The organism is Pseudonocardia sp. NPDC046786, assembly GCF_040645415.1.
Classification (GTDB): domain Bacteria; phylum Actinomycetota; class Actinomycetes; order Mycobacteriales; family Pseudonocardiaceae; genus Pseudonocardia; species Pseudonocardia kongjuensis.
In genome coordinates, this window is the sequence record NZ_JBEYYF010000009.1 from 170,256 (window position 1) to 226,404 (window position 56,149).

Annotated in this window: 54 protein-coding genes and 2 pseudogenes (1 of these 56 running past the window's edge); 29 read left to right on the forward strand and 27 right to left on the reverse strand. The window is 75.0% G+C overall.

The annotated features are described in order from the left end of the window. Positions 1–1,293 carry the 5' portion of an FAD-linked oxidase C-terminal domain-containing protein gene (locus ABZ881_RS14070; protein ID WP_358484635.1) on the reverse strand. 57 nt of this gene lie to the left of the window's left edge, so only the first 1,293 of its 1,350 coding nucleotides appear in the window; its start codon is at positions 1,291–1,293; the stop codon falls past the left edge of the window. Between the two features lie 430 nt (positions 1,294–1,723). Then, positions 1,724–3,337, reverse strand: coding sequence for a rhodanese-like domain-containing protein (locus ABZ881_RS14075; protein ID WP_358484636.1), 1,614 nt, complete (start codon positions 3,335–3,337; stop codon positions 1,724–1,726). A 314-nt stretch (positions 3,338–3,651) separates the two neighbouring features. Between ABZ881_RS14075 and ABZ881_RS14080 the strand changes: the two genes are divergently transcribed. After that, positions 3,652–4,530, forward strand: coding sequence for a LysR substrate-binding domain-containing protein (locus tag ABZ881_RS14080; protein WP_358484637.1), 879 nt, complete (start codon positions 3,652–3,654; stop codon positions 4,528–4,530). 29 nt (positions 4,531–4,559) lie between these two features. Here the strand turns inward: ABZ881_RS14080 and ABZ881_RS14085 are convergent, their stop codons facing one another. The 4 genes from ABZ881_RS14085 to ABZ881_RS14100 all read right to left on the reverse strand — a co-directional run bounded on the left by ABZ881_RS14085 (position 4,560) and on the right by ABZ881_RS14100 (position 8,735). Continuing rightward, positions 4,560–5,384, reverse strand: coding sequence for an ABC transporter ATP-binding protein (locus ABZ881_RS14085; protein WP_358484638.1), 825 nt, complete (start codon positions 5,382–5,384; stop codon positions 4,560–4,562). Beyond that, complete coding sequence (locus ABZ881_RS14090; protein WP_358484639.1) at positions 5,365–6,408, reverse strand: ABC transporter substrate-binding protein; 1,044 nt, start codon at positions 6,406–6,408, stop codon at positions 5,365–5,367. Before ABZ881_RS14090 ends, ABZ881_RS14085 begins: the two co-directional genes overlap by 20 nt. Then, positions 6,405–7,262 (reverse strand): ABC transporter permease, encoded by an 858-nt coding sequence (locus ABZ881_RS14095; protein WP_358484641.1) that lies wholly within the window; start codon positions 7,260–7,262, stop codon positions 6,405–6,407. Before ABZ881_RS14095 ends, ABZ881_RS14090 begins: the two co-directional genes overlap by 4 nt. Positions 7,263–7,634: 372 nt before the next feature. Further along, on the reverse strand, positions 7,635–8,735 hold the full coding sequence (locus ABZ881_RS14100; RefSeq protein WP_358484642.1) for an LLM class flavin-dependent oxidoreductase: 1,101 nt from the start codon (positions 8,733–8,735) through the stop codon (positions 7,635–7,637). Positions 8,736–9,098: 363 nt separating this feature from the next. Here ABZ881_RS14100 and ABZ881_RS14105 point away from each other — a divergent pair, with 363 nt between their 5' ends. From ABZ881_RS14105 to ABZ881_RS14130, 6 genes are all read left to right on the forward strand, one after another. After that, a complete protein-coding gene (locus ABZ881_RS14105; RefSeq protein WP_358484643.1) occupies positions 9,099–10,235 on the forward strand; it encodes an LLM class flavin-dependent oxidoreductase in 1,137 nt (378 codons plus the stop codon). A 271-nt stretch (positions 10,236–10,506) separates the two neighbouring features. Further along, a complete protein-coding gene (locus tag ABZ881_RS14110) occupies positions 10,507–11,346 on the forward strand; it encodes an ABC transporter permease subunit (RefSeq protein ID WP_358484645.1) in 840 nt (279 codons plus the stop codon). Beyond that, on the forward strand, positions 11,343–12,056 hold the full coding sequence (locus tag ABZ881_RS14115; protein ID WP_358484646.1) for an ABC transporter ATP-binding protein: 714 nt from the start codon (positions 11,343–11,345) through the stop codon (positions 12,054–12,056). The genes ABZ881_RS14110 and ABZ881_RS14115 overlap by 4 nt, the downstream gene beginning before the upstream one ends. After that, on the forward strand, positions 12,046–13,098 hold the full coding sequence (locus tag ABZ881_RS14120; protein WP_358484647.1) for an ABC transporter substrate-binding protein: 1,053 nt from the start codon (positions 12,046–12,048) through the stop codon (positions 13,096–13,098). Before ABZ881_RS14115 ends, ABZ881_RS14120 begins: the two co-directional genes overlap by 11 nt. Continuing rightward, the gene (locus ABZ881_RS14125) at positions 13,095–14,201 is read left to right on the forward strand and encodes an LLM class flavin-dependent oxidoreductase (protein WP_358484649.1); all 1,107 of its coding nucleotides are present in this window, start codon (positions 13,095–13,097) and stop codon (positions 14,199–14,201) included. The genes ABZ881_RS14120 and ABZ881_RS14125 overlap by 4 nt, the downstream gene beginning before the upstream one ends. After that, positions 14,198–15,616 (forward strand): protein adenylyltransferase SelO, encoded by a 1,419-nt coding sequence (locus ABZ881_RS14130; RefSeq protein ID WP_358484650.1) that lies wholly within the window; start codon positions 14,198–14,200, stop codon positions 15,614–15,616. The genes ABZ881_RS14125 and ABZ881_RS14130 overlap by 4 nt, the downstream gene beginning before the upstream one ends. 245 nt (positions 15,617–15,861) lie before the next feature. Here the strand turns inward: ABZ881_RS14130 and ABZ881_RS14135 are convergent, their stop codons facing one another. Genes ABZ881_RS14135 through cysC form a run of 3 tightly spaced genes read right to left on the reverse strand, consistent with a single transcriptional unit; the run spans position 15,862 to position 18,269 of the window. Next, on the reverse strand, positions 15,862–16,650 hold the full coding sequence (locus tag ABZ881_RS14135; RefSeq protein ID WP_358484652.1) for a sulfotransferase: 789 nt from the start codon (positions 16,648–16,650) through the stop codon (positions 15,862–15,864). Positions 16,651–16,653: 3 nt separating this feature from the next. Next, positions 16,654–17,616, reverse strand: coding sequence for a hypothetical protein (locus ABZ881_RS14140; RefSeq protein WP_358484654.1), 963 nt, complete (start codon positions 17,614–17,616; stop codon positions 16,654–16,656). Further along, positions 17,616–18,269 carry an adenylyl-sulfate kinase gene (cysC, locus tag ABZ881_RS14145; protein WP_358484655.1) on the reverse strand — a complete coding sequence of 218 codons (654 nt, stop codon included), beginning with the start codon at positions 18,267–18,269 and terminating at the stop codon, positions 17,616–17,618. Before cysC ends, ABZ881_RS14140 begins: the two co-directional genes overlap by 1 nt. Positions 18,270–18,924: 655 nt before the next feature. Between cysC and ABZ881_RS14150 the strand changes: the two genes are divergently transcribed. The 4 genes from ABZ881_RS14150 to ABZ881_RS14165 are packed head-to-tail and all read left to right on the forward strand — an operon-like array spanning position 18,925 to position 22,891. Continuing rightward, a complete protein-coding gene (locus ABZ881_RS14150; RefSeq protein ID WP_358484657.1) occupies positions 18,925–19,815 on the forward strand; it encodes a MetQ/NlpA family ABC transporter substrate-binding protein in 891 nt (296 codons plus the stop codon). Next, positions 19,815–20,855: a methionine ABC transporter ATP-binding protein gene (locus ABZ881_RS14155; RefSeq protein ID WP_358484659.1), complete on the forward strand. Its 1,041-nt coding sequence runs from the start codon at positions 19,815–19,817 to the stop codon at positions 20,853–20,855. Before ABZ881_RS14150 ends, ABZ881_RS14155 begins: the two co-directional genes overlap by 1 nt. Then, complete coding sequence (locus ABZ881_RS14160; RefSeq protein ID WP_358484661.1) at positions 20,852–21,523, forward strand: methionine ABC transporter permease; 672 nt, start codon at positions 20,852–20,854, stop codon at positions 21,521–21,523. The genes ABZ881_RS14155 and ABZ881_RS14160 overlap by 4 nt, the downstream gene beginning before the upstream one ends. Positions 21,524–21,544: 21 nt before the next feature. Then, on the forward strand, positions 21,545–22,891 hold the full coding sequence (locus tag ABZ881_RS14165; RefSeq protein WP_358484662.1) for an NtaA/DmoA family FMN-dependent monooxygenase: 1,347 nt from the start codon (positions 21,545–21,547) through the stop codon (positions 22,889–22,891). A 7-nt stretch (positions 22,892–22,898) separates the two neighbouring features. Here ABZ881_RS14165 and ABZ881_RS14170 read toward each other — a convergent pair whose 3' ends face one another. After that, positions 22,899–23,306 carry a DUF3040 domain-containing protein gene (locus ABZ881_RS14170; RefSeq protein ID WP_358484664.1) on the reverse strand — a complete coding sequence of 136 codons (408 nt, stop codon included), beginning with the start codon at positions 23,304–23,306 and terminating at the stop codon, positions 22,899–22,901. 108 nt (positions 23,307–23,414) lie between these two features. On the opposite strand from ABZ881_RS14170, the pseudogene ABZ881_RS14175 reads away from it, so the two are divergent. Further along, positions 23,415–23,876: pseudogene (locus ABZ881_RS14175) on the forward strand (magnesium transporter); the annotation flags it as partial. Here ABZ881_RS14175 and ABZ881_RS14180 read toward each other — a convergent pair. Together ABZ881_RS14180 and ABZ881_RS14185 are read right to left on the reverse strand one after the other, a co-directional pair. Next, entirely contained in the window at positions 23,840–24,976 is a 1,137-nt protein-coding gene (locus ABZ881_RS14180) for a TerC family protein (protein WP_358484666.1), read from the reverse strand. The pseudogene ABZ881_RS14175 and the gene ABZ881_RS14180 sit on opposite strands and share 37 nt — an antisense overlap. Positions 24,977–25,250: 274 nt before the next feature. Next, positions 25,251–26,390 carry an SDR family NAD(P)-dependent oxidoreductase gene (locus ABZ881_RS14185; protein WP_358484668.1) on the reverse strand — a complete coding sequence of 380 codons (1,140 nt, stop codon included), beginning with the start codon at positions 26,388–26,390 and terminating at the stop codon, positions 25,251–25,253. Between the two features lie 357 nt (positions 26,391–26,747). Between ABZ881_RS14185 and ABZ881_RS14190 the strand changes: the two genes are divergently transcribed. Further along, entirely contained in the window at positions 26,748–27,572 is an 825-nt protein-coding gene (locus ABZ881_RS14190; protein ID WP_358484670.1) for a sigma-70 family RNA polymerase sigma factor, read from the forward strand. Positions 27,573–27,764: 192 nt separating this feature from the next. Then, positions 27,765–27,878 (forward strand): annotated as a pseudogene (locus ABZ881_RS14195) (hypothetical protein); the annotation flags it as partial. An 80-nt stretch (positions 27,879–27,958) separates the two neighbouring features. Here the strand turns inward: ABZ881_RS14195 and ABZ881_RS14200 are convergent. Next, a complete protein-coding gene (locus tag ABZ881_RS14200; RefSeq protein WP_358484671.1) occupies positions 27,959–28,537 on the reverse strand; it encodes a type 1 glutamine amidotransferase domain-containing protein in 579 nt (192 codons plus the stop codon). A gap of 178 nt (positions 28,538–28,715) precedes the next feature. Here ABZ881_RS14200 and ABZ881_RS14205 point away from each other — a divergent pair, with 178 nt between their 5' ends. Beyond that, on the forward strand, positions 28,716–29,522 hold the full coding sequence (locus ABZ881_RS14205) for an IclR family transcriptional regulator (RefSeq protein ID WP_358484673.1): 807 nt from the start codon (positions 28,716–28,718) through the stop codon (positions 29,520–29,522). Here ABZ881_RS14205 and ABZ881_RS14210 read toward each other — a convergent pair. The 3 genes from ABZ881_RS14210 to ABZ881_RS14220 are packed head-to-tail and all read right to left on the reverse strand — an operon-like array spanning position 29,501 to position 33,452. Continuing rightward, on the reverse strand, positions 29,501–30,835 hold the full coding sequence (locus ABZ881_RS14210; RefSeq protein WP_358484675.1) for an MFS transporter: 1,335 nt from the start codon (positions 30,833–30,835) through the stop codon (positions 29,501–29,503). The two genes, ABZ881_RS14205 and ABZ881_RS14210, sit on opposite strands and share 22 nt — an antisense overlap. 35 nt (positions 30,836–30,870) lie before the next feature. After that, complete coding sequence (locus ABZ881_RS14215; protein ID WP_358484676.1) at positions 30,871–32,337, reverse strand: NAD-dependent succinate-semialdehyde dehydrogenase; 1,467 nt, start codon at positions 32,335–32,337, stop codon at positions 30,871–30,873. Next, on the reverse strand, positions 32,334–33,452 hold the full coding sequence (locus tag ABZ881_RS14220; protein WP_358484677.1) for an alcohol dehydrogenase catalytic domain-containing protein: 1,119 nt from the start codon (positions 33,450–33,452) through the stop codon (positions 32,334–32,336). Before ABZ881_RS14220 ends, ABZ881_RS14215 begins: the two co-directional genes overlap by 4 nt. A 203-nt stretch (positions 33,453–33,655) precedes the next feature. On the opposite strand from ABZ881_RS14220, the gene ABZ881_RS14225 reads away from it, so the two are divergent. Together ABZ881_RS14225 and ABZ881_RS14230 are read left to right on the forward strand one after the other, a co-directional pair. Further along, positions 33,656–34,150, forward strand: a complete 495-nt coding sequence (locus ABZ881_RS14225) for a helix-turn-helix domain-containing protein (protein WP_358484680.1) — start codon at positions 33,656–33,658, stop codon at positions 34,148–34,150. After that, positions 34,147–34,683, forward strand: coding sequence for a PaaI family thioesterase (locus tag ABZ881_RS14230; RefSeq protein WP_358484682.1), 537 nt, complete (start codon positions 34,147–34,149; stop codon positions 34,681–34,683). Before ABZ881_RS14225 ends, ABZ881_RS14230 begins: the two co-directional genes overlap by 4 nt. A gap of 59 nt (positions 34,684–34,742) precedes the next feature. Here ABZ881_RS14230 and ABZ881_RS14235 read toward each other — a convergent pair whose 3' ends face one another. From ABZ881_RS14235 to ABZ881_RS14250, 4 genes are all read right to left on the reverse strand, one after another. Next, positions 34,743–35,333 (reverse strand): hypothetical protein, encoded by a 591-nt coding sequence (locus tag ABZ881_RS14235; protein ID WP_358484684.1) that lies wholly within the window; start codon positions 35,331–35,333, stop codon positions 34,743–34,745. A 192-nt stretch (positions 35,334–35,525) separates the two neighbouring features. After that, complete coding sequence (gene nthA / locus ABZ881_RS14240; RefSeq protein ID WP_358484686.1) at positions 35,526–36,125, reverse strand: nitrile hydratase subunit alpha; 600 nt, start codon at positions 36,123–36,125, stop codon at positions 35,526–35,528. Beyond that, positions 36,122–36,799 (reverse strand): SH3-like domain-containing protein, encoded by a 678-nt coding sequence (locus ABZ881_RS14245; RefSeq protein WP_358484688.1) that lies wholly within the window; start codon positions 36,797–36,799, stop codon positions 36,122–36,124. The genes nthA and ABZ881_RS14245 overlap by 4 nt, the downstream gene beginning before the upstream one ends. Next, positions 36,800–38,152, reverse strand: coding sequence for an MSMEG_0569 family flavin-dependent oxidoreductase (locus tag ABZ881_RS14250; protein WP_358484690.1), 1,353 nt, complete (start codon positions 38,150–38,152; stop codon positions 36,800–36,802). Between the two features lie 258 nt (positions 38,153–38,410). On the opposite strand from ABZ881_RS14250, the gene ABZ881_RS14255 reads away from it, so the two are divergent. From ABZ881_RS14255 to ABZ881_RS14280, 6 genes are all read left to right on the forward strand, one after another. After that, positions 38,411–38,929 (forward strand): MSMEG_0572/Sll0783 family nitrogen starvation response protein, encoded by a 519-nt coding sequence (locus tag ABZ881_RS14255; RefSeq protein ID WP_344022184.1) that lies wholly within the window; start codon positions 38,411–38,413, stop codon positions 38,927–38,929. An 82-nt stretch (positions 38,930–39,011) separates the two neighbouring features. Continuing rightward, positions 39,012–40,160, forward strand: a complete 1,149-nt coding sequence (locus ABZ881_RS14260) for an MSMEG_0568 family radical SAM protein (RefSeq protein ID WP_358484692.1) — start codon at positions 39,012–39,014, stop codon at positions 40,158–40,160. A gap of 3 nt (positions 40,161–40,163) precedes the next feature. Then, a complete protein-coding gene (locus ABZ881_RS14265; RefSeq protein ID WP_358484694.1) occupies positions 40,164–41,630 on the forward strand; it encodes an MSMEG_0567/sll0787 family protein in 1,467 nt (488 codons plus the stop codon). Next, a complete protein-coding gene (locus tag ABZ881_RS14270) occupies positions 41,627–42,484 on the forward strand; it encodes a carbon-nitrogen hydrolase family protein (protein ID WP_344022179.1) in 858 nt (285 codons plus the stop codon). Before ABZ881_RS14265 ends, ABZ881_RS14270 begins: the two co-directional genes overlap by 4 nt. Positions 42,485–42,487: 3 nt before the next feature. Next, on the forward strand, positions 42,488–43,324 hold the full coding sequence (locus tag ABZ881_RS14275) for a carbon-nitrogen hydrolase family protein (protein WP_358484696.1): 837 nt from the start codon (positions 42,488–42,490) through the stop codon (positions 43,322–43,324). Further along, a complete protein-coding gene (locus tag ABZ881_RS14280; RefSeq protein ID WP_358484698.1) occupies positions 43,317–44,432 on the forward strand; it encodes an MSMEG_0565 family glycosyltransferase in 1,116 nt (371 codons plus the stop codon). Before ABZ881_RS14275 ends, ABZ881_RS14280 begins: the two co-directional genes overlap by 8 nt. Here ABZ881_RS14280 and ABZ881_RS14285 read toward each other — a convergent pair. After that, complete coding sequence (locus ABZ881_RS14285) at positions 44,401–44,565, reverse strand: hypothetical protein (protein ID WP_344022173.1); 165 nt, start codon at positions 44,563–44,565, stop codon at positions 44,401–44,403. The genes ABZ881_RS14280 and ABZ881_RS14285 overlap by 32 nt on opposite strands. A gap of 132 nt (positions 44,566–44,697) precedes the next feature. Here ABZ881_RS14285 and ABZ881_RS14290 point away from each other — a divergent pair, with 132 nt between their 5' ends. Further along, the gene (locus tag ABZ881_RS14290; protein ID WP_344022171.1) at positions 44,698–44,883 is read left to right on the forward strand and encodes a hypothetical protein; all 186 of its coding nucleotides are present in this window, start codon (positions 44,698–44,700) and stop codon (positions 44,881–44,883) included. Positions 44,884–44,892: 9 nt separating this feature from the next. Here ABZ881_RS14290 and ABZ881_RS14295 read toward each other — a convergent pair whose 3' ends face one another. The 5 genes from ABZ881_RS14295 to ABZ881_RS14315 form a co-directional block, all read right to left on the reverse strand. Then, on the reverse strand, positions 44,893–46,107 hold the full coding sequence (locus tag ABZ881_RS14295) for a helix-turn-helix domain-containing protein (RefSeq protein ID WP_358484702.1): 1,215 nt from the start codon (positions 46,105–46,107) through the stop codon (positions 44,893–44,895). A gap of 19 nt (positions 46,108–46,126) precedes the next feature. Continuing rightward, a complete protein-coding gene (locus ABZ881_RS14300) occupies positions 46,127–46,318 on the reverse strand; it encodes a ferredoxin (protein ID WP_358484704.1) in 192 nt (63 codons plus the stop codon). 1 nt (position 46,319) lies between these two features. Continuing rightward, positions 46,320–47,732 carry a fatty acid desaturase gene (locus tag ABZ881_RS14305; protein ID WP_358484706.1) on the reverse strand — a complete coding sequence of 471 codons (1,413 nt, stop codon included), beginning with the start codon at positions 47,730–47,732 and terminating at the stop codon, positions 46,320–46,322. A 130-nt stretch (positions 47,733–47,862) separates the two neighbouring features. Continuing rightward, positions 47,863–48,651 carry an ABC transporter permease gene (locus ABZ881_RS14310; RefSeq protein ID WP_358484708.1) on the reverse strand — a complete coding sequence of 263 codons (789 nt, stop codon included), beginning with the start codon at positions 48,649–48,651 and terminating at the stop codon, positions 47,863–47,865. Then, complete coding sequence (locus tag ABZ881_RS14315) at positions 48,648–49,580, reverse strand: ABC transporter ATP-binding protein (RefSeq protein WP_358484710.1); 933 nt, start codon at positions 49,578–49,580, stop codon at positions 48,648–48,650. The genes ABZ881_RS14310 and ABZ881_RS14315 overlap by 4 nt, the downstream gene beginning before the upstream one ends. Positions 49,581–49,693: 113 nt before the next feature. Here ABZ881_RS14315 and ABZ881_RS14320 point away from each other — a divergent pair, with 113 nt between their 5' ends. The 4 genes from ABZ881_RS14320 to ABZ881_RS14335 all read left to right on the forward strand — a co-directional run bounded on the left by ABZ881_RS14320 (position 49,694) and on the right by ABZ881_RS14335 (position 52,984). Then, complete coding sequence (locus tag ABZ881_RS14320) at positions 49,694–50,821, forward strand: histidine kinase (RefSeq protein WP_358484712.1); 1,128 nt, start codon at positions 49,694–49,696, stop codon at positions 50,819–50,821. Then, positions 50,818–51,492, forward strand: coding sequence for a response regulator transcription factor (locus ABZ881_RS14325; protein WP_358484714.1), 675 nt, complete (start codon positions 50,818–50,820; stop codon positions 51,490–51,492). The genes ABZ881_RS14320 and ABZ881_RS14325 overlap by 4 nt, the downstream gene beginning before the upstream one ends. Continuing rightward, positions 51,489–52,637 (forward strand): DUF418 domain-containing protein, encoded by a 1,149-nt coding sequence (locus ABZ881_RS14330; protein ID WP_358484716.1) that lies wholly within the window; start codon positions 51,489–51,491, stop codon positions 52,635–52,637. Before ABZ881_RS14325 ends, ABZ881_RS14330 begins: the two co-directional genes overlap by 4 nt. A gap of 155 nt (positions 52,638–52,792) precedes the next feature. Then, positions 52,793–52,984 (forward strand): three-helix bundle dimerization domain-containing protein, encoded by a 192-nt coding sequence (locus ABZ881_RS14335; protein WP_344022153.1) that lies wholly within the window; start codon positions 52,793–52,795, stop codon positions 52,982–52,984. A gap of 295 nt (positions 52,985–53,279) precedes the next feature. Here the strand turns inward: ABZ881_RS14335 and ABZ881_RS14340 are convergent, their stop codons facing one another. After that, positions 53,280–53,549: a hypothetical protein gene (locus tag ABZ881_RS14340; protein WP_358484718.1), complete on the reverse strand. Its 270-nt coding sequence runs from the start codon at positions 53,547–53,549 to the stop codon at positions 53,280–53,282. 359 nt (positions 53,550–53,908) lie between these two features. Between ABZ881_RS14340 and ABZ881_RS14345 the strand changes: the two genes are divergently transcribed. Continuing rightward, entirely contained in the window at positions 53,909–56,074 is a 2,166-nt protein-coding gene (locus tag ABZ881_RS14345) for a DUF222 domain-containing protein (protein ID WP_358484721.1), read from the forward strand. Positions 56,075–56,149 lie beyond the last annotated feature (75 nt).

Here is a 56,149-nt window from a genome sequence, read left to right on the forward strand (position 1 = left end):
CTGCTGCAGGTCGACGACGTCGTCGCCCAGCTCGTCGCGCAGCCAGCGGCGCTTGAGCAGGCCGACGCCGTGCTCGCCGGTGAGGGTCCCGCCGAGCCGCAGCGCGGTCGTGAACACCTCACCGGCGCAGGCCCAGACCTGCTCGTCGAGCTCCCGGCCGGGTTCGAGGACGAGGATCGGGTGCAGGTTGCCGTCGCCGGCGTGCGCCATCGTCGCGATCCGGATCCCGGTGCGGTCCGCGATCGCGGCGATCGCACCGACCGCCTCGGCGAGCCGGGACCGGGGTACCGCGACGTCCTCGACCAGCACCCGGCCGAGGCGTTCCAGCGCGGGCAGCCCGGCCCGGCGGGTGGCGAGCAGCTCCTCGGCCCCGGCCGGATCGGCCGCGACCTCCACCGAGCCGGGCCCGGCGAGCGGCTCGACCACCGCCCGGACGGCGTCGATCTCGGCGTCGGCGCCGAACCCGTCGGTCTGCACCAGCAGGAACGCGCCGCCGCGCGGCGCGGGCCCGCCCGCCTCGGCGATCGCGGTCAGGCAGGCGGTGTCGAGCAGCTCGGCGACCGAGGGCTGCAGCCGGGCCGCGGTGATCGCGGCGGCGGCCGCGGCGGCCGTACCGATCCCGTCGAACCAGGCGGCGAGGGTCGCGGTGGCGACCGGCGCCGGGCGCAGCCGCAGGGTCGCCCCGACGACCACCCCGAGGGTGCCCTCGGAGCCGACGAACAGGCCGGTCAGGTCGTACCCGGCGACGCCCTTCACGGTGCGCCGCCCGGTCGCGATCCGGCGGCCGTCGGCGAGCACCACGTCCAGGCCGAGCACCGAGTCGCGGGTGACGCCGTACTTGGCGCAGCGCAGGCCGCCGGCGTTGGTTGCGATGTTCCCGCCGATCGTGGAGATCGCCAGGCTGGCCGGGTCCGGGGCGTAGCGCAGGCCGTGCGCGGCGGCGGCCGCGTCCAGGTCGGCGGTGATCACACCGGCCTCGACGACGGCGTACTCGTCGGCCGGGGAGATCTCGACGATCCGGTCCAGCCCGCTCAGGTCGAGCACGATGCTGCCGGCCCCGGCGACGGCGCCGCCGGAGAGTCCGCTGCCCGCCCCGCGGACGACGACCGGGGTGCCGGTGGCGGTCGCGTGCGCCAGCACCGCGGCGACCTCGTCCACCGAACCGGCGACGACGACGGCGTCCGGATCGGAGCCGGGATCGAAGCCGGACCGGTCGAGCCGGGCGGCGGCGCGGGCGGCCGGATCGGTGGTCCAGCCGGGCAACATGGCGGGATCGGTCAGGGTGCTGGTCACGGCGGTCCTGCTTCCGTGGTCGGCCCGGCCGTGGGCACGGCAGGGCGGCGACCCGCGCGGGGCGGGTCGTCGGGGCGGCGCGTGGGCGGGCGCGCGGGACGCGGGGGTCCGACCCGGGGCGGCGCTGCGGCCGGGTCTCAGCAGGCCCGACAGCCCGTGGAGCCGACCGTGCCGTGGTCGATCACCCGCCGCCGGGTCAGTGCGGCGCCGATGACCCCGGCGGGCCGGGCCGCACCGATGACCCCGGCCGGCCGGGCGCACGACGACGCGCCGCGGCGCGGCGCTGCCACGGGGCTGCGCGGCACTGCCGCGGGCCCGAGCGGGGTCGTCGTGTCCACCCGACGAGTGAAGCCCGCGGGGGCGGCCGCGGTCCAGCGACGAATCCGCATCGGTACCGATCGCGGATCGCGATCGATGAGGTCGGGGCCGGTCACGGCGTCGCCCCGGTGGCGGCCGGGCGGGCCGGGTCGTTCGACCAGGCCGACCAGGAGCCGGGGTAGAGCGCCGCCGGGACGCCGATCGCCGCCAGCGCCGCCACCTGGTGCGCGGCGGTCACCCCGGAGCCGCAGTAGACGCCGACGTCGCGCCCGTCCACGCCGAGCGCGGCGAACCGTTCGCGCAGCTCGGGCAGCGGCCGGAACCGTCCGTCCGGGCCGAGATTGTCGCTGGTCGGCGCGCTGACCGCGCCCGGGACGTGCCCGGCCCGCGGATCGACCGGCTCGATCTCGCCCCGGTAGCGCTCACCGGCGCGGGCGTCGAGCAGCAGCCCGGAGGCCGCGAGCGCGGCGGCGCCGTCGGCGTCGAGCACCGGCAGTCCGCCGCCGGTGAGCACCACGTCGCCCGGCTCCGGATCCGGCACCTCGCCCTCCTGCACCGCGAAGCCGGCGTCCTGCCAGGCGGCCAGTCCGCCGTCGAGCAGCCGGACGTCGTGGTGCCCGCCCCAGCGCAGCAGCCACCAGGCGCGCCCCGCGGCGAGCCCGCCGGATGCGTCGTACACCACCACCGGACGGTCGGCGCGCACTCCCCACCGGCGGGCGGCGGCCTGCAGGTCGGCCGGTTCGGGCAGCGGATGCCTGCCGTCGGCCGGATCGCCGGTGTGCCGTGCCAGCTCGGTGTCGAGATCGACGTAGACCGCGCCGGGCAGGTGTCCGGCCCGGTGGTGCTCCCGGCCGTGCGGGTCGCCGAGCGCCCACCGGACGTCGAGCAGCACCGGCGGCCGCGGCCCGGCCAGCTCGGCGGCCAGTGCGACCGGAGCGACCAGCACCGCGGCGGCGGCCCGGGCGTCGTCCAGCGGTTCGGTGCGGGCGATCGGACCGGCACCGCCGCGCAACCGCTCCAGGAACAGCACCGCGGTCGCCGCGGCGGTGCGGTGGGTCTGGTCGTTGAGCGCGTCGTGCGCGCCGTCGGCGATGCTCACCAGCTCGGCGCCGGGCAGTGCGGCGTACCAGCCGCGGACGTCGTCGACCGGGCTGACCGCGTCCGCTGCGCCGTGCAGCCCGAGCACCGGGACGCCGATCGCGCCGGGCCGGGCCCGGTCCCGCCAGCCCGCCGGGACCGGCTCGGTCAGCGCGCCGCGGCGGACCGCGTCGTCGCCGTCGAGCCGGCCGCGGTGGGCCGGGCAGGAGGTGCGCAGGGCGAGCTCGTCGTCCCAGCCCACCGGACCGGTCGCGGCACCGGTACCGGGCAACCCGGCCAGCACGAGGCCGTCGATCCCGGCCGGTTCGGCCGCCGCCAGCCCGGCCGCCCACAGCGCGCCGGTGTCCGAGCCGACCAGCACCCGCGGCGGCGGCCCGGCCTCCCCCGGCTCGTCGGACGGGGTGCGGTCGAGCAGCGCGCGCACCTGGGAGCGGGTCCGCTCCTCGTCGACGGTCGGATCGGACACCGCCCACACCCGGTAGCCGTCGGCGGCGACCCGGCGGCCGAACCGCTCGTAGACCGCGGCGTGCTCACCGCGGCCCGGGACGACGACGACCGTGCCGCGCGGACGGATGCCCTCGGGCTCCGACCAGGACGCGACCACCGGGACCGCACCGACAGCAGTCATGACAGACCTCACCTCGTGCTCGGGTTCGACGGGGGTGCCCGGGCGACGGGGGCCGGGGCACGGCAGCAGGCCGCAGGGACCGGCAGGGCCCGGACCCGGGGCTCGCTAGTGGTGACGCGGACAGCGCGCGGAGCACACGGTGCCGTGGTCGATCACCCGGCGCCGGGTCAGCTCACCCGCGACGCCCCCGGTTCGGGTAGGGATCGCGCAACGGGCCACGGCATCAGGAAACCCCGCGCGGACCGGTCACGTCCAACGACGAATGTTCATCACAATTGATCACGAATCACAATCAGTGCTGCTAGCGTCCGCACGTGCCCGCCGTCCTCGACATCACCGCGCTCCGCAGCATCGTCGCCGTCGCCGACCAGGGCGGCTTCCACCGGGCCGCCGAGGCGCTGATGCTGTCGCAGTCCGCGGTCAGCCAGCACGTACGCAGGCTGGAGAAGGCGGTCGGTCGGCCGCTGGTCCGCAAGGACGGCCGGGCCAGCCGGTTCACCCCGGAGGGCGAGGCGCTGGTCGGCGAGGCCCGCCGCATCCTGGCCGCGCACGACGACGCGCTGCGCAGGCTCGGCGTCGGCGATCCGCGCGAGTCGCTGGTGCTGGGCTCCACCGAGCACGCCGCCGACGAACTGCTCCCCCGGGTGATGACCCGGCTCCAGGAGATCTTCCCCGGCATCGCGGTCCGGTTCCGGCTGGACCGGTCCAGCCGGCTCAACGACGCCGTCGACCGCGGCACCCTCGATCTCGCCATGTACATCGGGGACCCGGTGGACGCGCCGGCCGGGCTCAGCGTGCACGCCGGGGCGATCCCGCTGACCTGGTACGCGGCGCCGGGCTGGCGCCGCCCGGCCGACGCGCCGATCCCGCTGGTGGTGATCGACAGCCCGTGCACGATCCGGCGCCGCGCGCTGCGCACCCTGTCCGACAACGGTCTGCCCGCCACCGTCGTCGGCGAAGCCGCCTACCTGGCCGGGGTGCTCAACGCCGCCCGCGGCGGGCTGGGCGTCGCGCTCGTGGCCGGGCTCGGTGCGGCCCCGGAGGGTCTGGAGGCGTGCGGCGACCTGCCGCCGGTGCCGCCCGAGCGGCTGTACCTGCGGGTGCGCTCCGGATCGGACCCGCGGCTGCTGGAGTCGGCGGTCGGGGCGCTGTCCGAGGTGCTGGTCGACGACGGGACGCCCGCCGCGGGCTGATGCCCGCCGCGGGCGTCCGGGACCACCGGTCAGGCCGCGGCCTCCTTCACGGCCTGCCCGACCCGGGCCCGCAGCTCGGCGAACTCGGCGGAGCCGCGCAGCGCCTCGGCGTCCACCCCGGTCCGGGGCAGGTCGATCCGCAGGTCCAGCGCGACCCGGCCGGGCCGCGCGGTCAGCACCACGACCCGGGAGCCGAGGAACACCGCCTCGTCCGCGCTGTGCGTGACGAACAGGCTGGTCCGGCCGGTCTCGTGGCTGACCCGGCGCAGGTCGTCCTGCAACCGTTCCCGGGTCAGCGCGTCGAGCGCGCCGAACGGCTCGTCGAGCAGCAGCAGCGACCGGTCCGCGGCCAGCGCCCTGGCGATCGCGACCCGTTGCTGCTGGCCACCGGAGATCTCCCAGATCCGCCGGTCGGCGACACCGGTCAGGCCGACCCGTTCCAGCAGCCCGTCCCGGGCGACGGCCCGGTCGGCCGGGTCGGTCCCGGCGTAGCGCAGTGCGAGATCGACGTTGCCGCCGACGGTCCGCCACGGGAACAGCCGCGGCTGCTGGAACACCACACCCGCGCTCACCCCCGGCTCGGGTGCCTGCCCGGCGACCCTCAGCTCCCCGTCGGTGGGCTGCTCGAACCCGGCGACCAGCCGCAGCAGGGTGGACTTGCCGCAGCCGGACGCGCCGACCAGCACCAGGAACTCGCCCGGGTCCACGGTCAGGTCCAGCGGGCCGAGCGCCTGCACCCGTTCCCGGCGGCCGGGGTAGGAGTGCCCCACCCCGGTGGCCTCGATGGCCGGCGTCGCGCCGCCGGTGCCGGTCCCGGTGTCGGTGCCGGTGGTCTCAGCCTGCGGCGAGGACATCGGGCAGTCCCTTCGTGTAGACGGCGTCCTGGAAGGTCGCGAGGTCCGGTGCCGACGGGATCTGCTTCTGCTCGGCGAGGAACGCCGCGGCGCTCTGCAGGTTCTGCGCGACGTTGCCGGGCGCGCCGTCGGTGCCCAGCCAGTCGGCGGAGGTCAGCTCCTCCTGGCTGAGGAACACGCCCTGCTTCAGCTGGGCGGCGGCGTCCTCGGGGGTGGTGCCGATCTCGGCGGCGACCGCCTGCGCCGCGGCCTGCGGGTCGTCGCGCACCGTGTCCAGCGCCCTGGCCTGCACCTGCCGCCAGGCGTCGACGACCTCCGGGTTCTGATCGGCGAACTGCCGGGACACCACGCCCAGGTCCAGGGTCGGCTTGCCCTCGGCGGCCAGCTCCCGGCTGGTGATCAGCGTGGTGCCGGTCGCGCGGAGCTCGTCGAGGGTCGGCAGCCAGGTGTAGACGGCGTCGACGTCGCCGCGCTCCCACGCGGCCAGTGACGCCTGCGGCTGCAGGTCGATCAGGTCGACGTCGGCGGCGGTCAGCCCGGCGCCCTGCAGTGCGGCGAGCAGGCTGTAGTGCGAGGTGGAGGCGAACGCGGTGGCGATCCGCTTGCCGCGCAACCCGGTGACGTCGGTGACGCCGGTCTCGTTGCGGGCCACGAGTGCTTCGTTGTCACCGGCGACGTCCAGCACGAACGCCACCTGGTACGGGATGTTCAGCGGATCGGACAGCCCGCGGGCGACCGGGCTGGAGCCGATCGCGCCGAAGTCGATCTCCCCGGCGACGAACGCGGTGTTGATGTCGGCGCCGGAGTCGAACTTCGTCCACCGGATGTTGTAGTCGGGCAGCGCCTCCTCCAGCCAGCCGTTGTGCTTCACGACGAGATCGCCGGAGGGGAAGGTCTGGTAGGCCAGCCGGATGGTCGGCCGGTCGGCGTCCTGCCCGGCCGGGCCGATGGCGCAGCCAGCCAGCAGGGCCAGCCCGGTGAGCAGGGCGGCGACGACGCCGGTACGACGGAATCGGGTGATCATGCTTTTCCCCTCCACGGGACGGCGCGGCGCTCCACGGCGCGCAGCAGCGCGTCGATGACCAGGCCGGAGATGCCGATCGCGGCGATGCCCACGAGCACGACCGGCGTGTTGTTGTAGTTGCTGGCGTCCTTGACCATCCCGCCGATCCCGGGGATGCCGTTGAACAGCTCGGCCGCGACGACCGAGGAGTAGGCGATGCCGACGGCCAGCCGGATGCCGGTGAAGGTCTCCGGCAGCGCGGCCGGGACGATCACGTCCCGGACCACCTGGCCGCGGGTGGCGCCGAGCGCCCGGGCCGCCTCGATCAGGCCGACCGGTGCGGCGGCGACCGCGGCGGTGGTGGCGACGGCGGCCGGCGGGAACGCGGCCAGCGCCAGCAGGGTGATCTTCGGGGCCTCGTCGATCCCCAGCCAGATCACCAGCAGGAAGAAGTACGCCAGCGGCGGCAGCGCCCGCAGGAAGGTCAGCCACGGTTCCAGCACCCGCCGGACCCAGCCGATGGTGCCCATCAGCAGACCGACCAGCACACCGGCGGCGACACCGAGCACGACACCGCCGAGCACCCGGCGCAGGGTCATGTAGAGGTGCTCCCAGAGGAGGTACCCCTGGTAGCCGCGGACCCCGTCGGTGGTGGTCGAGACGTCCAGGAACGCCTGCCAGACCGTCGCCGGGTAGGGCACGAACGTCTCGTTCCAGATCCCGCTCGCGGCGGCGAGCTGCCACACGCCGAGGAAGACCAGCAACGACAGCAGCGGGAGGAACGCAGTACGCGGATCGAACCGGGGTGACCGGGTGCGGCCCCTCGGTGGTGCGGCACGGGCCGCGGGTGCGGCCGGTTCGGCGGGGGCGGACATGGCGGGGCCTCTCGGGACGGCGCGGCGGCGCACGGGACGGGACGGGACGGCGTGCCGGGCACGCCGGATTCGTGCGGCCGAGGGCTCGACGAGGAGGGCTCGGCGCCTCACGCGGGGTCGCGGCCTCGCGCCCGGGGGCCCGACCGTCGGGGTCGGGGGCCCGGGGCCCGGTCTCAGCGGGTGGGAGGCGGGATGGTCAGCGACAGGTGACCGTGCAGAGACGGCACAGATCCACCGTGATCCGCCGGGCCAGGCACGTGTGCTGCACGGCGCAATGAATACCGGACGGGCGGGTGTGCGGACAAGAGGCCGTTCGCTGTCGGCATCACCACGCCGCCACCCCGTAACGCGGGCCCGCGGGTTGCCGGCAGCTCAGTCGCGGGCGGTGAACCCGGCGGCGCGGGCCTTGTCGTCGGGCCCCCACAGCGTCGTCGCCAGCTCCCGGCGCACCAGCGGGATCACCTCGGCGGCGAAACGGCTCAGCACCTCGTGCTGGGTGGCGTAGGGCAGCACCGGGTTCACCGAGACCGACTGCACGTCGTGGCCGTAGGCGCGGTGGTAGTCCACGATCTTCTCGGCGACCCGCTCCGGCGTCCCGACCAGCGCCGGGCCGTGCGCCACGGCCTCCTCGACGGTCGCGAACGAGGTGACCTTGCCGGGCCGGTCGTCGCCGGCGTGCGCGGCCCGCATCTTCGCCGCGAACCCCTCGTAGACGGGCCGGTACTCGGCGATCGCCTCGGCGTCGGTGTCGGCGAGGAACAGCCCGCCCGATCCGGACCCGACGTAGCCGACGGCCGGATCGTGGCCGTGCTCGACGAGCTTCTCCCGGTACCGGTCGATCAGGATCTTGTAGTTCTCCCGGGGCTGCAGGGCGTTCGCGGAGAAGATCGGGTCGCCCCACCGGGCGGCCAGGTCGACGGCGTCGGTGGAGGTCGCCGAGCCGTGCCAGATCCGGAACGGGCCGTCGAACGGGCGCGGCCAGGTGGTCACCCCGGCCAGGTCGGCGTGGTGGGTCCCGGCCCAGTCGACGTCGGTCTCGCGCAGCAGCCGGCGCAGCAGCTCGTAGTTCTCGGTGAGGTACTCGTACTGCCGGGTGAGCTCCAGGCCGAACATCGGGAAGTGCCGGTCCTCGTTGCCCTTGCCGATCACGATCTCCAGCCGGCCACCGGAGAGCTGATCGACGGTGGCGTAGTCCTCCGCGACCCGGACCGGGTCGAGCAGCGAGATCACCGTGACGCCGGTGGAGAGCAGGATCCGCTCGGTCGCCTGGGCGATCGCGCCGAGCAGCACGGTCGGTGCCGAGGACACGAACTCGCCGGCGTGCCGCTCCCCCACCGCGTAGGAGTCGAACCCGAGCCGCTCGGCGAGCACCGCGGTCTCCACCACCCGGGTGAGCCGCTCGTGCACCGAGATGATCTCGCCCGTCACCGGGTGCGGGGTGTGCGGGACGATGTCGAGGACCTGGAACCTCACGGTGTCTCTCCCCTGTCGGCGGGACCGCCGTGCGACGGAACCCCTCAGCCGTCGGTGCCCGGGCGCCACGACGCCGGGCGGGCCCGCCGTCGGCAGGACGCGGATCCCGGGGACGGCGGGGCGGAACCGGGCCGTCGCGGCGGAGCGCCACGACGGGGCGGCCGACCTGCTACCGACGCTACCCCCTCGACGTGGGACGGGTCGTGTGGTGAGGATGGAGGAGTGACCGGAGAGCTGCGCCTGGTGGCGCGCCTGCACGTGGACCTGGGCCGTACCGGGTCCGCCTGCTGTCGCTGACCCAGCCCCGCTCTCCCGGCCGCCGCACCGTGCGGCCGTCGTCCCGGCCGTCCCGGAGGTCACGCCATGTCCCGGCGTCCCGTACCGCTGTCCGTCCTCGACCTGTCCCCGGTTCCGGCCGGTGCCGGGGTCGCCGACGCGCTGCGCAACACCCTCGACCTGGCCCGTGCCGCCGAACGGGCCGGTTACGCCCGGTTCTGGCTGGCCGAGCACCATCTCAACCCGGGCGTCGCCGGTGCCTCCCCGGCGGTGCTGATCGGTGCGGTCGCCGCCGCGACGTCCACCATCCGGGTGGGGGCGGGCGCCGTGCAGACCGGGCACCGCACCCCGCTGTCGGTGGTCGAGGACTTCGGCACCCTGGACGGCCTGCACCCCGGCCGGATCGACCTGGGGCTGGGCCGCTCCGGAGCCCGCCCGCCCGCGCAGCGCGGCCCCTCCGACCGGGAGCCGCGGGTGGTCGGCGGGGTGCTGATCCCGGCGCCCTTCTCGTTCGCCGGGCTCGCCGGGTCGCCCCGGTTCCGCGCCCAGGCCGAGCTGCTGGGCAGACCCGGGCCGGAGGTGCCCGACTACGGCGAGGTCGTCGACACCGTGCTCGGCCTGATCGGCGGCACCCACCACAGCTCGGAGGGGGTGCCGGTGAGCGCGGTGCCCGGCGAGGGCGCGGACCTGCAGCCGTGGGTGCTCGGTTCCAGCGGCGGGGACAGCGCCGTGGTGGCCGGCCGGAGGGGGCTGCGGTTCGCGGCGAACTACCACGTCAGCCCCGCGACCGTGCTGGACGCGGTGGAGACCTACCGGGCGTCGTTCCGCCCGTCGGAACACCTGGACCGGCCGCACGTGATGGTGTCCGCGGACGTCGTCGTCGGCACCGACGATGCGCACGCCGAACGGATCGCCGCGGGTTACGGCCCGTGGGTGCACAGCATCCGGACCGGCGCCGGGGCGATCCCCTACCCGGCGCCGGACGCCGCCGCCGGGCTGCCCGCCGATCCGGGCCTGGTCGCCGACCGGCTCGACACCCGGTTCGTCGGCGGACCGGCGACCGTCGCCGACCGGCTGGCCGCGCTGCAGGAGGTCACCGGCGCCGACGAGCTGCTGGTCACCACGATCACCCACCGGCATGCCGATCGGGTCGCCTCGCAGGAACTGCTGGCCGCGGAGTGGTCGGCCCGGCAGGACGCGCCGGCCGGCGCACGCGCCCGCTGACCGGAGCGTCCCGGCATCCGGTCCGCCCACCGCCCACCGCCCGGGACCGTGTCCGTACACCGGCCGCCCGATCCCGCCGGCCGGACGCCCGAGTTGTCCGGTGCACACATCCCGTGGTCACCTGCCGGAGTGACCGACAGCAGCCCCGCGACCGCGCCGGGGCGGCTGCTCACCCGCCGCCGGCACGTCGATCTGCTGCTGCTGGCCGGCTACACCTGTCGCTGAGGACACCCGCACCCGCGCATCCCTGCACCCGATCCGGGAGACACCTGTGTCCTCATCCACCCTCGACCGCGCCTCCGGGGAGCGGGCCGCGGCGCCGCCACCGGCTGCCGCCCGCCGTCGCGGCCCGGACCTGCGCCGCTGGATCTCACCCGTCGCGCTGGTGCTGCTCTGGCAGCTCGCGTCGTCCACCGGGCTGCTCGCCGAGGACGAGCTCGCCTCACCGCTGCGGGTGCTCACCGCCGCCGTCGACGTCACGCTCACCGGCGAGCTGCCCGAGGGGCTGGCGGTCTCGCTCGGCCGGGTCCTGGTCGGCGTCGCGCTCGGCCTGACCGTCGGCGTCGGGCTGGGCCTGCTCTCCGGGCTGTCCCGGTGGGGCGGGCTGCTGGTCGATCCGCCGGTGCAGATGCTGCGCACGCTGCCGCACCTGGCGCTGGTGCCGCTGTTCATCCTGTGGTTCGGGGTCGGCGAGCTGCCCAAGGTGCTGCTGGTCGCGCTCGGCGTGCTCTTCCCGATGTACCTGAACGTGCACGCCGGGGTCCGCGGCGTCGACCCGAAGCTGATCGAGGCCGCGTCGGTCTCCGGGTTCACCCCGGCCGAGCGGCTGCGGCACGTGGTGCTGCCCGGCGCGATGCCCTCCACCCTCACCGGTCTGCGGCTGGCGCTCGGCGTGGCCTGGCTGTCGATCGTGGTCGCCGAGACCACCGCCGCCGACGCCGGGCTCGGCTACATGATCATGAACGCGCGGGAGTTCCTGCGTACCGACGTGATCGTCGTCGGGCTCGCGGTGTATGCGCTGCTCGGGCTGTCCACCGACGCGCTGGTGCGCAGGCTGGAGCGGACCGTGCTCGCCTGGCGCCCCGCCGGACCGGCCGGGGCCGACCGGTGAGCGCCCGCGTCCGCGGCCTGACCCGCGAGTTCGCCGGCCGCCGCGTCCTCGACGGGCTCGATCTCACCATCGATGACGGCGAGTTCGTCGCCCTGCTCGGCCGCTCCGGTTCCGGCAAGTCCACCCTGCTGCGGCTGCTCGCCGGGCTCGACGACACCTCCGACGCCGGCGTGTCCGGTGCCGTCGACGTGCCCGGCTCGGTGGCCGTCGCCTTCCAGGAGCCGCGATTGCTGCCGTGGCGCTCGGTCCGCGACAACGTCGCGCTCGGCCTGCACCGCGATCTCGGCACCGAGACCCCGGGCACGGTCGCCGACCGGGCGCTCGACGAGGTCGGCCTCACCCCGCGCGCCGGCGCCTGGCCGCTGACCCTGTCCGGCGGCGAGGCGCAGCGCGCGTCGCTGGCCAGGGCTCTGGTCCGCGAGCCGGAGCTGCTGCTGCTCGACGAGCCGTTCGGCGCGCTCGACGCGCTGACCCGGATCACCATGCACACCCTGGTCCTGGACCTGTGGCGCCGGCACCGGCCCGGCGTGCTGCTGGTGACCCACGACGTCGACGAGGCGCTGCTGCTCGCCGACCGGGTGCTGGTGCTCGCCGACGGCCGGATCGGCGCCGAGCACCTGCCCGGCGACCGGCCCCGCGACCCGGAACGGCTGGTCGCGCTGCGCCGCACCGTGCTCGACGAGCTGGGGGTGGCCGAGGATGCGACGTGAGCCGCGGGTACTCGCCGCGCTCCTGCTGGCCGCGCTGCTCGCACTGGCCGGCTGCTCGAACGTCCCCCTGGAACGCCCGCCGGTGCAGCCCCCGGTGGACGACGCCGCGCTGGCGGGGGTCACCCTCGTCGTCGGTGACCAGCGGGGCGGTTCGCAGTCGCTGCTGCGCGCGGCCGGGCTGCTCGACGACCTGCCCTACCGGGTGCAGTGGCGCACCTTCACCTCCGGGCCGCCGCTGATCGAGGCCGCCCGGGCCGGCGCGATCGACCTCGGCGGCACCGGCAACACGCCGGTGATCTTCGCCGCGGCCGCGAAGGCACGGGTGCAGATCGTGTCGGCGAACCGGGGCAACGTCGAGAGCGACGCGATCCTGGTCCGGGACGACTCGCCGCTGCGGTCGGCCGCGGAGCTGCGCGGCAAGCGGGTCGCCGTCGCCAAGGGCAGCTCCGCGCACGGGCAGCTGCTGTACACGCTGCGCGCGGCCGGGCTGGCCCTGGACGACGTCGATCTCACCTTCCTGGCCCCGGCCGACGCGTTCGCGGCGTTCCAGCAGGGCGACGTCGACGCCTGGGCGGTGTGGGACCCCTACACCACCCAGGCCGAGCTGGACGGCGCCCGGATCATCGCCGACGGCGAGGGCACCGCGAACGGCTACGGCTTCCAGGTGGCGTCGAACGCCGCGCTCGCCGAGCCCGCGCGCAGCGCCGCCGTCGCCGACCTGCTCGCCCGGATCGCCGCCGCGCAGGCCTACTCCGACACCCACCGCGAGCAGCGGGCCCAGATGTGGAGCGAGGAGACGAAGCTGCCGATCGAGGTGACCCGGCGGGCCGTCGGACGCGGGCCCGACCAGCCGATCCCGCTGGACGACGACGTCGTCGCCTCCCAGCAGGCGCTCGCCGACGCGTTCTCCGACGCCGGCGTCATCCCCGGCCGGGCCGACTTCGCCGCGTTCGTCGACCGGCGGTTCGAGCGGAGCACACTGGACGCCGCCCGGGACGGCATCCCCGGCACCCCGACCGACACCCGAGGAGGCGCACGATGACCGTCGTCCCGCACTGGTTCCTGCCGACCGCAGGCGACGGCCGCACCATCGTCGCCCGCCGGCACGCCGACCGCGGCGAGGCCGGCAGCACACCGCGCGACCCGGACATCGACTACCTCGCCCAGGTGGCCCGCGCCGCGCAGGCGCAGGGCTTCGACGGGGTGCTCACCCCGACCGGGACGTACTGCGAGGACGCCTGGCTGACCACCGCCGCGCTGCTCCGCGACACCAGCACGCTGCGCTACCTGGTGGCGTTCCGGCCCGGGGTGCTGTCGCCGACGCTGGCCGCCCAGATGGCGTCGACCTACCAGCGGATCTCCGGCGGGCGGCTGCTGCTCAACATCGTGACCGGTGGCGACGCCGTCGAGCAGCTGCGGTTCGGTGACCGGGCCGCGCACGACGAGCGCTACGCCCGCACCGACGAGTTCCTCACCGTGCTGCGCGCCGCCTGGGGCGCCGAGCCGGCCGACTTCACCGGCGAGCACTACCGGGTCGAGGGCGCGACCACCTTCGTGCCGCCCGATCCGCTGCCACAGATCTACTTCGGCGGATCGTCGGACGCCGCGCTGCCGGTGGCCGCCCGGCACGCCGACGTCTATCTGACCTGGGGCGAGCCGCCCGAGGCGGTCGCCGAGAAGATCGGCCGGGTGCGCAAGCTCGCCGACGACCTGGGCCGCAGCCCGCGGTTCGGGATCCGGTTGCACGTGATCACCCGGGACACCGCCGACGAGGCGTGGGCGCAGGCACGGGCGCTGCTCGACGCGCTCGACCCGGACGAGATCGACCGTGCCCAGGCGACCCTGCGGTCCAGCCAGTCGGTCGGCCAGCAGCGGATGCTGGCGCTGCACGGCGGATCCCGGGAGGGCCTGACGATCGCGCCGAACCTGTGGGCCGGCGTCGGCCTGGTCCGCGGCGGCGCCGGCACCGCACTCGTCGGCAGCCACACCGAGGTCGCCGACCGGATCGCCGAGTACCACGACCTCGGGATCGAGGAGTTCGTGCTGTCCGGCTACCCGCACCTGGAGGAGGCCTACCGGGTCGGCGAGGGCCTGCTGCCGGAGCTGCGCCGGCGCGGCCTGCTCGACCGCGCAGTCCGGTCGTGACCGGCGGGCCGCAGCTCGACGACTCCTACGCCCGTGCGGTGCCGGAGCTGTCGCTGCCGTGGACGGCGGTGCGCGCCCCGGCGCCCCGGCTGCTGCTGCTCAACGACGCGCTCGCCACCGGGCTGGGCCTCGATCCGGCCACGCTGCGCGCCCCGGACGGGGTGGCGCTGCTGGTCGGCAACGGGCCGCCCGGCGGTGTGCGGCCGGTCGCCCAGGTCTACGCCGGTCACCAGTGGGGCGTGTGGAAGCCGCGGCTGGGCGACGGCCGGGCGCTGCTGCTCGGCGAGCTCGTCGATCCCGGTGGTCAGCGCCACGACCTGCACCTCAAGGGGACCGGCCCGACGCCGTTCGCCCGCGGCTACGACGGCATGGCGGCGATCGGGCCGATGGTGCGCGAGTACCTGATGGGCGAGGCCATGCACGCCCTGGGGGTCCCGACGACCCGGGCGCTGGCGGTCACCGCGACCGGGGCGCAGGTGCAGCGCGACACACCACTGCCGGGCGCGGTGCTGTGCCGGGTTGCCGCCAGCCACCTGCGCATCGGGACCGTCCAGTACGCGGCCGCGACCGGCGACCGGGACCTGCTGCGCGCGCTCGCCGATCACGCGATCGCCCGCCACCATCCGGCCGCGGCCGACGCCGCCCAGCCCTACCTGGAGCTGTTCCGGGGCGTGGTCGACGCGCAGGCGTCCCTGGTGGCGCGCTGGATGCTGATCGGCTTCGTGCACGGCGTGCTGAGCACCGACAACACGACGCTGTCCGGCGAGACCATCGACTACGGCCCGTGCGCCTTCATGGACGCCGTCGATCCGGCCACCGTCTTCAGCTCGCTGGACACCACCGGCCGCTACGCCTACGGCGCGCAGCCGGACATCGTGGGCTGGAACCTGGCACGGCTCGGCGAGAGCCTGGCCCCGCTGATCGGCGACGACGCGGCCGTGCACGATGTGCTCGCCGGCTACCCCGCGGCCCACCGGCGGTACTGGACGGCCGGGATGGCCGCGAAGCTCGGGCTCGCCCGGGAGGACGAGCAGCTGGGCACCGACCTGATGGAGCTGCTGCACGCGCAGCGGATCGACTTCACGTCGTTCTTCCGGGCGCTGTCCGCGGGCACCGCGCGCGACCTGTTCCTCGACCGGGCCGCGTTCGACGCGTGGGCCGCGCGCCGGGATGCGCTGCTCCCGGCCGACCGGGCCGCGGTCGCGCGGGCGATGGACCGGGTGAACCCGGTGTACGTCCCGCGCAACCATCTGGTGGACGCCGCGCTGGACGCCGCCGGGCAGGGTGACCTCGGGCCGGTGCACGAGCTGCTCGCGCTGTTCGCGGCGCCGTACGACGAACGCCCCGGCCGCGCGGAGTTCGCCCGCCCCGCCCCCGGCGGCACCGCCCCGCACGTCACCTACTGCGGGACCTGACCGGCCCGACCGGCCCCGACCTGCCGGCGCCGCACCCCGGCCTCAACGGCGCACCACCTGGAGCAGGTGCGAGACAGCGGCAGGGGTGCGCGGAGGCGTCAGCGGTGCGAGACCGCGGCAGCGGTGCGGCGCCGGGGGTGCGGGCCGGGCGACGGGGTGCGGCAGCGCACACGGCCGGATCGGCGCCGGAGGTCAGCGCCGGACGTCAGCGTCGGGGGGCAGCGCCGGAGGCCGGCGCCCCGGGGTCAGCGCAGCCAGTCGGCCAGGTCCCAGCCGGTGCGCCCGGCGACCCGCGGCACGTCGTCGGCGAACCGGGGCAGCGCCTCGGCCCGCTCCGCCGGGGTCGGTCCGGCGGTGCGTCCGTGCACGTCGGGCCGGACGTTGTGCCGGGGCACCCCGGCCACGACCCCGGTCGCCACGCCGAGGAACCGGCACACCCGGTCGATCGTCTCCCCCGGCGCGTCGCGCAGGTCCCGGTAGCGGATCAGCAGCACCTGTTCCGGCGCGAACAGCGTGTCCAGGTGCGCGAGCTGCTCGCCGTAGCGGCCCTGCGCGGTGTAGTGCCAGAAGTGCGCCCAGCCCTGCTCGATCCGCCGGGGCTCGGCGCGCAGCGCCGCACCGAAGTCGGCCTCCGGCTCCAGACCGGCACCGCGCAGGTGCGCCCAGTTCGAGTGCGCGCGCTCGACCGGGTCGCGCAGCACCGCGATCAGCTTCGCCGCCGGGACGAGCTCGCGGATCCGGCGCTGGGCCGCGGTGTCGTAGAGGTAGAACACGGTGGACTCGCCGCGGCGCGCGCCGGGCGGGGCCGCCTCGAACAGCTTCTCGTAGTCGGCGCGCCGCCACACGTGCTCGGCCCAGGTCTCGACGTCTCCGGGGCCGCCGCCGGAGATCGGCGGCGGCCCGTCGGTGAGGAAGAACTTGGGTTCCTTCGGCTCGGTCAGGAACAGGTCGGGATGCCGGTTCAGCGCGCGGTGCAGCGCGGACGTCCCGCACTTGGGCGCGCCGATCAGCAGGAAGTCGGGCGGTCCCGGCACCGATCAGGCCGTCCCGTCCGGCCCGGCGGCCGGTACCGGCTGCTGCGCGGGCACCGGCGGGCGGAGCAGCTCGGTCCGCAGCTCGTGCGCCCCGTCGGCCCGGGTGGCCTCGTAGAACAACCGGTACCCGCCGTCCGGCCGGCCGACCGCGCTCAGGTAGCGCAGCCCGCCCGGCCCGTGCGGTGACCGTGCCACCGGCTCGCCGCCCTGCGGGGTGAACCCGTCGGCGGCGTCCGCGGTGCCGTAGGCGAGCCCGGTCCGCTCCTCCCAGTTCTCCCCGGCGCTGGCCCGGCCGTCGTAGGTGGCGGACCAGCGGCCGTCCACCCGGAAGACCGCCGACACCCGGACCCCGCGGGCGTCCCACCGGCCCGCCCGCCCGGCCAGGGCGGTGCCCCGGTGGGTCCAGTCCAGGCCGTCCGGCGAGGTGTAGTGCTCGGTGGTCATCCGGTCCTCCTGCCCGGCGACGTCGAGCGGGTGCACCGACGCCCACAGGTGCCAGGTCCCGCCGTCGACGACGATCACCGGGTCCTTCACGGCGTGCGTCGCGTCGCCCGGCAGCACGGTGCGGCGCGGCGCGACGGGCAGCTCCTCAGGGGTGGCGGCCTCCAGGACGTCCACCCACCAGTGCTTCGATCCTGTTGTGGCGCACGAGATGTAGAGCCGCCACCGACCTTCCGGCGTCCGGACGAGCGCGGGCCGCTCCAGCGACTCCGCGCCGAACCGGTCCTTGGTCACCTCCCCGACCGGGTGCACGGTGGTCCCGTCCGCGGAGCGGGCGAGCACCACCGACAGCCCGCGGCCCGCCGCCAGCGGGGCCCGCATCCGGTAGGCCAGCAGGTAGCTCCCGTCGGCGTCGAGGACCGCGCTCGGCGCACCGGCCCAGTGGCCGGCCCCCGATCCCGGTGGTGCGACGGCGACGGTCGCGTCGTCCCAGCGCGGCAGCGGCAGCAGTGGGGACAGCGGCATCAGGGGTTCTCCTCGTCCCGGGCAGGCACGCCGGCCAGCCCGCGTCCGGTCAGGTGGTCCACCAGCAGCGTCACCGAGTCGGCGACGGACTGCCGGTGTGCGGGGAGCACGAGGTCCGGCGAGCGCGGTTCCTCGTACGGGTCGTCGACGCCGGTGAGCCCGCTGATCTCGCCGGCCCGCTGCCGGGCGTAGAGGCCCTTCACGTCCCGCGACGACGCGACGTCCACCGGTGTGCTGACGTGCACCTCCAGGTAGCCGGTGCCGTTCTCCTCGTGCGCGCGCCGGACGTCGGCGCGGACGTCGGCGAACGGTGCGATCGCCGACACCAGCACCAGCACGCCGTTGCGGGCGAGCAGCTCGGACACCCAGCCGATCCGGCGGATGTTGACGGCGCGGTCGTCGCGGCTGTACCCGCGGGCGGCGGCCAGGTGCGGGCGGACGGCGTCGCCGTCGAGCACCTCGACCTTCAGCCCGCGACGGCGCAATACCGGCTCGCAGGCGTGCGCGATGGTCGACTTGCCGGCGCTGGGCAGCCCGGTCAGCCAGACGGTCGCCCCTGGCGCAGAGGTGGCCGCTCCCGGCGCGGAGGTGACCGCCCCGGGTGTGGTCGTGACGGTGGCGGGGCCGGTGGTGGTCCGGTCGGCGTGGGGCATCGGCGTTCTCCGGTGCACGGGGCGGCGGACCGGCCCGTGGTCCGCCCGGGACGGGCACGGACCGCGGACCGCGACCGGGGCCGGGAGCGGGCCGCCTGCCCGGTGGGGCCGGCGGGTGGCGCGGCGGGCCGGGACGGGGCGGGATGGCCGGCGCACCCGGGAGGCCCGGGTGGACACCGGCCCGGACACCACCTCGGTGGCGCGTCCGGAGGGTGGACCACTGTCGTCAGCGACAGATCGCGGACCGGGTACGCCCCAGGTCCAGGTACAGCCGCGCCACCAGGCGCAGGTCGTCGCTCACCCCCCGATCGTGGCCGGTCGGACGGGCGCGGCGCAACCACCCGGCCGTCCGGCGGGCGGTCGCGGTGAGCTTCGTCGCGGCGCCCGCGGGCGGCGGGTTCGTCCGATGTATCCTCGGCGGCCGTGCCGACCGCCCCGCCGTCGGGGCAGCTCCCGCACCGGGGGCGACCACGACGGCGGCCCGGTCCCTCGGGGGCCGTTCCCGGAGCACCCGCTCCCGCCGACGTCCCCGATCCGTACCGGCCGCGCCGGTGCACGGCCGCGACCCGGCCACCCGGCACCCCGCCCGACGCACCGCCGCGCCGTCCCCCGCCGGCGTCACCCGCCTGCGGCACGGCGCCGAAAGGAACCCACGATGCGCCTGCTGCGCGTCCTGTCACTGCTGGTCCCGGCCGCCGTACTGGCCGTGGGCTGCGCGGCCCCCGGCTCCGCCCCGTCCGGGGACGCCGCCGACGGCGAGTCCCGGACCGTCCGGATCGGCGTCTCCGACGGCGCCGAGCCGTACTGGAACGTCTTCACCGAGAAGGCGGCCGCCGAGGGCATCACCGTCGAGCTGGTGAACTTCACCGACTACAACCAGCCCAACCCGGCGCTGTCCCAGGGCCAGCTGGACCTCAACCAGTTCCAGCACCTGCAGTACCTGGCGAACTACAACGTGCAGAACGACGACACGCTCACGCCGATCGGCGCGACCGCCGTCTACCCGCTGCCGCTGTACTCGACCCGGCACACCGATCTCGCGCAGATCCCGGACGGCGGCCAGATCGTCATCCCGAACGACGCCGTCAACCAGGCCAGGGCGCTGAACGTGCTGCAGTCCGCCGGACTGCTCACGCTCACCGACGGCGGCACCACCACCTCCACCCCGGCCGACATCGACCAGACCGCCTCCCGGGTGACGGTCAGCCCGGTGGACGCCGCCCAGACCGCGGCGAATCTGCCCAGCGCGGACGGCGCGATCGTGAACAACAACTACGCGACGGCGGCGAACCTGACCGAGGAGCAGGTGCTCTACCAGGAGGACCCGGACTCGGACGCGGCGAAGCCCTACATCAACCTGTTCGTCGCCCGGGCCGACCAGGCCGCCGATCCCGACTTCGCGACCCTGGTCCGGATCTACCACGACCAGGAGGTGCTCGACGCGGCCCGCCAGGACCTCGGCGAGGGCGGCGTGTTCCGGGACAACACCCCCGAGGACCTGCAGCAGACCCTCGCGGACATCGAGCAGCAGCTGCGGGCGGGCTGATGAGCACCCCGGTGATCTCGTTCGCCGGCGCGACCCGCACCTTCCCGGCCCGCCGCGGCCCCGGGGTCACCGCCGTCGACGACGTCGATCTCGACATCGCCGAGGGCGGGATCACCGGGGTGATCGGCTGGTCCGGTGCGGGCAAGTCGACGCTGGTCCGCATGATCAACGCCCTCGAGCTGCCGACCGCCGGCACCGTGACGGTGCGCGGGCGGGTCACCTCGGAGCTGTCCGAGAAGGGCCTGCGCACGCTGCGCGGCGAGGTCGGGATGATCTTCCAGCAGTTCGCGCTGCTGAACTCCCGCACGGTCGCGGGCAACGTCGGCTACCCGCTGAAGGTGGCCGGCTGGTCGCGCGAGGCGCGCCGGGCCCGGGTCACCGAGCTGCTCGAGTTCGTCGGGCTCGCCGAGCTGGCCGGGCGCTACCCGGCCCGGCTGTCCGGCGGCCAGAAGCAGCGCGTCGGCATCGCCCGTGCGCTCGCCACCTCGCCCGGGATCCTGCTCGCCGACGAGGCGACCAGCGCGCTCGACCCGGAGACCACCCGTGAGGTGCTCGCCCTGCTGCGGCGGGTCAACCGGGAACTCGGCACCACCGTCGTGGTGATCACCCACGAGATGGAGGTGGTCGCCGCGATCTGCGACCGGGTCGTCGTGATGGAGGCCGGGAAGGTCGTCGAGCACGGCCCGGTCTACGACGTGTTCTCCGCGCCGTCGCACCCGGCGACCGCCCGGTTCGTGCACGGCGTGCTGCAGGACGTGCCGTCCGCCGAGACGGTCGGTCGGCTGCGCAGCCGCTTCCCCGGCCGGCTGGTCACGGTCGCCGTGGGCGGGCGCGACGGCGGCGAGCGGGCCCAGGAGGTCCTGGCCCGGGTCACCGCCGAGCAGGACGTGCGCAGCACGGTCGTGCACGGCGGGATCCGGGAGCTCGCCGAGCGCCCGATCGGCAGCCTCACCCTGGAGCTGACCGGCGCCGACGCCGCCGTGCAGGCCGTCGTCGACGAGCTGGCCCGGCACACCCGGGTCACGGAGGTGACCGGATGAGCCCCGCCGCGACCGACTGGGCGACGCTGCAGCCGGTGCTGTGGCTGTCCGTGCTGCAGACCATCTACATGGTGTTCTGGACGATGCTGATCGCGGGCGCGCTCGGCCTGCTGCTCGGCGTCGCCCTGCACACCACCCGGGCCGGCGGGCTCTACGCCGACCGGGGCGTGTTCACCGTGCTGAACGTGCTGGTGAACCTCGTGCGGCCGATCCCGTTCATCATCTTCATCACCGCCGTCGGCCCGCTCACCCTGTTCGTCATGGGAACCACCATCGGCACCCGCTCGGTGCTCTTCCCGATGATCGCGATGGCGACGTTCTTCATCGGCCGGATCGTCGAGCAGAACCTGGTGTCGGTGGACCCGGCCGTCGTCGAGGCGGCCCGGGCGATGGGCGCGAGCCGGTTCCGGATCGTCTGGAGCGTGCTGATCCCCGAGGCCCTCGCGCCGCTGGTGCTGGGCTACACGTTCACCTTCATCGCGGTCGTCGACATGTCGGCGATGGCCGGCTACGTCGGCGGCGGCGGGCTGGGCGACTTCGCGATCTCCTACGGCTACCAGCAGTTCAACTGGCCGGTGACGCTGTTGACCGTCGCGATCATCGTCGTCATCGTGCAGGTGGCACAGCTGCTCGGGAACACGATCGCCCGCAGGGTGTTGCACCGGTAGGAGCATGTCGGGAGGACACTTATGCCGCGCAAGCAGATCCACCTCGCCGCGCACTTCCCGGGCGTCAACAACACCACGGTGTGGAGCGACCCGGCGTCCGGCAGCCACATCGAGTTCGAGTCGTTCGCGCACTTCGCGCGGACCGCGGAGCGGGCGAAGTTCGACTTCCTGTTCCTCGCCGAGGGGCTGCGGCTGCGCGAGCACCGCGGCGAGATCTACGACCTCGACGTGATGGGCCGCCCGGACACCTTCACCGTGCTGCACGCGCTGGCCGCCGTCACCGACCGGCTCGGGCTCGCCGGGACGATCAACTCGACGTTCACCGAGCCGTACGACGTGGCCCGCCAGTTCGCCACGCTCGACCACCTCTCCGGCGGCCGGGCCGCCTGGAACGTCGTCACCTCGTGGGACGCGTTCACCGGCGAGAACTTCCGGCGCGGCGGGTTCCTCCCGAAGGAGCAGCGCTACGCGCGGGCCAAGGAGCAGCTCGCCGCCACCGCCGCGATCTGGGACTCGCGCAGCGGCCCCGACGACCGGTCCACGTTCTCCTACACCTCCGGCCAGTTCGACGTGCACGGCCGGTTCGCGCTGCCGCGCAGCCCGCAGGGCCGCCCGGTGATCCTGCAGGCCGGAGACTCCGAGGAGGGCCGCGAGTTCGCCGCGGCGTCGGCCGACGCGATCTTCTCCCGGCACTCCGAGCCGGCCGCCGGCCGGGCCTTCCTGGCCGACGTGAAGGGCAGGCTGGCCCGCTACGGCCGCGGATGGGACGACCTCAAGATCATGCCCGCGGCGACGTTCGTGCTGGGCGACAGCGACGCCGAGGCCGCCGAGCGGGCGGAGGTGATCCGGCACCAGCAGGTGAGCCCGCAGACCGCGATCGTGTTCGCCGAGCAGCTGTGGAACACCGACCTGTCCGGCCGGGACCCGGACGGCCCGCTGCCCGAGTTCGACCCGGTGGAGGGCGAGCTGGTGTCGAAGGGCCGGGCCAGCGTGCGGCAGTACCGCGACCCGAACGCGGTCGCCGACGAGTGGCGGGCGATCGCCGCGGAGAAGAACCTGTCGCTGCGCGAGACCGTCATCGAGGTCGCCGGGCGGCACACCTTCGTCGGCAGCCCGCAGACCGTCGCGGCCGCGATCGACGACGCCGTGCAGACCGACGCCGCCGACGGCTACGTGCTCGTCCCGCACGTCACCCCGGCCGGGCTCGACGAGTTCGCCGACCGGGTGGTGCCGCTGCTGCAGGAGCGCGGCTCGTTCCGCACCGAGTACACCGGCACCACCCTGCGCGAGCACCTCGGCCTGCCGGTCGTCGCGACGACGACCGACCCGACCGAGGCGGCGACGGCGGCACCGGGCGCCGGGCGGTAGGGCAGGCTCAGGAGCGGCGGTCGTCGCCGTCGTGGCGCTGCTCGCCGCCCTCGCCGGTACTACCCTCCCGCTTCGCGCGGGCGGCGATCATCGCCATCGCGAACGGGATGCCCAGCAGCAGGCCGAACGACAGGATCCCGGCGAGCCAGTCGGTCGGCACCAGGACCAGCACGATCACCGCGATCGCGACGGCCTGGAGCACCCGGTCCAGGGAGAACCGGTCGTCGCGGGCCAGCGACGACATCTCCGACTCCAGGTCCGGGTCGGAGCGGCGCAGCTCGCCCTCCAGGTCGGCCAGCGACCGCTCCTCGTCGCGGTTCAGCGGCGACGCGAAGGGGCGCGGTTCGGGATCCGGCGCCGCACCGGTGGGTTCCGACGGCGGCGGTGGCGGCAGGGGTGGCGGTGTGGCAGGCATTGTTCCTCCTCGGTGCCGAGCTGCCGGCGATCCGAGCGTTCCGGTGGACCCCGCTCATCCTAGCGAAACGGACATAGCTCCGCCCGGTCGTACGCCGACTCAACACCGGCCCGCACCCGCGCGATGTGGCCGGCGGTGCTGCTGCTCGCCGCGGTGCTCACGGTGAACGTGCTGCAGATCTTCGAGGACTCCCTGGAGCAGGTCACCGCGCTCGCCCTGTTCATCCCGCTGCTGGTCGGGACCGGCGGCAACGCCGGCGCCCAGGCCGCGTCGGCGGCGGTGCGGGCGATCGCCGTCGTCTGGCGGGAACTGCGGGTCGGCACCCTGCTCGGCGGGCTCGGGCTGGTCGTCGCCTCGGTGCTGGTGGGCGTGCAGATCGCCACCGTGGTCGCGGTGACCCTGGTGGCGATCTGCGGCTGGGCGGCCACGGTCGGGGCGACCATGCCGTTGCTCGCCCGCAGGCTCGGGATCGACCCGGCCGTGGTGTCCGCGCCGATGGTCACGACCCTGGTCGACACGACCGGCCTGCTGATCTACTTCTCGGTCGCCCGGCTGCTGCTCGGGGTCTGAGCGAGCTCCTCGGCGGACCCGGCGGCCGCAGTGTCCGGGCCGGTCCCGTCCGGGCCGTCACCGTCACCGTCGCGTGTGCCGGGGCCGGCGTCCGGTCCGCCGGGCGTCCCGGCACCGGCGGCGGCCCGCCGCCGGGACACCACCAGGCTGGCGACCGCGGCGACCGCGATCGTGCCCGAGATGAACAGCAGCGACAGCCAGATCGGGACCTCGGGCACCGGCACCGGCTGCCCGCCGTTGATGAACGGCACGTTGTTCTCGTGCAGCGCGTGCAGGGTGAGCTTCACGCCGATGAAGGCCAGGATGACCGACAGGCCGTGCGCGAGGAAGATCAGGCGCTCCAGCAGGCCGCCGATCAGGAAGTACAGCTGGCGCAGGCCGAGCAGCGCGAACGCGTTCGCGGTGAAGACCAGGTACGGCTCCTGGGTCAGGCCGAAGATCGCCGGGATCGAGTCGAACGCGAACAGCAGGTCGGTGAGGCCGATCGCCACGATGACCAGCGCCATCGGGGTCAGCAGCCGCTTGCCGTCGATCTTCGTGGTGAGCTTCGCGCCGTCGTACTCGCTGGAGGTCGGCAGCACCCGGCGGACCATCCGGATCAGCCTGCTGTCGGCCGCGTCGCCGTGGTCGCCCTCGTCCTTCGAGAGCGCCTCCTTGATCTGCGAGTAGGCCAGCCAGAACAGGATGATCGCGAAGATGTAGAACACGGCGGCGAACCGCTCGATGATCACCGCGCCGACCGCGATGAAGCCGCCGCGCATGACGATCGCTATCGCGATGCCGATCAGCAGCACCTTCTGCTGGTGGATCCGCGGCACCGAGAACGCCGTCATGATCAGCAGGAAGACGAACAGGTTGTCGACCGACAGCGCCTTCTCGGTCATCCAGCCGGCCATGTACTCGCCGCCGTACTGCCAGCCGGAGAAGACACCGACACCGACACCGAACAGCAGCGCGATCGCCACGTAGCCGGCCGACCAGATGGCGGACTCACGCAACGTGGGTTCGTGCGGGGTGCGGACGTGCCCGACGAAGTCGAACACCAGCATGCCGACCACGAGCGCACACGTGGCGAGCCATACCCAGAGGGGGACGTTCACTGCAAGGACCTCCAGCGCAGGTTGGGGCGCTGAAGGTCTCCTCCGCCCGCTGATCGCGGACCGGCGCCACCGGGATCCAGCTCGTCCTGGTTCCGTGATGACGGCGACGCCGTGTTCGGGAGTACTCCCCTTCTCCGGCGGACGGTAGGGCACACCGTCCGGTTCCCGACAGTCGGGGCCGTCGCGACCTTGGTCACTCCTGCCCGATTCGCGGGGCGGCTGGCAGGACCGGACGGCCCAGGTGCCACCCCTCCGGGTGGCGCACCGGAACGGCTCAGCCGGTCGCGAGCCGGACCGTGACCGCTTCCCGGTCGGTCGTCCGCAGCGAGCGCGGGACGGCGGGCGCGACCGGGGTCGCGGGCCGGCGTCGGGCCGGCCGGTCCACCGGGGCGAGCACCGGCCGGACCGGGCGCTCGGGCAGGACGGCGGGGGCGCCCTCGGGCAGCGACCGGACCGCGGGCGGTGCGCCCCGGAACGGCGTCGGCACCGGTGACGGCCGGGTGTACCGGGGGGTGGCCGGGGTGACCCGCCCGCTGCGTCCCGGGACGTCCCGCCGGCTGCGCTCCGCGACCCTCCGCCCGGCCGTGGCGGCGGCCGTGGCGACCGTGCCGGCGGCCGACGTGCCCGTAGCGGCTGCTGTGCGTGCACCGGTGACTGTGCGTGCGCCGGCTGCTGTGCGTGCGCCGGTGGTTGCGGCTGCCGCGCCGGCGGCGGTGACTGCCGGACCGCCCGGCTGCCTGCCGCCCGCCGGGAGGACCCGGGCTGCCAGCCGCAGCGCCGTCCGCCGGGGCTCCCGGCAGCCGGCCAGCATCCGGCGGGCCCGGCCGGGCACCGACCGCGCCCGGCCGCGGCCGGCATCGGCGAGCGAGCGCCGGACAACCGTCCGCGGATCGGGCGACTCCGGCCCCACCGCCACCGCGGTGACCGGCACGCCGGCCGACCGCAGCACCGCGAGATCGGGCAGCGGGCCGCCCCGGCCGCCGTTCCCACCGTCGACGAGCAGGATCCCGGGGCGCCGCCGACCGGCCGCCGTCGCGGGCACGGGCGCGGGCCCGGTCATCGCCGTGACGGCCGCGCGGACCAGCCGCAGCACGACCTCCGGGTACGGGTCCGGCCCGGTGACCGGGCCGCCGGGCGCGCACCGGGCGGCCTGCACCAGCAGGCGCACCGGCAGGTCCGGGTCGGCGATCCGGCGCTCGACGGCGGCCAGACCGGCGGGTCCGGTCAGGTCGGTCAGGTCGGCCGCCAGGATCTCGACGATGGCGCCGGTCGCCCGGCCGATCCGCTCGGCGGTGACCGCCAGCCGGTCGGGTTCCCGGGCGACCAGCACCACCGAGTACCCGCGCTCGGCGAGCTCGCGGGCGTAGGTCTCGCCGAGGCCGCGGCTTCCCCCGGTGATCAGTGCTGTCGGCATGCCCGAGACGGTAGAGCGAAGCCGCTGTGGGGCCACTGAGAATGATCACCGGGAACGATCGCTGAGACGATCACCCTGACGATCGCTGACCGGGCGGTGACCGGGCGGGTGACCAGGATCATCACCGGCTCCTCCCGATCGCGTGCGCAGCACCTCCGGCACCCGGCGGGCGGGCGCCGCGGACCGCCCGGCGTTGCGACGGCGGCCCCGTTCCGGATACGGTCACAGACCGGTCGCATCGCAAGCCGCTTCTCATCGCGGACATAGTGCGGCGACCGTCAACGGCGATCCGTTCAACCACGCAGCGGACCCCGCACCAGCCATCGGCGAACGCGAGGGACCCAGATGCGCACTGCAATGAGACCGACCACAGGCCCAGACGCCGGCACCGGCAGCACGGCCCGCGAGGGCCGTACCGGCTACGACCACCTGATCCCCCATCTCGAGCAGCTCGCCGGCGCGGACGAGGGTTCGACCACCCGGAGCGACCTGCGCGACCACGTGATCCGCGAGCTCCGCCCGCTGGTCCGCAACCTGTCCCGGCGGTTCGCGCCGGGCGGGCGCGGTATCGAGGACGTCGAGCAGGCCGGGATGCTCGGCCTGGTCAAGGCGGTCGACCGGTACGACCCGGCGTCCGCGACCGGCGGCCCGCTGGGGTTCTTCGTACCCAGTATCCGCGGCGAGATGAAGCGCTACCTGCGTGACCACTCGTGGTCGGTGCGGGTGCCGCGGGACCTGAAGGAGCTCGCCGTCACGGTGCAGCGCACCGCCGACACCCTGGGCCAGGAGCTGGGCCGGGCACCGCGCCCGTCCGAGCTGGCCCGGGAGCTGAATGTCGGGGTGGACCAGATCGTCGACGCGCTGGGCGCGCTCGACTCGCACCGGGCCCGCTCGCTGGACGCCCCCACCGGGGACGGCGCGGAGTCCGGCGACGGCGTCCCGCTCGGCGAGCAGATGGGCGGCGATGACCCGGACCTGCACCTGGCCGCGCACCGCGGGGAGATGAACGCGCTGATCCGCGGGCTACCCGAGCGGGAGCGGACGATCCTGATGATGCGGTTCTACGGCGACCGCACCCAGTCCTCGATCGCCGCCGAGATGGGCATCTCGCAGATGCACGTGTCCCGGCTGCTGAGCCGGACCCTGGCCCGGCTGCGCGAGGGGCTGGCCGAGCAGGACTGACCGGGCCGGGTCCCGCCGGGTCCGGTCCGGTCCGGTCCCGATCGTCCCGGCCCGGTTCAGCCCGGCCGGGATGGCGAACGGCCGCGGCGACGTCACCACCGAGCGCCCGGCGCCCGGCGAGGCCCGGAGCGCGGAGGGCATGGACTTCGGCGACGCCGGGGCCCGCGCGACCGGGTCGAGTACGGCCGGTGCGCGGTCTGCGACGCCACGATCGACGACGAGCGCCTCGAGATCCGCCCGGACACCGATCGGTGCCGGGCGCACCCGGAGGACGAGCGCAGCCTGCCCGGCCCGGTCGAGGGCTGATCGACGGACGGGCGACGGGCCCGGCACCCACACGGGGGTCCGGGCCCCACGGGGATCCGGGCCCGTCGGCGCGCGCGGGATCAGGCGGTGGCGCCGGCCGGGTGCACCGGGTGGCGCCCCTCCTCGAACTCCTCGATCAGCTTCGCGCAGAACGCGTCGAGATCGTCCGGGTTGCGGCTGGTGACCAGGCCCTCGTCGCAGACCACCTGCTCGTCGACGACGGTGGCGCCGGCGTTGCGCAGGTCGGTCCGGATGCTCGGGTACGAGGTGAGCGTCCGGCCGCGGACGACGTCGGCCTCGATCAGCGTCCACGGGCCGTGGCAGATCGCGCCGACCGGCTTGCCGGCGACGAAGAACGCCTGCACGAACGCGACCGCGGCCGGGTCGGCGCGCAGGTTGTCCGGGTTGACCGTGCCGCCGGGCAGCACCAGCGCGTCGTAGTGGTCGGCGGACACGTCCGCGACGGCCCGGTCGACGTCGACCTTCTCGGCCGGGTTGATGTCGGCGTTCATGGACTGGATCGGGTCCGTAGACAGCGACACGACGTCCACCCGGGCCCCGGCCCGGCGCAGCTCGTCGCGGGGCTGCACGAGCTCGACCAGCTCCACGCCGTCGGTGGCCAGGATCGCGACCGTCCGGCCGTCGAGTTCGTTCGTCACGGTGTTCTCCTCCTCGGTCGGTGGGTGTGCCCTCCCCGGCTTCCCGCTGCGCGTCCGCCCAACCCACCCCCGCGGGTACGATCGGGGCCGGCCGCGACGCAACGCGGGTGGCCCCCGTCCCAGGAGCACCGGTGCCAGACGAGCGAGCGATCCGACCCCCCGCGCGACGGGTGTCGCGATGAGCCGGGCCGGAGAGGCCCGCGCCTACCGGTCGCCCGCGGTCGGCCGGGCCTTCGCCGTGCTGTCCGAGCTGTCGACCGAGCCGTCCGGCCTCACGCTCAGCGAGCTCGCCGGTCGGACCGGGCTCCCGGCGAGCTCGCTGCTGACCATCCTCGGCAGCCTGCGCGAGGCCGAGGCGGTCCGGCTGAGCAGCCGCAAGCGCTACTCGCTCGGCGTCGGGATGCTGCGGCTGGGCCAGGCCTACTCCGACGGGAACGAGCTCGTCGAGTCGTTCCGGGGCGAGGGCCTGCGGATCGCCCGCCAGTTCGACGAGACCGTCCACCTCGGCGTGCTGACCGGCACCGACGTCGTCTACATCGCCCGGTTCAGCAGTTCCCGGCCGCCGCCCTCGGTCACCGCGCTCGGGCGCCGGGTCGCCGCACACGCCTCCGCCGTCGGCAAGGCGGTGCTGGCGTGGCGGCCGGACGTCGCCGCCCTGTACCCACCCGGCGGCGGGCTCCAGGTCTTCACGTCCACCACCCGGCGAACGGTGTCCGAGCTGGTCGGCGACCTCGACGAGGTCCGCCGGCTCGGCTACAGCGAGAGCGACGCGGAGTGCATCGAGGCGCTGCAGTGCGTCAGCGCCGCGATCTTCGACCACACCGGCGCCGTCGTCGGGGCCATCGGGATCTCGGTCCCGGCCCCCCGGATGTCGGCGGCGCTGCGGCACGGTCTGCGTCGTTCGGTCGTCTGCTCGGCCGCCGTGCTGTCCCGGACGCTGGGCGCGACCCGGCTCCCCGACTGCTACGAGGCGGTGACCGCCTGACGCCGGGCCCCGACGTCGTCGAGGTCGGTCCCGCGGGTCTCCCTGGTCGAGGCCACGCCGACGATCGTCATGATCCCCATCAGCATCCCGAACAGCGCGAGCGGCCAGACCGACCCGGACCAGGCGACCAGCACCGAGAACAGGGCCGGTCCGAACCCGGACAGCAGCACCGCGTTGAACTGGTAGGCCACCGAGATGCCGGTGTAGCGGACCCGGGTCGGGAACAGCTCGGTGAACAGCGCGGGCAGCGGCCCGTAGAGCAGCGTGTGCACCGCACCCAGGTAGAAGGCGATACCGAGCACGATCGCCCAGGTCCGGCCGGTCCCGACGAGCAGCAGGATCGGCCAGATCGACACCACCAGGAGCGCGGCGCCCGCACCCAGCACCCACCGGCGCCCGAAGCGGTCCGACGCCAGCCCGGCCACCGGCATGAGCAGGATGTTGAGCGACGACCCGACGATCACCGCGAGCAGCCCGGTGCCGGCCGGAACCCCGAGGGTCCCGGCCACGTAGGCGATGATGAACACGGTGAACAGGTAGTAGGTGCCGGAGTGGCCGAATCCCACGGCCACCGCGATCGCCAGCGCGCGCCGGTGCGAGCGGACGACCTCGACGATCGGGGCCCGCTCCGGCGCGGTTGCGCCGGCGTCGCGGGCCCGCAGGAACGCCTGGCTCTCGGTCGCCCGCAGCCGGATGTAGAGGCCGACAGCGGCCAGCGGGATGCTCAGCAGGAACGGCAGCCGCCAGCCCCAGGTCATGAACTCGTCGCCCGAGATCAGCTGCGAGCCGGCGACCGCGAGCGTGCCCAGCAGCAGCCCGCTGGACACTCCGATCTGTGGCCAGGACGCGGCGAAGCCCCGCCGGTCCGATCGGGCGCTCTCGGCCGCGACGATGGCGGCGCCGCCCCACTCGCCGCCGACGGCGAAGCCCTGCAGCAGCCGCAGCAGGCACAGCAGGACCGGCGCCATCAGGCCGATCGCGCCGTAGTCCGGGAGCAGCCCGATCGCCGCGGTGGCCGCCGTCATGACCGTGAAGGTGGCGAGCAGGGTCGCCTTGCGGCCGATCCGGTCGCCGTAGTGCCCGGCCACCCAGGCTCCGATCGGGCGTGCCACGAAGCCGACACCGAACGAGGCGAACGCCGCGATCTGCGATGCGGCCGGATTGTCGCTGGGGAAGAACAGCGGTGCGAACACCAGCGCCGCCGAGGTTGCGTAGATCGTGTACTCGTACCACTCGACGACGGCGCCGACGACGCTCGAGAGCAGGGTGTGTCTGCGCCCCGACCGACCGGGTGCGTGAGCTGTGCTGGTCACGGTTGCTCCTGGGTGATCCGGATGGTGGTGGCTGCTCAGCCGAACGGGGACGGCGTGAGGGTGTAGGTGGTCTCCAAGTACTCGCCGATGCCCTCAGCGCCGCCCTCGCGGCCGAGCCCGGACTGCTTGACCCCACCGAACGGTGCGGCCGCGTTCGACACCGCGCCCACATTGAGTCCGAGCATCCCGGTCTCGATCAGTTCCATCATTCGGGCACCACGCTGCGCGTCCCGGGTGAAGACGTAGCCGACCAGGCCGAAGTCGGTGGCGTTCGCCAGTGCGACGGCCTCGTCCTCGGTGTCGAACCGCTGGACGCCGACGATCGGCGCGAAGATCTCCTCGGCCGACACCGCCATCTCCGCGGTCACCCCGTCGAGCAGGGTGGGTTCGAAGTAGTGGCCCGGACCGGCCGGCGCCCGCCCGCCGGTCCGGACCACCGCACCGCGGGACACCGCGTCGCCGACCAGCCGCGCCGACCCCTCGACGGCGCGGGCGCTGACCAGCGGCCCGATCTCGACACCGTCCTCGGTGCCCCGGCCGACCGTCAGCGCGGCGACCCGGTCGGTGAGCCGGGCGACGAACTCGTCCGCGACGGAGCGGTGCACCAGGAACCGGTTGGCCGCCGTGCACGCCTGCCCGACGTTGCGGAACTTCGCGAGCACGGCGCCGTCGACCGCGCGATCGAGGTCCGCGTCCTCGAACACGACGAACGGGGCGTTCCCGCCCAGCTCCATCGAGGTCCGCAGGACGTTCCCGGCCGCCTTGCGGAGCAGCGAGACCCCGACCCGGGTCGATCCGGTGAAGCTGAGCTTGCGCAACCTGCGGTCGGAGAGCAGGGCGTCGGAGAGCGGCTCCGGCCGGGTCGTCGTGACCACGTTGACCACACCGGGCGGCAGACCCGCGTCGGTGAGCAGGCCGATCAGGGCGAGGGTCGTCAGCGGGGTCAGCTCCGCGGGCTTGACGACCGCGGTGCAGCCCGCGGCGACCGCGGGCGCGACCTTGCGGGTGGCCATCGCCAGCGGGAAGTTCCACGGGGTCACCAGGTAGCAGGGGCCGACCGGGCGCTGGGAGACCGTCATCAGACCACGGCCCTCCGGTGCGGAGCCGTAGCGGCCGGAGATGCGCACCGCCTCCTCGGCGAACCAGCGCAGGAACTCGCCGCCGTAGGCCACCTCGGCCCGCGACTCGGCGATCGGCTTGCCCATCTCGAGCGTCATCAGCAGGGCGAAGTCCTCCGCCCGGTCCTCGAGGAGCTGCCAGGTCCGGCGCAGCACCTCGCCGCGTTCCCGCGGCGGCGTGCGCGCCCACGACCGCTGCGCCGCCGCCGCCGCGTCGAGCGCCCGCAGCCCGTCCTGCGCGGACGCGTCGGCGACCCGGGCGAGGAGCTCGCCGGTCGCGGGGTCGTGCACGTCGAAGGTCCCGTCCGCGCCGTCCACCCACTTCCCGTCGATGTACAGCCCGGTCGGGAGGGCCTCCAGCAGGGTCGTCTCACGGGCGTTCACGGGGTCTGCTCTCCTTCGGGGTCGAACATGATGATCTGGCGGACGGCGCGCCCGGCGGCGAGCTCGTCCATCGCCTCGTTGATCCGGTCCAGGCTCGTCCGGGACGAGATCAGCTCGCCGACCGGCAGTCGGCCGTCGCGCCACATCCGGACGAACCGGGGGACGTCCCGCGCGGGGACGGCCGATCCGAGGTAGCTGCCCTGGATGATCCGTGCCTCGGTGGTCAGCCCGAGCGGGGCGATCGTCGAGCGGGCCGACGGGGCGGGCAGGCCGACCGTGGTGGTCGAGCCGCCCGCGGCGGTGATCCGGACCGCCGTCTCGAAGGCCCGTGGGTGCCCGGCCGCCTCGATGACGGCCGACGCCCGCACCCCGCTCTCCAGCGCCTGCTCGGGCGTGTACACCTCCTTCGCGCCCAGCTCGCGGGCCCGGTCGAGCTTGGCCGGGAGCGCGTCGATCCCGATCACCGTGCACCCGAGCGAGAGGGCGGTGAGCAGAGCGGCCATGCCGACCCCGCCGAGCCCGACGACGGCGACGACGTCACCCGGGTTCGGGCGCGCGGCGTTCAGCACGGCGCCGCCGCCGGTGAGCACGGCGCAACCGAGGACGGCCGCGACGTCCGGCGGGACGTCCGGATCGACCGGCACCACCGAACGACGGTCCACCACGGCGTGCGTCGCGAAGGCGGACACCCCGAGGTGGTGGTGCACCTCGGCGCCGTCCCGGTGCAGCCGGCGACCGCCGAGCAACCGGCCCTCGGTGTTCGCCGCGCTGCCCGGGGCACACGGGAGCCTGCCGTCGGTGGCGCACTGCGCGCAGTCGCCGCAGCGCGGCAGGAAGGTCATGACGACGCGTTCGCCGATGCCGACGTCGCCGACCTCGGCACCGCGCTCGACCACCCGGCCGGCGGCCTCGTGCCCGAGCAGCATCGGCAGCGGCCGCTCCCGGGCGCCGTTGACGACCGAGAGATCGGAGTGACAGATCCCCGCCGCCTCGATCCGCACCAGCAGCTCGGTCGGTCCGGGGGGTTCGAGGGTCAGCCCGGTGACGGCGATGGGCCGGGACCGCGCGTACGGCCCCTCCCGGCCGTGACTCGTCAGGACAGCGCCTCGGATCATCATCGTTCCTGTTCCCTTCGCCGGGCCGCGCCGCTCGGGTCGCCGAGGGCGCGTCGGGCGCCAGTACAGGTCGCGGCGCTGTGCGGTAACAAGGCGGAATTCAGCATGCTGAAAAGGCCGCGCCGGGTCACATCCCCTTCCCGGACGACCGTGGCGCGGGCTACTCTCCAGCTGAGTAGCTCACCGATACCCAGGAGTCGGGGATGGACACGTTGCAGACCGTCGCGGGCCCGGCCTGCTCGGTGGCGCGCACGATGGCGTTGCTGTCCGACCCGTGGGCGGTGCTGATCGTGCGGGACCTGGGGCGTGGCATCCACCGGTTCGACGACCTGGCCCGCGGCCTCGGCATCGCCCGCACCGTCCTCAGCCGGCGACTGTCCACACTGGTCGGCTCGGGGATCGTCGAGCGGTCGGAGTACCGCGAGCCCGGTTCGCGGACCCGCCCGGAGTACCACCTGACCCGGCGCGGCCGGGATCTCGGCGTCGTGCTCGCCGCGATGATGGACTTCGGCGACCGACACCTGGCCGGCCCGGAGGGGCCGCCGGTGGTGCGCAGGCACGCCGGCTGCGGCGCCCCGGTGCGGCTGGTCGGCGTCTGCGCCGACGGCCACCGGCTCGGCGCGGGCGATCGCGTGCTGCTCGAACCCGGCCCCGGCGCCACGCCGGGCTCCCCCGCACCCGACCTGGAGGAACCATGACCGCCGACACCTCAGCCGGCCCTGTCACCGACGCCGCAGCCGGCGCCACCCGGCGGCGCGAGCACGAGTGGTCCGACCCGGCGGCGCTGGCCGCCGCCGCCACCGAGCTCGACGGCCTGGAGTTCCTGCGCCGGATCGCCGACGGCCGGCTGCCCGGCGCCCCGATCGGCAGTCTGGTCGGGTTCCGTCCGGTGTCCGCGGAGCCGGGCCGGGTGGTCTTCGAGTTCGAGCCGGCCGAGCACCAGTACAACCCGATCGGCTCGGTGCACGGCGGCGTCTACGCCACCCTGCTCGACTCGGCGTGCGGCTGCGCGGTGCACTCCACGCTGCCCGCCGGGACCGGCTACACCAGCCTGGACCTGTCGGTGCGCTTCCTGCGCCGGATCACCGTCGACACCGGCACCGTGACCTGCACCGGACACGTCGTGCACGCCGGGCGGCGGACGGCGCTCGCCAGGGCCGAGCTGACCGACGCCGGCGGGAAGCTGCTGGGCGAGGCCACGTCGAGCTGCATGATCCTGCCCGGCGGCTGACCGGCCGCAGTTCGGCGACCCCGCAGTTCGGCGACCCCGCAGCTCAGCGACCCCGCAGCTCAGCGACCGTCCGTGCCACCGCCGACCGGCAGGGCCGGTCCCTGCTCGGCCGCGACCCCGCCGGCCTCGGCCCGCAGCGCGGCCTCGACGCAGGTGGCGACCCGGACCACGCCGGACGCCTCGGCGTCCACCCCGTAGAACGCCGGACCGGGCAGGTCCGGCGAGAGGCTGCGGGCGTCGTCGGTGACGGCGGCGAACCCCTGCCCGCCGTAGACCCACACGGCCCGATCGCCGTCGCGCTCGACGAGATCGTCGCCGTCCACCGGGGCGGACAGGAACAGCAGCGGCCCCTCGGTCACGGTGAAGCGCTGCTCCCCCGGCACGGCACCGGGCGACAGCGCGGCGGCGAGGGCGTCGAAGTCGGTACCGCGGGCGGGGGTGCACGCGCGCAGCGCCGCACCGGGGTCGTCCGCGGCGAGCCGGGTGACCTCCTGCAGCGCGGTGTCCGGGCGGTCGTCGGAGTGCGCCTCCTCCGGACCGACCAGAGCGCCGACCCCGACGACGAGCGCGGTGAGCAGTCCGGCACCGGCCAGCAGCACGCCCGCGCACCAGGCCACGGTCCTCAGGACCAGCGACCCGGATCCACCCATGGCCTGCACGTTAGCCGCTCCCGGGGGCTTCGGCGGTACGGAAGGCAAACGGTTACCCGGCGGTGACACCGCAGGGGTGATTCGTGCACCCGGTCGGGGATGAGGCTTTGCCACCGTGCGCGGCCGGACCGCTAGTGTCCAGTGTGGTCCCGGCCCCGGTGGTCCCGGTCCCGGTGCGGCCGTCCCGGCCGGTCACGATGCGGCCGGGCCGACCGGGCCGATCTCGGCGACCCCGACCATGGCGTCCCGGGTGACCAGCGCCGCCAGCTCGTCCTCGATCAGGTCCACGGTGCCCGCCGGGCGCCGCGGCAGCGTCAGGTACCGGACCTCCGCCGAGGAGTCCCACACCTCGATCCGCCGTCCGGCGGGGACGTCGAGCCCCATCTCGGCGAGCACCGTGCGCGGCTCGCGGACCACCCGGGCCCGGTAGGCCGGGTCCTTGTACCAGCTCGGCGGCAGGCCGAGCACCGGCCACGGGTAACAGGAGCACAGCGTGCAGACCACGACGTGGTGCACCTGCTCGGTCTGTTCCAGCACCACCATGTGCTCGCCCTGCGGGCCGGTGAATCCGAGCGAGGCGATCGCGGCGGTGCCGTCGCGCAGCAGCCACCCCCGGAACTCCGGATCGGTCCAGGCGCGGGCGACGACCCGGGCGCCGTTGAGCGGGCCGACGTCGTTCTCGTAGGTCCGGACGAACCCGTCCATCACCGCCGGATCGACCAGCCCGCGCTCGACGAGCAGCTCCTCGAGGGCCTCGGTGCGCAGCGCGGGCGGGATCCGGTCGTCGGTCATCGGGGCTCCAGGTGGATCTCGAACAGGTCGGCGTGCACGGTCGCGTCCTCGGCCTCGGGCCCCCACAGCTCGGCGGAGGTGAACCCGACGGTGTACACGTGCTGCGGGTGCTCCCCGGCGAACACGGCGTGCGCGTCCGGGAGCACGTGCGGCGGCCGCACCGCGACCACCGTCCCGGCCCGGCCGCGCAGGTAACCGGGCACCTTGAACGGCCCGGTCCCGGCGCAGGGCCGCCGGGTCAGCACCCGGACCGGGTCACCCGGGCCGAACCGGGGCGGGCGGTCCAGCGTGCGCAGCGATCCGGGCCCGGTCGGCGCGTAGTCCGGCCGCGCCGGTTCCGGCACCGGTGGCTCGGTGACGTCCTCGCCGCGCCGACGGCGGGCCCGCGCGTCCACCGCGCCGGGGGCCAGCAGCGCCGAGTCGGTGAGCATCAGCTCGGCGGCGTTGAGCCAGCGGCCGTAGTAGCCGTCGTCGAAGTAGGCCGCCCGGTCCAGCCGGGACAGCGCGAACCGGAACGCATCGAGGTTGCGCCCGGAGATCCGGCCCATCGTGAGCACGGTCAAGGCGAACGCCCGGCCCTCCCAGGGCCGGCCGAACGGCGGCTCCGGCTCCACCCGCGACGGCGGCAGCACCGGACCGAGGCCGGGCCGCCCGCCGAGATCGGACGGGTCCACTCAGGACCCCAGCGCCAGCACGTTGCAGACGTCCCCGCGGCCGCCGGTCGTGACCAGTCCGCGCTGCGAGCGGATCCGCTCGGCGAGGTACCCGGCGTCCTGCCCGACGCCGGAGAACCGGCCCGAGCCCCAGGTCCACTGCCAGGGCAGGCCGAGGAAGAACAGCCCGGGCACGGAGGTGGCGCCGCGGGTGTGCACTGGCGTCCCGCGGCCGGTGAACACCGGTACGTCGATCCAGCCGAAGTCCTGCCGGAACCCGACGCACCAGACCACCGAGGTGATCCCGCTGCCGTCCAGTGCCAGCTCGGTGGGCTCCCGCTCCGGGCGCCAGACCGGGGTGTAGCGCTCCCCCGGCGGCGCGTCGATGCCGTTCCGCTCGATGTGCGCGTCGATGGTGTCCTTGATGGACTCGCAGACCTCGTCGGCATGGTCCAGCGCGGCCGCCAGGTCCGGCCGGAAGCGCAGCGCGCCGCCGGCGTGGTCGGCGAGCGAGCCGTAGAGCCGCATCCCCTCGGCGGCGAACCGGCGCAGGTCGATGTCGCGGCCGCCGTCGCGGCCGGTGACGTAGTGGTTCGCCTGGGCGCGGACGGCCTCCCGGCGCGGGTGCTCGGTGACCGGCATCCGGTAGTAGCCCATCTCGTCGAGCCAGTCGGTGACGTCCCGGCCTCGGTGGAAGCGGGCCACCCGCGGCGCGCTGCCGACCGCCAGGTGCACCCGCCTGCCCTCCAGGTGCAGGTCCTCGGCGATCTGCGCGCCGGACTGCCCCGATCCGACGACGAGCACCTCGCCGGGCGGCAGCTGCGCGCCGCTGCGGTAGTCCTGGGACTGCACCTGGGTGATGCCCGGCGGCAGCGGCTCGGTCAGCGACGGGACGACCGGCGTGTGGTAGCCGCCGGTGGCGACGACGACCTGGTCGGCGGTGCAGGTCCCGGCGGTCGTCTCCAGGGTGAAGGTGCCGCGCTCGTCGCGGGTCAGCCGGGTGACCGTGACGCCCTCGCGCAGCGGCGGATCGACGAACTCCCGGTACGCCTCCAGGTAGCCGATGATCTCCTCGCGCACCATGAACCCGTGCGGGTCGTCGCCGGCGTACGGGAAGTCCGGCAGGTCGCACTGCCAGTTCGGGGTGACCAGGCAGAACGTGTCCCAGCGGTACCGCTTCCAGGAGGAGGCGACGACGTCGCGCTCCAGCACGAGATGGTCGATGCCGCGCACGCCCAGGCAGCGGCTCATCGCCAGCCCGGCCTGACCGCCGCCGACGACCACCACCGGCCGGTGCTCACCGTCCAGATCGGACACCGGCGCCGGTCGCGCGTCCCTGTGCACCACCGCGGTCATCGGCACTCCCTCGCTCACGTCGTCGCACTCCTGCCGGGACACCACGGTCGACCCGTTCTATTGCGGAATCGTGTCGGCCGGACTACCGGAATATTTCCCGGTGTTACGCAACGCGACCGTCACACATCGCCGATCCGGAATTGCCGACGTAGTCCGCCGACAACATTTCCGAAACTCGGCACTGGTGTCGTTGTCGGTGCCGGAGCCGGAATCGCTACTCCCGGCGTTCCCGCGAACCGTACGGAAAACCCGTCACATCATCGAGGAGCCGAGAACATGACCAGCGCCGAGCTGTCCGACGTCGAGAAGAAGAGCCTCGAGGAGATCCCGCACCCCTCGCTGCCCGAGGGTTCCAGCATCTACGGCGGCACCAAGGTCTTCCCCGACCTGCAGGCCGAGGACGGCGAGACCTACTTCACCCTGGTGCACGGCATCGCGCACGAGTCGTCGGTGAGCTTCGTGGCCGTGCTGCAGGCGACCCGCGCGCTGCGCAAGGGATTCGAGTCCGCCATGTACTTCTACGGGCCGGGCTCGCTGAACTGCCTGGCGACCCGCGGGTTCCCGACCACCGGCACGTCCGCGTTCCCCGGCGAGCACAACATCAACGACCAGCTGAAGACGTTCCTCGGGGAGGGCGGCAAGGTCTACTGCTGCCGGTTCGGGCTCTCGCTGCACGGCGCCCGCGAGGAGGACCTCATCGAGGGCGTCATCCCGACCCACCCGCTCGACGTCCAGGACGCGCTCATCCACTACGCCCGCAAGGGCGCGATCATCAACTCGACCTACCAGCTCTGAGGATCGCGGGTGGTTGTCGCGGCCGGATCGGCCGCGACAACCGCTCCCGAGCGCACACCGCCCGCCCCTGGAGGTCCGCCGCATGTCCGCTCCGTCGTCCCACGACACCGATCTCGGCCTGCAGGCCCGCGCCGAGATGGCCGTCCGCGGGGTCGCGATCGATCCCGACCCGGCACCCGCCGGGCGCGTCACCGATCTCGGGTCGTCGATCCCGCTGCGCCGCCCCGGCGGCGCCGGCCCGTCGGCCGACGGGCACGTGCTCGTCGACGGCCTGAAGACCACCGTCCCGATCGTCGCGGACTCGCCGTTCCGGCTGCGCGGCGGCAGGCTCGTCCGCAACGATCCCGGGGGCGGGATCACCGACATGGGCGTCGCCGTCGAGACCGTCGACCGGCCCGCGTTCTACGACCTGCGGACCGCCGACGGCGTCTCCTACGAGCAGATCGCCCGGCTGCACGGCAACGACGTGCTCGCCTCCACCGTCGTCCAGACCTGCGTGCGCTACGGCGAGGCCGACCGCTGCCGGTTCTGCGCGATCGAGCAGTCGCTGCGCACCGGCGCCACCACCGCCGTGAAGACCCCGGAGCAGCTCGCCGAGGTCGCCGAGGCCGCCGTCCGGCTCGACGGGGTCCGGCAGATGGTGCTCACCACCGGCACCTCCAACGGCCGCGACCGCGGCGCCCGGCACCTGGTGCGCTGCGTGCGCGCGATCAAGGCGGCGGTGCCCGGGCTCCCGGTGCAGGTGCAGTGCGAGCCACCGGCACCCGACGATCTCGCCGTGCTCACCGAGCTGCACGAGGCCGGCGCGGACGCGATCGGGATCCACGTCGAGTCCCTCGACGACGAGGTGCGGCGGCGCTGGATGCCCGGCAAGGCGACGGTCCCGCTGGCGCAGTACCGGCTGGCCTGGGACGAGGCGGTGCGGGTGTTCGGCCCGAACACCGTCTCCACCTACCTGATCGTCGGGCTCGGCGAGGACCCGGACGAGCTGGTCGCCGGTGCGGCCGGCCTGATCGCCGGCGGGGTGTACCCGTTCGTCGTCCCCTACCGTCCGATCCCCGGCACCCTGGCGTTCGACGACGGCGTGCCCGGTCCCGATCCGGCGCTGCTCGCCGACGTCACCGCCCGGGTCGCCGCCGAGCTGCGCGGCTCCGGGATGCGCGGCTCCGACCAGGCCGCGGGCTGCGCCGCCTGCGGGGCGTGCAGCGCGCTGTCCGCGGCGGGGGGCTGAACCGTGGACACCCACCTCACCCGCACCTCCCGCTGGATCGCCGACGAGCTGCTCGGCGGCCGCCCGGCGAGCCGGGCCGGCACCGCCGACCTGCACGTCACCGAGGCGCGCGCGACCGACGGCGACGACCGGCTGGTCGCGGAGTACCGGCGGCTGCGGCGCGCGGTGTTCTGCCGCGAGCAGGGCCTGTTCGCCGACTCGGCCGCCGCCGATCTCGACGACCACGACGCCGATCCGCGGGCGGTCGTCCTGCTCGCCCACGACGGCGCCGGCGAGCTGCTCGGCGGTGTCCGGCTCGGGCCGGCCGCCCCGGACGGCCCGGACATCGGCTGGTGGACCGGCAGCCGGCTGGTCGTCGCGCCGGGTGCGCGGAGCCGGGCCGGCGCCCGGGTGGGCGCCGCGCTGGTCCGCGCCGCCTGCGCCCGCGCCGAGACCGCGGGCGCGCTGCGGTTCGACGCCGACGTGCAGACCCGCAACGCCGCCCTGTTCACCCGGCTCGGCTGGGAGCAGGTGCGGCACACCGAGGTCGCCGGCGTCGCACACCTGCGGATGCGCTGGCCGATCAACCGGGTCCGGGCGCTCGCGACCGCGACCAAGGCCCCGCTCGGGGCGCTGCTCGGCGCGCTCGGCCCGGCCGGGTTCGTCGGCGACGACGGCGCCCCGGTGCCCGGCACCGACCTGGTCGCCTGCTGCGACGCGATCGTCCCGGCGATGGTCGAGCGCGACCCGGAGTGGGCGGGCTGGGCCGGCGTGCTGGTCAACGTCAACGATCTCGCCGCGATGGGCGCCACCCCGATCGGACTGCTCGACGCGCTCGGCGCCCGGGACGCGTCGTTCGCGCACCGGGTGCTGTCCGGGGTGCGGGCCGCCGCCGACGCCTACGGCGTCCCGCTGCTCGGCGGGCACACCCAGCTCGACGTGCCCGCCGCGCTGTCGCTGACCGCGCTCGGCCGCACCGCGCATCCGGTCCCCGGCGGCGGCGGACGCCCCGGGCACCGGGTCCGGCTGACCACCGATCTCGGCGGCGGCTGGCGGACCGGCTACGGCGGTCGGCAGTGGGACTCGACGACGACCCGGTCCCGCGCCGAGCTGTCCGCGATGGTCGGGGCGATCGGCCCCGCTGCGGCACACCGCCCGGCCGCCGCGAAGGACGTCTCGATGGCCGGCATCGCCGGGACCCTCGGCATGCTCGCCGAGGCGTCCGGCACCGGCGCGCTGCTCGACGTCGCCGCGGTGCCGCGCCCGGACGGCGCGAGCGTCGGCGACTGGTTCACCTGCTTCCCCGGGTTCGGCCTGCTCACCGCGGACGCCCCGGGCGCCCCGGCGCCGCAGGCCGGTCCGGCCGTGTCCGCCGTCTGCGGCGAGCTGGTCGACGGCGCCGGGGTCCGGCTGCGCTGGTCGGACGGCGAGCTGACCGACGCCGCACCCGGCCCGGTCACCGGGATGGGCCCGGCGGGGGTGGCCCGGTGACCGCGACGACGTTCGCCGCCGCCGCCCAGGGCTTCGTGCGCGACCTGGAGGAGGACTTCGTCCGGGTCGCCGCGACCGTCGCGGAGGCGCGGTCGCGGGGTGTGCAGCTGCTCGCGCTGCCGGAGGCCGCGCTCGGCGGCTACCTGTCGTCGTTGCACGGCGACGTCGCCGACGGCCCGCCCCGGCTGGACCCGGACGGGCCGGAGATCCGGCGGCTCGCCGCGCTCGCCGGGGACATGGTCGTCACCGCCGGGTACTGCGAGGCCGGGGACGCCGGGTCCGGCGGGCTGCCGTACAACAGCTGCGTCGCCGTCACCGGCGACGGCGTGCTGGGCAGGCACCGCAAGGTGCACCAGCCGCTGAACGAGAACGCCTCGTACGCGGCCGGTGACCGGTTCGCCGCGTTCGACACACCGGTCGGCCGGATCGGCATGATGATCTGCTACGACAAGGCGTTCCCGGAGGCGGCCCGGGCGCTGGCCGTGGACGGGGCCCGGACCGTCGTGTGCATGTCGGCCTGGCCGGCGTCGCGCACCGACCGGGCGCCGGTGCTCGCCGAGGACCGCTGGGCGCGCCGGTTCGACCTGCACGACCGGGCCCGCGCCCTGGAGAACCAGATCGTCTGGGTCTCGGCGAACCAGGCCGGTACGTTCGGCGACATGCAGCTCGTCGGCGCGGCGAAGGTCGTCGACCCGGGCGGCGAGATCCTCGCCACCACCGGGCCGGAGGCCGGGCTGGCCGTGGCGTCGGTCGACGTCGACGCGGCCGTCGACGCCGCCCGCCGCTACATGAGCCACCTGCGCGACCGCCGGCCGGACGCCTACGGCCCCCGGCCCGTCGCCGCGGGGGTGTGAGCGGTGCGGGTCGCCGCGGCCGCGGCGAACTTCACCCGGGACGTCGCGTTCGATCTCGAACGCATCGGGGTGATCGTCGCGCACGCGCGGGAGGCGGGCGTCTCGGTGCTGGCGCTGCCGGACGGGGCGCTCGGCGGCTACCTGGACGACCTGCGCGTGCCCGATCCGGCCCGGGCCGACGGCACCGCGCTGCCGCCCGCGCTCGACCCGGACGGCCCAGAGGTCCGCGCGGTCGTGGAGCTGGCCGGGGACATGGTGGTGTGCCTCGGGTTCTGCGAGGCCGGACCGGACGGCGAGCGCTACAACGCGGCCGTCTGCCTGTCCGGCGACGGCGTGCTCGGCCGGCACCGCAAGGTGCACCATCCGGCGGGCGTCGCCGCGCTGTTCACCCCCGGCGACGGGTTCACCGCGTTCGACACCCCGGCGGGCCGGATGGGCATGCTGATCGACCACGACAAGACGTTCCCGGAGTCGGCCCGCTCGCTGGCCCTGGACGGGGCCGAGCTGGTCGCCTGCCTGTCCGCGTGGCCGACGTCGCTGACCAACCGGGCCCCGCGGATGGCGCAGGACCGGCAGGCCCGGCTGTTCGACCTCTACGACCAGGCGCGGGCCGCGGAGAACCAGGTGCTGCTGCTGTCGGCGAACCAGAGCGGGCGCAACGGCTCGCTGCACTTCCTGGGCCGGGCGAAGGTGGTCGGGCCGGGCGGCGAGATCCTGGCCAGGACGTGGTCGAAGGGCGGCCTGGCGGTCGCCGACGTCGACCCGGACGGCATGATCGGCGCGGCCCGGGCGGTGCTGCACCACCTCAAGGAACGCCGGCCGGACCTCTACCGTGGCTGACCGGCTGCGGATCCGGCTCTCGACGTACTCGACGAAGCCGCGCGGCGGGGTGGTGCACACCCTGGCGCTGGCCGAGGCGCTGGCCGCCGCCGGGCACGACGTGGCCGTGTACTCGCTGGCCCGCGGCGGCGACACCGGCTTCTTCCGGCCGGTGGACCCCCGGGTGCGGGTGCATCTGGTCCCGGTGCCCGATCTCGACGGCGAGCCGGTCGGCGCCCGCATCCTGCGCTCGATCGACCTGCTCGCCGACGCGCTCGGCCGGGCACCCGGCGCCGGCATCCGGCACGCGCAGGACTGCCTGTCCGCCAACGCCGAGGGCCGCGCGCACGGCTACCGGACGCTGCTGCGGACCGTGCACCACGTCGACGAGTTCAGCACCCCCGAGCTGGTCGCCTGCCACGAGCGCGCGATCGCCTCCCCGGCCGCGCTGGTGTGCGTGTCCCGGGCGGTCGCCGCGGAGGTCCGGGACGGCTGGGGCCGGGACGCCACGGTGATCGGCAACGGCGTCGACGCGGCCCGCTTCGCCCGCGCCGACGGCGGTCCGTGGCGGGAGCGGTTCGGCCGCTACGTGCTCTCGGTCGGCGGGATCGAGCCGCGCAAGGGCACCGCCGACCTGGTCGAGGCGATGGCCCGGCTGCCCGGGCTGCGGCTGGTCGTCGGCGGCGGCGAGACGCTGTTCGACTACCGCGACTACCGGGCGTCGGTGCTCGCGCGGGCCGCCGAGCTGGGTGTGACCCCGGAGATCCTCGGCCCGGTCGACGACGACGACCTGCCCGGCCTGATGGCGGGCGCCGCCGCGTTCGCGTTCCCGTCGGTCAAGGAGGGGTTCGGCCTCGCCGCGATGGAGGCGCTCGCCGCCGGGGTGCCGCTGGTGACCCGCGACCTGCCGGTGCTGCGCGAGGTGTTCGGCCCGGCCGCCCGGTTCGCCGCCGATCCGGCCGGCTTCGCGGCCGGGCTCGCCGCGGCCGTCGCCGGGCCGGACCCGGTCCGGGAACGCGCCGGCCGGGAGCTCGCCGCCCGCCACTCCTGGACGGCGGCGGCCGACCGGCACGTCCGGCTGTACCGGGAGTTCGCCGCTACCGGATCTGCTTGTCCGAGCGCCCCTTGATCGCGCCGTAGGCCACCGTCCCGAGGAACGCCACCCCGGCCAGGACGGTCAGCCACACCAGACCCTCGATGATCACGCCGAGCACGGCGAACACCAGGTACACGGCGACGAGAAATCCGACGATCTTCCACATACCGGACAACGCTACGGGTTGTGGTGCATGATCGCCGCCCGGGCCGGGGCCCCCGCGACTCAGACGTGAGCCGGACCACACCTTTCCGGTAACGTGCACGTAACACGAGCCGCGTTCCGGAGGTGCCGCCCGATGTCCGAGCCGACGCCGTCCGCCACCGTCGTCCCGCTGTGCCGGGCGATCCGCCGCGACGACCTCCCGGGGGTGCACTGCCCGCACTGCGCCGCGCCCGATCCACGGCGCGGGCCCGCCGTCGTCCTCACCCTGCCGGTGGACTGCCTGATCAGCGACGACGACCTGCTCGCCGGGGAGCTCTGAGCGGGCTCCTCACCCCTCCCGCAACACCACCCGGCCCAGGAACCGGCAGGCCAGCAGCGCCACCTCGACGTCCGTCCGGCCCTCGGCGAGCGGCCGCCCCCGCACCTCCTCGGCCCGCCGCAGCCGGTACTGCACGGAGTTGCGGTGCAGGTGCAGCTCCGCGGCCGCGCCGGCCAGGCTGCCGCCGGAGCGCAGGTAGGCGTCGACGGTGGCGCGGAGCCGCTCGTGCGCCTCGTCGTCGATCGCGAGATCCCCCAGCACCGCCCGCACCCACGACGCCAGCAGCTCGACGTCGCCACCGAGCAGCACCAGCGGCCCGAGCGCGGCGGCCGGGGTGACCGGGCGGCGGTCCGCCGGGTCGGCGGCCGCGGCGACCGCCTGCGCCTGCCGGGCCCGGCGGTGCGAGCGGCGGAACCCGTCGAGACCGTGTTCCGGGGTGCCGAGCGCCACGAACACCTCGCCCGGGTCCGGCACCGGGTCGGCCGGACCGACCGGGCCCGGGTACCACGCCCACAGGGTGGCCCCGTCCGGTGCGACCACCAGCGGCGCCCGCCCGCCGCCCAGCGTCTCCCCGACGACCGCGACCGCCCGTTCCAGCGCCCGGCCGGGATCGGCCGCGTCGGACCAGAAGACCGCGGCGAGGTGCTCGCCGGTGACCGGGTGCCCGAGCACCCGCTCCACCTCGGCGGCGGTCCCGCCCCGCCCGGCCAGCACGGCGTCGACCATGGCGAGGCGGGCGGCGTCCCGGCGGCGCACCCAGCCGTCCCGCTCGGCCTGGTGCACCGCGACCATCGCCTCGGAGATCCGGTCGACGTAGCCGAACGCCACCGTCGACAGCTCCCCGACGGCGGCCGCGACCTCCCCGGCGCCCAGCCCGGCGTCCTCGATCCGGGAGATCAGCACCCGCTGGAACGCGGCCTGCCCGAGCCGGTAGGCGCGCAGCACCACGGTCACCGGGACGCCCTGCTGGGCCAGCCGGCGGGCGAACTCGGTGGCGGTCGGCGGGACCGGCGCGTCGTCCGGGTCGCCGCCGCCGGCGATCACGGCCAGCGCGCCCTCCAGCGAACCCTCGATCGTGCCGACCAGCAGCTCCCGGGACCGCGGGTCCCGGCCGAGGTCGGGCAGCCCGGCGTCGATCTCGGTGAGGACGTGCGCGGCGAGCGCGCCGACGTCGTCGCGGACGGTGCCCGCGAGCCGGGCCAGGGTGTCGGTGACCGGTGTCACGGGCGGCACCGTAGCGGGCTCACCCCTCCAGGCGCAGCGCCCGGGCCGGGCAGGCCGCCACCGCGGCGTGCACGTGCTCCCGGTCGGCCTCCGGCGGCTGCTCGTCGTGCACCACCACGACGTCGTCGGTGCCGATCTCGAAGTACCCGTCGGCCATGGCCTCGCACATCCCGTAGCCCTCGCAGGCGCCGACGTCGGCGACGATCCGCATCTCACACGCCCTCTCGGTCCAGGGCGACGAAGTCGACCTTGTCGCGGACCCCGCAGTCGGGGCAGGTCCAGTCGTCCGGGATCTCCGACCAGGCGGTGCCCGCCGGGAACCCCTCGGCCTCGTTGCCGGCGGCGACCTCGTAGATGTAGCCGCAGCCCGGGCAGCGGGTCGCGCTCACGTCGTCGGCCTGCTTCCGGCGGGCGTGGTCGGCCTGCTCCTGCGGGATCTCGTCGGCGGGCGGCGGGTACGCGACGAGCAGCTTCTCCCGCTTCGCCGGGTACAGGTTCGCCAGCCGCAGGTCGCCGCGGTAGTGCGCGATCACCAGCGGATCCATCATCCGGCGGAACACCGGCGGCAGCAGGGCGACCAGCATCATCCCGGCGTAGCCGGTCGGCAGCACCGGGGCGTCCGGGAAGTCGCGCAGCGCCTGGAACCGGCGGGTCGGGTTCGCGTGGTGGTCGGAGTGCCGCTGCAGGTGGTAGAGCAGCACGTTGGTGGCGATGTTGTTGGAGTTCCACGAGTGCGCCGGGGTGACCCGCTCGAAGCGGCGGCGGTCCGGCGGGCCGACCTTCTGCCGCAGCATCCCGTAGTGCTCCATGTAGTTGACCAGCTCCAGCAGGGTCAGCCCGAACACGGCCTGGACCAGCAGGTAGGGCAGCACGCCCCAGCCGAACAGCGCGATCAGCGCGCCCCACAGCACCACCGACATCAACCAGGCGTTGAGCACGTCGTTCCCGATCCGGAACGGGTGCCGGTCGCGGCGGGCGTAGCGCTTGCGCTCCAGCCGCCAGGCGCTGGCCAGCGAGCCGAACACGGTGCGCGGCCAGAACCGGTAGAAGTTCTCCCCCATCCGGGCCGACGCCGGGTCCTCCGGGGTGGACACGCGGACGTGGTGGCCGCGGTTGTGCTCGACGTAGAAGTGGCCGTAGAAACACGGTGCGAGCGCGATCTTCGCGGCCCAGCGCTCGACGTCCTCCCGCTTGTGGCCCAGCTCGTGCGCGGTGTTGATGGCGATCCCGGAGACGGTGCCGAGGGTGATCGCGAGCCCGATGTTGCCGATCGTCGGCGCCCCGGCCGAGGCGATGTACCAGATGCCGGTGACCAGGCCCGCGTACTGGATCGGCAGGTAGGCGTAGGTGACCCAGCGGTAGTACCGGTCCTCCTCCAGGTCGGCCATGATCTCGTCCGGTGGGTTCGTCGGGTCCTCGCCCACGAACAGGTCGATCGCCGGGACGATCATCAGTACGACGATCGGGCCCAGCCACAGCATCACCGACAGCCCGGTGAGCTGGTGCAGCCCGATCGCGAGGAACGGCAGGACCGGGACGACCAGGCCCAGCAGCCAGGCGTAGCGCTTGCCGTCCTGCCAGGTGTCCTTCCCGTCCACCGGCTCTGCCAGCGGGTAGGTCTTCACGGCTGCTCTCCCTCGCGTCGGCTCTGACGGACGTGGGGAACGGTAGGGAGATCGCGGTCACGTTCCTTCGGTCCCGGGTACGAAGCCGCGCGCCGCGTTCGGTCCCGGTGCACAAAGACCGGGTCCGGGCTCATCCCCAGCGGAACCAGCGGGCCGCCCCGGCCGCCGCGACGACCGCGGTGACGGCGAGGCCGGCCACCGCGCCGAGGTCCGGCGGCACCCCCCGCCAGGCGGTCCCGAGCACCTCCACAGTCGCACCGAACGGCAGCACCTTCCCGATCTCGGCGAGCGGACCGGGAAGCGCGTTCGGGTCGCCGAACATCCCGCCCACCGCGCCGGTGCCCAGGAAGATCACCAGGCCGATCGCGATCACCGCGTTCGTGGTCGGCGCCAGTGCGGCGACCAGCGCGCCGAGCGCGAAGAACGCCGCCGTCGCCAGCAGCAGTCCGCCCAGCGCGGCCCACGGCGACGCGGGCATCCCGGCGCCGAAACCGAGCACCGCGACCAGCAGCGCCAGTCCGATCCCGGCCATGGCCTGGGCGAGCCCGACGACGGCCTGGGCCACCAGCACCGGCACCGGGCCGGCCGGGGTGACGCCGAGCCTGCGCAGCACCCCGCTGCGCCGGTAGGTCGCCAGGAAGCTCGGCACGTTGACCACGCCGACCAGCCCCAGCACGGTCGCCGCGGCGATCGGGATGCCCACCGCCTCCAGCGGGGTCCGCCCGGCCAGGGCCTGCGGCGGGACGTCCGGCATGGTCAGCCCGATCATCGCCAGGATCAGCAGCGGCAGCGCGAACGGGACGATCAGCCCGGCGGTGTCCCGGGCGACCATCCGCGCCTCGGCAGCGATCAGCGCGGTCCAGCCGGCGAGCGGCGTCCCGGTCGTGCGGGCCGTGCGGGTCGTTTCCGTCGTGGTCATGCCGGTACCTCCGTGTCCCGGCCGGCCTCCAGCCGGCGTCCGGTCAGTTCCAGGAACGCGTCGTCGAGGCTGGGCCGGTCCTCCTGCAGCCCGGTGGCGACGACGCCCTGGCGCACCAGCTCGGCCCCGACCGGCCCGAGCAGGTCACCGGTCCCGGAGACGGTGATCTCCTCCCCCACCCGACGCACCTCACCGACCCCGGGCAGGCCGAGCAGCGCGCTCCGGTCGACCCCCCCGGCCGTCCGGAACCGCACCTGCTGCGCCAGCCCGGCCCTCTCGACCAGCCCGGCCGGTGTGGAGTCGGAGACCACCCGGCCCGCGTCGAGCAGCAGCACCCGGTCGCAGAGCCGCTCGATCTCGTCGGTCCGGTGGGTCACCAGCAGCACCGTGACGCCGTCCGCGGCCAGGTCGCGCACCACCTCCAGGATCCCGTCCCGGGACCGCGGATCGAGCCCGGTGGTCAGCTCGTCGAGGATCACCACCCGGGGCGCCCCGACCAGGGCCAGCGCGACTGAGAGCCGCTGTTGCTGGCCGCCGGAGAGCCGGTCGAACCGGATCCCGGCCTGCTCGGTCAGGCCGACCGCGTCGATCAGCTCGGCGGGGTCGCGGCCGCTGCGGTGCAGTGCGCGGTGCAGCCGGACCAGCTCGGCGGTGGTGAGCATGTCGTGCAGCGCCGCATCCTGCAGCTGCACGCCGAGCACCGCGCGGACCGCGCGCCGGTCCCGCCACGGATCGAGCCCGAGCACCCGGACGGTGCCGCGGTCCGGTCGGCGCAGTCCGGCGACGCACTCGACGGTGGTGGTCTTCCCGGCGCCGTTCGGGCCGAGCACCCCGGTCACCGAACCGGCCCGGACGGTGAACCCGACGTCGTCGACGGCCACCCGGTCCCCGTAGCGCTTGTGCAGGTCGTGCACCTCGATCGCATCCATGGCACACACCCTGTCCGGCGGCCGGGCCCCGCGGTGAGTGCCGGACGTCGTGACCGGCGCCCATGACTTCCGGCACTCCGGGGCGGCTGGTCCGCCCGTCTACTGTGCCCGGTATGCGCAGGATCGACCCGAACGTCGTGGCCGGCGCGATCATGACGGCGCTCTGCCTGCTCCTGGCCGTGCCGATGGCCCTGGAACAGCTCGACCCGGACGGCGGCAGGCCGCTGGGGCCGACCTGGCTGTGGTGGGTCCTGTACGCGGTCTTCCTGGCCGCGCTGGTGCTCGGCGGCTGGCTGGACGAGTGGGTCGGGCCGGTCGTGAGCCGCTGGCTGCTGCTCGTGCTGGTGCTGGCCGCCGCCGCACTGGTGCTGCTCGCGCCGACGTTCGGCTGGCTGCCGATCCTGCTGGTGTTCACCGCCGCGCTGTCGGTCTTCCAGGTGCCGTTCCGGGTGACCGCCGCGATCGTGGCGTTCAACTGCGGCGTGGTCGTGCTGGTCGGGATGCTCGGCGGCAACCAGGGCCTCGCCGGATCGCTGACCGCGGGTGCGATCTACCTGATGCTGCAGCTGTCGTCGGTGCTGCTGTTGGTGGCCCTGCACCGGGAGGAGCGGTCCCGGGCCCAGCTGGCGGAGGCGCACGCCGAGCTGGCTGCGGCCGGCGCCGTGCTGGCCGAGACCAGCCGGGCGGAGGAGCGGCTGCGGATCTCCCGGGAGCTGCACGATCTCGTCGGGCACCAGCTCACCGCGCTCGCCCTGGAGCTGGAGATCGCGACCCACCGCAGCGACAACGCCGAGCACGTCGACCGGGCCCGCGGTATCGCCCGGGACCTGCTCGCCGACGTCCGCTCGACCGTCGGGGAGCTGCGCAGACGGGCCCCCGACCTGACCGGGACGCTGCAGCGGATCACCGCGCAGCTACCCCGCCCGCAGGTGCACCTGACCGTCGCCGAGGGCATCGAGACCGACGAGGAGCACACCGTGGCCGTGATCCGCTGCGTGCAGGAGATCCTCACCAACGCGATCCGGCACGCCGACGCGACGAACGTGTGGATCGAGATCGATCCCGCGCCGGACGGCGGGCTGCGACTGCACGCCCGCGACGACGGCCGCGGAACGTCCGGTGAGGTCGTCCCCGGGAACGGCCTGCGCGGCCTCGCCGAGCGGACCGGCGCGCTCGGCGGAACCCTCGACTTCGGCCCGGCCGTGCCACGCGGCTTCGCGGTGACGGCGGTGCTGCCGTGAGCATCCGGGTCTGCCTGGTCGACGACCAGACCCTGGTCCGGCAGGGGATCCGCGGGCTGCTCGCCATCCCGGGCGACATCGAGGTGGTCGCCGAGGCCGCCGACGGCGCCGAGGGGGTCGCGGCGGTCGCCGAGCACGCACCGGACGTCGTCCTGCTGGACCTGCGGATGCCCCGGCACGACGGCCTGTGGGCGCTCGACGAGCTGCGCACCCGCGGGCTCGACGTGCCGGTCCTGGTCCTCACCACCTTCGACGACGACGAGCTGGTGCTGCGTGCGCTGCGCGCCGGCGCCCGTGGCTACCTGCTGAAGGACGTCACCCTGGAGCAGCTGGCCGGCGCCGTCCGCACGCTCGCCGACGGCGGGACGCTGATCAGCCCGGCGATCACCGAACGGTTGCTGCGCGCGGTCCGCGAGAGCCCCGCCCCGCCCGACGACGGCGTGCCGATCCAGCAGCTCTCCGAGCGGGAGCTGGAGGTGCTGCGGCTGCTCGCCGGCGGCTACGCGAACCGGGAGATCGCGCAGGTGCTGTTCCTGGCCGAGGGGACGGTCAAGAACCACGTGTCCAGCGTGCTGCTCAAGCTCGGCACCCGGGACCGCACCCGGGCCGTGCTGCGGGCGCTGCACCACGGCCTGCTCGACCCACCGCACGGATCGGAGGGGAACCGATGAGCACCCCCAGGATGGTCGCGCCCGATCTGGCCCGCGGCGCGATGCTGCTGCTGATCGTGCTCGCGCACGCCCCGCTCTACCTGACCGGCACGCCGCCGGTCCCGTCGGTCACGGACACCGTGGTCGCGGTCGGGTCGACGCTGCTGGTGGACAGCCGGGCGTACCCGATGTTCGCCGCGCTGCTCGGCTACGGCCTGGTGCTGAGCGTGACCCGGCTGCGGGCCGCCGGGGTGTCCGAGCGGGACGCGCGCCGCTCGATCCGCCGCCGCGGGCGCTGGCTGCTGGTGTTCGGCCTGGTGCACGCGCTGCTGGTGGCGCCGATCGAGATCCTCGGGGCCTACGGGCTGGCGCTGCTGCTGGTCGCCGGGCTGGTGTTCCGGCCGGATGCGACGGTGCGCCGGGCCGGGTACCTGCTGCTCGCGGTCAACAGCGTCGCGATCGTGCTGTTCAGCCTGGGCGCGGTGGACGACGGCGCGAGCGGCCCGTACGCGCCCGGCATGCTCGGGCACGACGTCGAGGGGCTGGTCGTCCGGCTGATCGTCTGGCTGGTGGCGGTGCTGTCCAATGTCGTGGTGTGGCCGGTGCTGGTCGCGCTGCTGATCGGGGTGCTCGCCGGACGGCACCGGGTGCTGGCGGACGCCGGCCGGTACGCCGGGCTGCTGCGCAGGCTGGCGTGGGTGGGCATCCCGGTGGCGGTGCTGGCCGCGGTGCCGCTGGTCCTGGTCGAGCAGGACGTGCTGCCGGCCGGGCTCGCACCGGCGGCGACGCTGCTGCAGATCCTGTCCGGCCTGGCCGGCGGACTGGGCTACGCGGCGGCGTTCGGCCTGCTCGGTGCGCGCCTGCAGGGGGCGGGGCCGCCGGTCCTGCTGCGCCCGCTCGCGGCGGCCGGACGGCGCTCCCTGACCTGCTACCTGCTGCAGTCGTTCCTGCTGGTCGGCCTGCTGTCGCAGACGTTCGTCGGGTTCGGCGCCAGGACCGGGGAGGCCGGGGCGGCGCTGGCGGCGGTGCTCGCCTGGTCGGCGTCGGTGCTGGTCGCGACCGTCCTGGAACGGTTCGACCGGCCCGGGCCGGTGGACGCGCTGCTGCGCAGGCTGGTCCGCCGGGGGCTGCCCGATCCCGGCCCGGCCGTGCGCACGCCCGGCTGAGCCACCCCATCGCGAACCCGCGCATGATCCGCCGCAGGCCGGGTATTCCGGAGTCGTGCACGACCGGGACGGACGGAGGCGGCCATGCGGGTGATCGGGCGGTTCACGGGGGCGTGTGGCGCAGGCACCGGGCGGGCCGTCGATCGGGCCCGCCGGTGAACCCGGATCTCGCCCGGGCCACCGACGCGATCGCCCGGCTGCTGGCCGAGCTGGGGCCCGGCACGTCGCCGGACGCGGTCCGCGCGGCGGTTCGTGAGGCGTGCGAGGACCTGCGGGGCAGCCCGGTCGGTGCGCTGCCCGAGCTGGTCGAGCGGCTGGCCAGGGCACGGTTGACCGCTGACGCCTGACGGCGCCCGTCGCAGCGGCGTTCCGGTCGCCGGCGCGCACGGCCTGCGTGATCCGGGGTGGTCGGGGTGGTCCGGGTGGTCGGCGCGATCCGGGGCGGTCGGCGTGGTCGGGGGCGGTCGTCGTGATCCGGCGTCGGCGCGATCCGGGGCGGTCGGCGTGGTCGGGGGCGGTCGTCGTGATCCGGCGTCGGCGTCGGCGTCGGCATCAGCGTGGTCGGCGTCGGCATGGTCGGCGTCGGCGTCGGCGTCATCGGGACGGCCAGCGACATCGGTGTCATTGGCATGATCGGGGCGGTTAGCGTGATCGGTCGTCGCGGTCGTCGCGGTCGTCGCGGTCGTCGCGGTCGTCGCGGTCGTCGCGGTCGTCGCGGTCGTCGCGGTCGTCGCGGTCGACCGGACCGGAGCGTCGTCCCCCGGTGTTCCGGTATCGAGGTGGTGACCCGCCGATCGGGAGCGGATGGCGGCCGTTCGCCGTCCGGAGCGCCGAGCAGGCAGAGGTCGATGTCCTGTTCACCCGCGACCGCGAACGACGCGCGATGCCGCACGGCACCGCCACCAGCCACACGGCACCGCCACCGGCACGACACCGCCACCAGCCGCACCGCCGCCAGCCGCACCGCACCGCCACCGGCCGCACGGCACCGCCACCGGCACGGCACCGCCGCCGTCCGCACGACGACGACGTTCCGCACGGAACCGGGACCTCCGGGTGCCGGTCCGCCGATGGCCGCCGGGACGCACCCGGAGCCGAGGCTCCCGCCCCCGGGAACGATCGAGATCGCGACCTCCGGCCGGCGACCGCCCTGTCCGGCCGAGGAGCCGGCGGGCGCCCCTCGCACATCGGTCGATGATGTCGTTCACCATTGCAAACGATCATGGTCGGATGCTCGCGAGCACTGCGCCGATCGCTCTATAATCGAATACATGTTCGATCGAGTGGACGAGGCGGTGCTCACCGAGGTGGTGCTCGACCGCCCCTACTGGGCCGAGCGTGAACCCCCCGAGCCCGACCCGGAAGACGAGATGCTGCTCGCCGGCTACCGGCCCGCACCCGGCACCCCGGTCATCGATCCCGACTGCTCACCCGGCGCCCGCCTCGCCCTCGACATCGAGTACGCCGCCGCCGTGGCCGGCCAGCTCACCGACACCCAACTGCTCGAAGTCGTCGCCGCCACCGCCCGCCACCGCAGCTGGCTCGCCGCCCTCGAACACCGCATGATCGCCGCCTACGCCGACCGCCACCCCCGCGACAGCCACGCCACCCGCCCCGGCGCCGCCACAGCCACCCCCGTCGAACAGTGGGTGCCCGACGAACTCGGCCTCGTCCTGGCCATCAGCCGCGAACGCGCCCGCGGCATCATCGCCGACGCCCAACGCCTCACCCACGTCCTGCCCGCCACCCTCGACGCCCTGCAAACCGGGCTGCTCGACCAGAGCAAGGTCGACACCGTGCTCCGCGCCACCGACGTCCTCGACGACAACCAGGCCCACCAGGTCGAAACCATCGTCCTCGCCCGAGCCGCCGGAGCCACCCGCCGCCAGATCTACGACCGGCTCCGCCGCGCCGTGGCCAGGATCGACCCGGACGGCGCCGAACGCCGCCACCAACGATCCCTGGCCGACCGCCGGATCGGCCTGTCGAACGGCGAGGACGCCATGGCCACCCTCTGGCTCACCAGCTCCGCCCACGACACCCAGGCCTCCTGGCGCTCGCTCGATCGCCTCGCCCGCTCACTGGGCACCGACGACCCACGCACCCTCGAACAACGCCGCGTCGACCTCGCCCACCAACTCCTCCAAGGCACCCTCACCACCACCGACCTCGGCCAGGTCCACGCCGCCGTCAACAGCGTCCTCGCAGCCGCAGCCGCAGCCGCCACTGCCACCACTGCCACCGCCGCTGCCGGTCGGACCGACCCACCGACCGGCCCGACCGGTCCCACCCCCACCGACCCAACCGGCCCGGCCACCCGGCCCACCGGATCCACCGGCCCGGCCGGCGCCCCACCTCCGATCTCGCCCGAGGTCCTCACCGAAGCCCTCACCCGAGCCCTCGCACAGAAGCCCGACCCCAACGACGTGATCGGCCGCAAGCCACTGGTCCACGTCGTCGTCGCCCTCGACACCCTCATCGGCACCAGCAACCGTCCGGCCGAACTCAGCGGCCACGGCCCCATCCCCGCCACCACGGCCCGCGCACTCGCCGCCGGTGGCACCTGGCGACAACTCGTCACCCACCCCACCACCGGCCGCATCCACAACGTCGGGCGCACCACTTACACCCCGCCCGCCGCCATGGCCGACCACGTCCGAGCCCGCGACGGCCACTGCCGCGGCCCAGCCTGCGACCACCCCATCCGCGACCTGGACCACCACATCCCCTGGGCACACGGCGGCCAGACCAGCGAAGACAACTTGCACAGCTACTGCCGCGGCTGCCACACCCTCAAGGACCGACCCGGCTGGCAGGTCATCGCCCACCCCGACGGCACCGTTCAATGGATCACCCCCCACGGCTGGACCAGCACCTCGCACCCCCACGACTACCGCGACCTCACCGACCCTTACCCGGACCCGGACACCCGCCCGACGACGCACTCAGACACAGACCCGACCATCGGCACGCGCACGGGCACGGGCACCGGAACGGCCACCGACACCGCAAGGAGCACCGGCACGGGCGCGGGCACCGGCACCGGCACGGGCACCGGCACCGGCACCGGCACCGGCACCGGCACCGGCACCGGCACCGGCACCGGCACCGGCACCGGCACCGGCACGGGCACGGGCACGGGCACGGGCACGGGCACGGGCACGGGCACGGGCACGGGCACGGGCACGGGCACGGGCACGGGCACGGGCACGGGCACGCATCCGACCCTGGCACCGGAACCGCCGCCAGTCCCGGCCCTGGTGTCGATGCCCGCTGCAGTGCCGGTCCGGATGCCGGACCCGCTGCCTGTCCCGAGCCCGGTGTCGATGCCCGTTGCGGGGCCGATGCCGGGGCCACGACCACGGCCGGTCTCCGGGTGGGTCGACCCGGTCCACCCAGCTGGTCCCGCCCGGATCGCGACCCCGCCACCGTTCTGACCGGTCGGATCGGGGGCCGACACCACGTCGATCGGGCCGAGCGCGGGGAGCCCGGCGCGGGCCGGGACCTCGACC

Coding starts and splice junctions, on each gene's coding strand:
- nthA (WP_358484686.1), bottom strand. CDS start 36,125: ATGACCGACGACCGGATCCCGCCCGCGCTGCGCACCGAGGCCCTCGAG.
- ABZ881_RS14125 (WP_358484649.1), top strand. CDS start 13,095: ATGACCGTCGTCCCGCACTGGTTCCTGCCGACCGCAGGCGACGGCCGC.
- ABZ881_RS14185 (WP_358484668.1), bottom strand. CDS start 26,390: ATGCCGACAGCACTGATCACCGGGGGAAGCCGCGGCCTCGGCGAGACC.
- ABZ881_RS14190 (WP_358484670.1), top strand. CDS start 26,748: ATGAGACCGACCACAGGCCCAGACGCCGGCACCGGCAGCACGGCCCGC.
- ABZ881_RS14165 (WP_358484662.1), top strand. CDS start 21,545: ATGCCGCGCAAGCAGATCCACCTCGCCGCGCACTTCCCGGGCGTCAAC.
- ABZ881_RS14085 (WP_358484638.1), bottom strand. CDS start 5,384: ATGTCCTCGCCGCAGGCTGAGACCACCGGCACCGACACCGGGACCGGC.
- ABZ881_RS14320 (WP_358484712.1), top strand. CDS start 49,694: ATGCGCAGGATCGACCCGAACGTCGTGGCCGGCGCGATCATGACGGCG.
- ABZ881_RS14105 (WP_358484643.1), top strand. CDS start 9,099: ATGTCCCGGCGTCCCGTACCGCTGTCCGTCCTCGACCTGTCCCCGGTT.
- ABZ881_RS14255 (WP_344022184.1), top strand. CDS start 38,411: ATGACCAGCGCCGAGCTGTCCGACGTCGAGAAGAAGAGCCTCGAGGAG.
- ABZ881_RS14170 (WP_358484664.1), bottom strand. CDS start 23,306: ATGCCTGCCACACCGCCACCCCTGCCGCCACCGCCGCCGTCGGAACCC.
- ABZ881_RS14075 (WP_358484636.1), bottom strand. CDS start 3,337: ATGACTGCTGTCGGTGCGGTCCCGGTGGTCGCGTCCTGGTCGGAGCCC.
- ABZ881_RS14150 (WP_358484657.1), top strand. CDS start 18,925: ATGCGCCTGCTGCGCGTCCTGTCACTGCTGGTCCCGGCCGCCGTACTG.
- ABZ881_RS14285 (WP_344022173.1), bottom strand. CDS start 44,565: ATGTGGAAGATCGTCGGATTTCTCGTCGCCGTGTACCTGGTGTTCGCC.
- ABZ881_RS14230 (WP_358484682.1), top strand. CDS start 34,147: ATGACCGCCGACACCTCAGCCGGCCCTGTCACCGACGCCGCAGCCGGC.
- ABZ881_RS14225 (WP_358484680.1), top strand. CDS start 33,656: ATGGACACGTTGCAGACCGTCGCGGGCCCGGCCTGCTCGGTGGCGCGC.
- ABZ881_RS14345 (WP_358484721.1), top strand. CDS start 53,909: ATGTTCGATCGAGTGGACGAGGCGGTGCTCACCGAGGTGGTGCTCGAC.
- ABZ881_RS14260 (WP_358484692.1), top strand. CDS start 39,012: ATGTCCGCTCCGTCGTCCCACGACACCGATCTCGGCCTGCAGGCCCGC.
- ABZ881_RS14290 (WP_344022171.1), top strand. CDS start 44,698: ATGTCCGAGCCGACGCCGTCCGCCACCGTCGTCCCGCTGTGCCGGGCG.
- ABZ881_RS14300 (WP_358484704.1), bottom strand. CDS start 46,318: ATGCGGATCGTCGCCGACGTCGGCGCCTGCGAGGGCTACGGGATGTGC.
- ABZ881_RS14235 (WP_358484684.1), bottom strand. CDS start 35,333: ATGGGTGGATCCGGGTCGCTGGTCCTGAGGACCGTGGCCTGGTGCGCG.
- ABZ881_RS14220 (WP_358484677.1), bottom strand. CDS start 33,452: ATGATCCGAGGCGCTGTCCTGACGAGTCACGGCCGGGAGGGGCCGTAC.
- ABZ881_RS14090 (WP_358484639.1), bottom strand. CDS start 6,408: ATGATCACCCGATTCCGTCGTACCGGCGTCGTCGCCGCCCTGCTCACC.
- ABZ881_RS14120 (WP_358484647.1), top strand. CDS start 12,046: ATGCGACGTGAGCCGCGGGTACTCGCCGCGCTCCTGCTGGCCGCGCTG.
- ABZ881_RS14310 (WP_358484708.1), bottom strand. CDS start 48,651: ATGACCACGACGGAAACGACCCGCACGGCCCGCACGACCGGGACGCCG.
- ABZ881_RS14095 (WP_358484641.1), bottom strand. CDS start 7,262: ATGTCCGCCCCCGCCGAACCGGCCGCACCCGCGGCCCGTGCCGCACCA.
- ABZ881_RS14155 (WP_358484659.1), top strand. CDS start 19,815: ATGAGCACCCCGGTGATCTCGTTCGCCGGCGCGACCCGCACCTTCCCG.
- ABZ881_RS14330 (WP_358484716.1), top strand. CDS start 51,489: ATGAGCACCCCCAGGATGGTCGCGCCCGATCTGGCCCGCGGCGCGATG.
- ABZ881_RS14160 (WP_358484661.1), top strand. CDS start 20,852: ATGAGCCCCGCCGCGACCGACTGGGCGACGCTGCAGCCGGTGCTGTGG.
- cysC (WP_358484655.1), bottom strand. CDS start 18,269: ATGCCCCACGCCGACCGGACCACCACCGGCCCCGCCACCGTCACGACC.
- ABZ881_RS14140 (WP_358484654.1), bottom strand. CDS start 17,616: ATGCCGCTGTCCCCACTGCTGCCGCTGCCGCGCTGGGACGACGCGACC.
- ABZ881_RS14315 (WP_358484710.1), bottom strand. CDS start 49,580: ATGGATGCGATCGAGGTGCACGACCTGCACAAGCGCTACGGGGACCGG.
- ABZ881_RS14205 (WP_358484673.1), top strand. CDS start 28,716: ATGAGCCGGGCCGGAGAGGCCCGCGCCTACCGGTCGCCCGCGGTCGGC.